Annotated in this window: 47 protein-coding genes and 2 pseudogenes (1 of these 49 only partly in view); 26 read left to right on the forward strand and 23 right to left on the reverse strand. The window is 68.5% G+C overall.

Translation table 11 applies throughout. The annotated features are described in order from the left end of the window. Positions 1-78 precede the first annotated feature (78 nt). From FG154_RS12250 to FG154_RS12275, 6 genes and pseudogenes are all read right to left on the reverse strand, one after another. Positions 79-957 (reverse strand): glycosyltransferase family 2 protein, encoded by an 879-nt coding sequence (locus tag FG154_RS12250; protein ID WP_145108166.1) that lies wholly within the window; start codon positions 955-957, stop codon positions 79-81. Further along, positions 954-2,096, reverse strand: coding sequence for a glycosyltransferase (locus tag FG154_RS12255; protein ID WP_145108169.1), 1,143 nt, complete (start codon positions 2,094-2,096; stop codon positions 954-956). Before FG154_RS12255 ends, FG154_RS12250 begins: the two co-directional genes overlap by 4 nt. 30 nt (positions 2,097-2,126) lie before the next feature. Next, positions 2,127-3,350 (reverse strand): glycosyltransferase family 4 protein, encoded by a 1,224-nt coding sequence (locus FG154_RS12260; protein WP_186312343.1) that lies wholly within the window; start codon positions 3,348-3,350, stop codon positions 2,127-2,129. Then, positions 3,350-4,117, reverse strand: coding sequence for a hypothetical protein (locus FG154_RS12265; RefSeq protein ID WP_145108174.1), 768 nt, complete (start codon positions 4,115-4,117; stop codon positions 3,350-3,352). The genes FG154_RS12260 and FG154_RS12265 overlap by 1 nt, the downstream gene beginning before the upstream one ends. Further along, a complete protein-coding gene (locus FG154_RS12270; RefSeq protein WP_186312344.1) occupies positions 4,114-5,046 on the reverse strand; it encodes a glycosyltransferase family 2 protein in 933 nt (310 codons plus the stop codon). The genes FG154_RS12265 and FG154_RS12270 overlap by 4 nt, the downstream gene beginning before the upstream one ends. A gap of 237 nt (positions 5,047-5,283) precedes the next feature. Continuing rightward, a pseudogene (locus FG154_RS12275) lies at positions 5,284-5,745 on the reverse strand (IS5 family transposase); the annotation flags it as partial. Here FG154_RS12275 and FG154_RS12280 point away from each other — a divergent pair. The 9 genes and pseudogenes from FG154_RS12280 to FG154_RS12320 form a co-directional block, all read left to right on the forward strand. Beyond that, positions 5,741-6,579, forward strand: a pseudogene (locus FG154_RS12280) (IS5 family transposase); the annotation flags it as partial. The pseudogenes FG154_RS12275 and FG154_RS12280 sit on opposite strands and share 5 nt — an antisense overlap. A gap of 230 nt (positions 6,580-6,809) precedes the next feature. Further along, complete coding sequence (locus FG154_RS12285) at positions 6,810-6,992, forward strand: hypothetical protein (protein ID WP_044249652.1); 183 nt, start codon at positions 6,810-6,812, stop codon at positions 6,990-6,992. 8 nt (positions 6,993-7,000) lie between these two features. Then, positions 7,001-7,183, forward strand: coding sequence for a periplasmic nitrate reductase, NapE protein (gene napE / locus FG154_RS12290; protein ID WP_011911099.1), 183 nt, complete (start codon positions 7,001-7,003; stop codon positions 7,181-7,183). Positions 7,184-7,190: 7 nt separating this feature from the next. Continuing rightward, the gene (gene napF, locus FG154_RS12295; RefSeq protein WP_145108178.1) at positions 7,191-7,673 is read left to right on the forward strand and encodes a ferredoxin-type protein NapF; all 483 of its coding nucleotides are present in this window, start codon (positions 7,191-7,193) and stop codon (positions 7,671-7,673) included. Next, positions 7,666-7,932 carry a chaperone NapD gene (locus FG154_RS12300; RefSeq protein WP_011911097.1) on the forward strand — a complete coding sequence of 89 codons (267 nt, stop codon included), beginning with the start codon at positions 7,666-7,668 and terminating at the stop codon, positions 7,930-7,932. The genes napF and FG154_RS12300 overlap by 8 nt, the downstream gene beginning before the upstream one ends. Continuing rightward, positions 7,929-10,424 (forward strand): periplasmic nitrate reductase subunit alpha, encoded by a 2,496-nt coding sequence (napA, locus tag FG154_RS12305; RefSeq protein WP_145108181.1) that lies wholly within the window; start codon positions 7,929-7,931, stop codon positions 10,422-10,424. The genes FG154_RS12300 and napA overlap by 4 nt, the downstream gene beginning before the upstream one ends. A 65-nt stretch (positions 10,425-10,489) precedes the next feature. After that, entirely contained in the window at positions 10,490-10,906 is a 417-nt protein-coding gene (locus tag FG154_RS12310) for a nitrate reductase cytochrome c-type subunit (protein ID WP_145108183.1), read from the forward strand. A 1-nt stretch (position 10,907) separates the two neighbouring features. Then, positions 10,908-11,576, forward strand: coding sequence for a cytochrome c3 family protein (locus tag FG154_RS12315; protein ID WP_101342110.1), 669 nt, complete (start codon positions 10,908-10,910; stop codon positions 11,574-11,576). A gap of 83 nt (positions 11,577-11,659) precedes the next feature. Then, positions 11,660-12,730: an FUSC family protein gene (locus tag FG154_RS12320; RefSeq protein WP_145108185.1), complete on the forward strand. Its 1,071-nt coding sequence runs from the start codon at positions 11,660-11,662 to the stop codon at positions 12,728-12,730. 15 nt (positions 12,731-12,745) lie between these two features. Here the strand turns inward: FG154_RS12320 and FG154_RS12325 are convergent, their stop codons facing one another. Further along, the gene (locus FG154_RS12325) at positions 12,746-15,124 is read right to left on the reverse strand and encodes a mechanosensitive ion channel domain-containing protein (RefSeq protein WP_145108187.1); all 2,379 of its coding nucleotides are present in this window, start codon (positions 15,122-15,124) and stop codon (positions 12,746-12,748) included. Positions 15,125-15,430: 306 nt separating this feature from the next. After that, positions 15,431-19,387 carry a VWA domain-containing protein gene (locus tag FG154_RS12330; protein WP_145108190.1) on the reverse strand — a complete coding sequence of 1,319 codons (3,957 nt, stop codon included), beginning with the start codon at positions 19,385-19,387 and terminating at the stop codon, positions 15,431-15,433. A gap of 448 nt (positions 19,388-19,835) precedes the next feature. Between FG154_RS12330 and FG154_RS12335 the strand changes: the two genes are divergently transcribed. The 10 genes from FG154_RS12335 (at position 19,836) to FG154_RS12380 (ending at position 30,464) form a co-directional block, all read left to right on the forward strand. After that, positions 19,836-20,696 (forward strand): DeoR/GlpR family DNA-binding transcription regulator, encoded by an 861-nt coding sequence (locus FG154_RS12335; protein ID WP_145108228.1) that lies wholly within the window; start codon positions 19,836-19,838, stop codon positions 20,694-20,696. 113 nt (positions 20,697-20,809) lie between these two features. Beyond that, positions 20,810-22,099 carry an ABC transporter substrate-binding protein gene (locus tag FG154_RS12340; protein WP_145108231.1) on the forward strand — a complete coding sequence of 430 codons (1,290 nt, stop codon included), beginning with the start codon at positions 20,810-20,812 and terminating at the stop codon, positions 22,097-22,099. Positions 22,100-22,245: 146 nt separating this feature from the next. Beyond that, on the forward strand, positions 22,246-23,115 hold the full coding sequence (locus FG154_RS12345) for a carbohydrate ABC transporter permease (protein WP_246100245.1): 870 nt from the start codon (positions 22,246-22,248) through the stop codon (positions 23,113-23,115). Continuing rightward, positions 23,115-23,927, forward strand: a complete 813-nt coding sequence (locus FG154_RS12350; protein ID WP_145108234.1) for a carbohydrate ABC transporter permease — start codon at positions 23,115-23,117, stop codon at positions 23,925-23,927. The genes FG154_RS12345 and FG154_RS12350 overlap by 1 nt, the downstream gene beginning before the upstream one ends. A gap of 31 nt (positions 23,928-23,958) precedes the next feature. After that, a complete protein-coding gene (locus tag FG154_RS12355) occupies positions 23,959-25,017 on the forward strand; it encodes an ABC transporter ATP-binding protein (RefSeq protein WP_145108237.1) in 1,059 nt (352 codons plus the stop codon). A gap of 27 nt (positions 25,018-25,044) precedes the next feature. Next, complete coding sequence (locus FG154_RS12360; RefSeq protein ID WP_145108240.1) at positions 25,045-26,058, forward strand: zinc-dependent alcohol dehydrogenase family protein; 1,014 nt, start codon at positions 25,045-25,047, stop codon at positions 26,056-26,058. 83 nt (positions 26,059-26,141) lie between these two features. Beyond that, entirely contained in the window at positions 26,142-27,587 is a 1,446-nt protein-coding gene (locus FG154_RS12365; RefSeq protein WP_145108243.1) for an NAD-dependent succinate-semialdehyde dehydrogenase, read from the forward strand. Next, entirely contained in the window at positions 27,584-28,639 is a 1,056-nt protein-coding gene (locus tag FG154_RS12370) for a tartrate dehydrogenase (protein ID WP_145108246.1), read from the forward strand. Before FG154_RS12365 ends, FG154_RS12370 begins: the two co-directional genes overlap by 4 nt. 29 nt (positions 28,640-28,668) lie before the next feature. After that, positions 28,669-29,538: an aldolase gene (locus FG154_RS12375; protein ID WP_145108249.1), complete on the forward strand. Its 870-nt coding sequence runs from the start codon at positions 28,669-28,671 to the stop codon at positions 29,536-29,538. A gap of 26 nt (positions 29,539-29,564) precedes the next feature. Continuing rightward, positions 29,565-30,464, forward strand: a complete 900-nt coding sequence (locus FG154_RS12380; RefSeq protein ID WP_145108252.1) for a sugar kinase — start codon at positions 29,565-29,567, stop codon at positions 30,462-30,464. 45 nt (positions 30,465-30,509) lie between these two features. Here the strand turns inward: FG154_RS12380 and FG154_RS12385 are convergent, their stop codons facing one another. The 4 genes from FG154_RS12385 to FG154_RS12400 form a co-directional block, all read right to left on the reverse strand. After that, complete coding sequence (locus tag FG154_RS12385; RefSeq protein ID WP_145108255.1) at positions 30,510-31,667, reverse strand: extracellular catalytic domain type 1 short-chain-length polyhydroxyalkanoate depolymerase; 1,158 nt, start codon at positions 31,665-31,667, stop codon at positions 30,510-30,512. Positions 31,668-31,696: 29 nt separating this feature from the next. Continuing rightward, complete coding sequence (locus tag FG154_RS12390; RefSeq protein ID WP_145108258.1) at positions 31,697-32,107, reverse strand: CopG family transcriptional regulator; 411 nt, start codon at positions 32,105-32,107, stop codon at positions 31,697-31,699. Between the two features lie 142 nt (positions 32,108-32,249). Further along, a complete protein-coding gene (locus FG154_RS12395; protein ID WP_145108260.1) occupies positions 32,250-32,657 on the reverse strand; it encodes a BLUF domain-containing protein in 408 nt (135 codons plus the stop codon). Between the two features lie 442 nt (positions 32,658-33,099). After that, a complete protein-coding gene (locus FG154_RS12400) occupies positions 33,100-33,294 on the reverse strand; it encodes a transposase (RefSeq protein WP_246100247.1) in 195 nt (64 codons plus the stop codon). A 238-nt stretch (positions 33,295-33,532) separates the two neighbouring features. On the opposite strand from FG154_RS12400, the gene FG154_RS12405 reads away from it, so the two are divergent. Next, positions 33,533-36,487, forward strand: coding sequence for a right-handed parallel beta-helix repeat-containing protein (locus FG154_RS12405; RefSeq protein ID WP_186312346.1), 2,955 nt, complete (start codon positions 33,533-33,535; stop codon positions 36,485-36,487). A gap of 31 nt (positions 36,488-36,518) precedes the next feature. On the opposite strand, the gene FG154_RS12410 is transcribed toward FG154_RS12405, so the two are convergent. Both FG154_RS12410 and FG154_RS12415 read right to left on the reverse strand, forming a co-directional pair. After that, positions 36,519-37,748 (reverse strand): acyltransferase family protein, encoded by a 1,230-nt coding sequence (locus FG154_RS12410; RefSeq protein ID WP_186312347.1) that lies wholly within the window; start codon positions 37,746-37,748, stop codon positions 36,519-36,521. Continuing rightward, entirely contained in the window at positions 37,738-38,661 is a 924-nt protein-coding gene (locus tag FG154_RS12415) for a glycosyltransferase family 2 protein (protein WP_145108269.1), read from the reverse strand. Before FG154_RS12415 ends, FG154_RS12410 begins: the two co-directional genes overlap by 11 nt. Positions 38,662-39,038: 377 nt before the next feature. On the opposite strand from FG154_RS12415, the gene FG154_RS12420 reads away from it, so the two are divergent. Beyond that, a complete protein-coding gene (locus FG154_RS12420) occupies positions 39,039-40,430 on the forward strand; it encodes an oligosaccharide flippase family protein (protein WP_145108272.1) in 1,392 nt (463 codons plus the stop codon). A gap of 6 nt (positions 40,431-40,436) precedes the next feature. On the opposite strand, the gene xrtD is transcribed toward FG154_RS12420, so the two are convergent. The 3 genes from xrtD to FG154_RS12435 form a co-directional block, all read right to left on the reverse strand. Next, complete coding sequence (gene xrtD, locus FG154_RS12425; protein WP_145108275.1) at positions 40,437-42,035, reverse strand: VPLPA-CTERM-specific exosortase XrtD; 1,599 nt, start codon at positions 42,033-42,035, stop codon at positions 40,437-40,439. Positions 42,036-42,231: 196 nt separating this feature from the next. Then, positions 42,232-44,658, reverse strand: coding sequence for a tetratricopeptide repeat protein (locus FG154_RS21720; protein WP_145108278.1), 2,427 nt, complete (start codon positions 44,656-44,658; stop codon positions 42,232-42,234). A 34-nt stretch (positions 44,659-44,692) separates the two neighbouring features. After that, complete coding sequence (locus FG154_RS12435) at positions 44,693-45,271, reverse strand: sugar transferase (protein ID WP_342779067.1); 579 nt, start codon at positions 45,269-45,271, stop codon at positions 44,693-44,695. Between the two features lie 734 nt (positions 45,272-46,005). On the opposite strand from FG154_RS12435, the gene FG154_RS12440 reads away from it, so the two are divergent. From FG154_RS12440 to FG154_RS12450, 3 genes are read left to right on the forward strand one after another with little or no spacing between them, the layout of a single operon-like run. Continuing rightward, positions 46,006-46,893, forward strand: a complete 888-nt coding sequence (locus FG154_RS12440; protein ID WP_145108281.1) for an ExeA family protein — start codon at positions 46,006-46,008, stop codon at positions 46,891-46,893. A 2-nt stretch (positions 46,894-46,895) separates the two neighbouring features. Beyond that, the gene (locus tag FG154_RS12445; RefSeq protein ID WP_246100249.1) at positions 46,896-48,347 is read left to right on the forward strand and encodes a GumC family protein; all 1,452 of its coding nucleotides are present in this window, start codon (positions 46,896-46,898) and stop codon (positions 48,345-48,347) included. A 9-nt stretch (positions 48,348-48,356) separates the two neighbouring features. Beyond that, a complete protein-coding gene (locus FG154_RS12450) occupies positions 48,357-49,217 on the forward strand; it encodes a CpsD/CapB family tyrosine-protein kinase (protein WP_145108286.1) in 861 nt (286 codons plus the stop codon). Positions 49,218-49,271: 54 nt separating this feature from the next. On the opposite strand, the gene FG154_RS21430 is transcribed toward FG154_RS12450, so the two are convergent. After that, positions 49,272-49,880: a VPLPA-CTERM sorting domain-containing protein gene (locus FG154_RS21430; protein WP_246100251.1), complete on the reverse strand. Its 609-nt coding sequence runs from the start codon at positions 49,878-49,880 to the stop codon at positions 49,272-49,274. 436 nt (positions 49,881-50,316) lie between these two features. Here FG154_RS21430 and FG154_RS12460 point away from each other — a divergent pair, with 436 nt between their 5' ends. Further along, positions 50,317-51,126: a VPLPA-CTERM sorting domain-containing protein gene (locus FG154_RS12460; RefSeq protein ID WP_186312348.1), complete on the forward strand. Its 810-nt coding sequence runs from the start codon at positions 50,317-50,319 to the stop codon at positions 51,124-51,126. Positions 51,127-51,213: 87 nt separating this feature from the next. Here the strand turns inward: FG154_RS12460 and kdsA are convergent, their stop codons facing one another. Continuing rightward, on the reverse strand, positions 51,214-52,050 hold the full coding sequence (gene kdsA, locus FG154_RS12465; RefSeq protein WP_145108294.1) for a 3-deoxy-8-phosphooctulonate synthase: 837 nt from the start codon (positions 52,048-52,050) through the stop codon (positions 51,214-51,216). 78 nt (positions 52,051-52,128) lie between these two features. Then, entirely contained in the window at positions 52,129-53,556 is a 1,428-nt protein-coding gene (locus tag FG154_RS12470; protein ID WP_145108297.1) for a mannose-1-phosphate guanylyltransferase/mannose-6-phosphate isomerase, read from the reverse strand. 225 nt (positions 53,557-53,781) lie between these two features. On the opposite strand from FG154_RS12470, the gene FG154_RS12475 reads away from it, so the two are divergent. Continuing rightward, entirely contained in the window at positions 53,782-55,299 is a 1,518-nt protein-coding gene (locus FG154_RS12475) for a phosphomannomutase/phosphoglucomutase (RefSeq protein ID WP_246100253.1), read from the forward strand. A 44-nt stretch (positions 55,300-55,343) separates the two neighbouring features. On the opposite strand, the gene rfbA is transcribed toward FG154_RS12475, so the two are convergent. The 3 genes in view from rfbA to FG154_RS12490 are tightly spaced (each overlapping or abutting the next) and all read right to left on the reverse strand, a layout consistent with a single transcriptional unit that may run on beyond the window. Then, entirely contained in the window at positions 55,344-56,225 is an 882-nt protein-coding gene (rfbA, locus tag FG154_RS12480; protein ID WP_145108300.1) for a glucose-1-phosphate thymidylyltransferase RfbA, read from the reverse strand. Then, on the reverse strand, positions 56,222-57,076 hold the full coding sequence (rfbD, locus tag FG154_RS12485) for a dTDP-4-dehydrorhamnose reductase (RefSeq protein WP_145108303.1): 855 nt from the start codon (positions 57,074-57,076) through the stop codon (positions 56,222-56,224). Before rfbD ends, rfbA begins: the two co-directional genes overlap by 4 nt. Continuing rightward, positions 57,073-57,531 carry the 3' portion of a sulfotransferase family protein gene (locus FG154_RS12490; RefSeq protein WP_186312349.1) on the reverse strand. It continues 360 nt past the right edge of the window, so the window shows 459 of its 819 coding nt (coding positions 361-819); its start codon lies off the right edge, out of view; its stop codon occupies positions 57,073-57,075. Before FG154_RS12490 ends, rfbD begins: the two co-directional genes overlap by 4 nt.

Genomic DNA, 57,531 nt, shown 5'->3' on the forward strand with positions numbered 1-57,531 from the left:
CGTGGAGAACCACGAGATGAGCGAGCGGCGGGCGTGTGCCGTGATCGGCGCGGACGCGGGCCCGTCAGAATGCGCCGTCTATCGCCGCTCGGGTGGGCGGCGGGTCAGGAGCAGGCGGGTGATTTCGTGCAACTCAACCCCCCATAACAGGACGCGAATCCCGATTGCGATAAGCCGGTGGCGCAGTGCATGGTCGGAGCGCAGGTAATGCCCGGCTTCGCGCAGCGGCGGCACAAGGCTGCGCAGAGTCCAGAAGAACCGTCGCCGTAGCGGACCTGAGGCGACTTGCCCCCCCTTGATTCGTCGCGCCTTCAGGGCGAGGGCGGTGAAGTTGTCGCGGGCCAGATGATCGACGGTGGCGGCGGGCACAAGCGTCAGGGCGTGGCCTTGCCGTCCGGCCCGGCGGCAAAATTCGGCATCGCCGCCGGACAGACGACGGGCATCAAAGCCACCAAGTATCTCGAACAGGGTGCGGGACATTGCAAGATTGGCGGTCGCGGCATAGCCGCGGCTGACGAAGGCCGCCTGCGGAATCCCGCGCACGGCGTCAAAGATTTGCCAGACCGAAGCGCCTTTTGGCACTGGCATTGTCACTGGGCCGGCCAGAAGGCCTCCCGGATCCCTGTTTTCCGCCGCCGCATACAGCGCGCTTAGCCAGCCCGGATGCGGGCGGCAATCGGCATCGGTGAAGACCAGAAGGCGTCCCCTCGCCATGGCCGCACCCATATTGCGCGCGGCATAGGATCCGGGAGCCGGGCAGGGCAGCAACCGGATCCAGTCTGGCAGGGCAGGACGGGGGGTGGGGTCGGCCGGATCATTGTCGATCAACAGGACTTCGGCCCGGCTACGCAGGGGAAACTCCTGTGCGGCAAGGGTTGCGATCAGATCTGGCAGAAACTCCCATTGCCGGTAGATCGGAATGATCACGCTGATCTCGGGCACCGGAAGATCGGTCATCGGGCGAGCGCCAGATAGGCCGCGGCCGCGCGGGCCGGGGTAAAGCGGGCAAGGATCGCCTGTACCCTATCAGGCGCGGGGCGGGGGTACTGGAGGGCCTGCTCCATTGCCGCCGCCATCGCAGGGGCATCGCCAGGTGGCACCAGAAGGCCAAGCTTGTCTCCCAGAATGTCGGCGGGCCCCGTCGGGCAATCGGTCGAGACAACCGGACAGCCGCAGCCAAGCGCCTCGATCAGGGCGACGGGCTGCCCCTCCCAGCGAGAGGACAGGACGAACAGGTCCGCCCGTGACAGGCAGGAGAGCGGATTAGCGACATGTCCCGGCATGTCGATTGCCTGTTGCAGCCCCAGCCGGGCGATCTGGGCCTGCAGGGCTATGCGCTCCTGCCCCTCACCCAACAGGATCAGTCGAGCTCCAGACCGCCTCTGACGCAGCTGGGCGAAGGCGGCGATCAGGGTGGAAAAATCCTTCTGCGCGACCAGCCGCCCGACTCCCAAAATGACGGGCGCGGCAGGACCTCTGTCGCCTGGCGCACGTGCAGCGAGCCATGGATGGGGGCAAGGCTCGGCTGCGGCTTGCGCGCGCGCCGGGCTCCAGGCCGGATTGTCAATCACTTGAAAGGCTGCGCGCGGCAGGCCGCTAACCCGCGCCAGGTTATCGGCAATTCCCTCCGAGACACAGACCCGCACATCGGGAGCGCGCAGAAAGCGGCGCAGGATCTCGTAAAGACCCTGCTCGAGCATGCGCATCTCCGTCCGCTGCGAGGCGGGGTGGGTGTGAAAGCTCCAGATCAGACGGCATGCGGGACCGAGACGCGCCAGACGATGCGCCGCCAGCGCCAGAAGATTGATGTAGTCGCGCGCCGAGATCATCAGATCGGGCCGTTCCTTGCGCAGATAGCGCACGAGAGGCGGCAGCGCGCCGCGCGCCCGAGGCGACAGCATGACCAGCCGCGCCCCTTCCGGCAGGATCCGTCCAGCGCTCAGTTCAGGTGGCAGGGTACCCGTCAGAACCAGATCGACGGCAATACCCTGATCTCGGAACGCTTGAGCGAGAGCCAGCATCACCATTCCGATGCCTCCGCCGCCGATGGTGCCCGGCAGCAGGCAGACTTTTGCAGGCAGAGGAAGATCGGTCATGACATCCGTTCCGGAACAGACTGTTCGACCTCAGGGGCCAAACAGCATCTCCTCCCACATATCGATAACCTTGTCGGGCGCATAGGCCGCAACACTGCTTGGCCCGGCGGCCCCCAATGACAGGCGCAACTCGGCATCGGTCATCAGCTGACCAAGCGCCTTTGCGAAGTTCTCGGCCCTGTCGCCCTCGGCCGAGACGAGACGTCCGCTCACGCCATCCTGGACAAGACGGTTCAGCCCGCTGCAATCTTCGAAGCCGACAACTGGCAACCCTGAGGCGAGAGCCTCCGTGACGGCAAGCGGGAAGCCTTCGAACTCTGCCGGATGAGCCAGGATCGACGCGGTTAGATAGTACTGCGCGATATCAGAGCGGTGTCCCATCAGGATGACCTTACCCTCAAGCCCCCGGGCACGGATCTGAGCTTCAAGTTCGGCCTTGATCGGCCCTTCTCCGAAGATCTTCAATTTCCAGTCCGGAAATCTTTCGGCGAGTTGCGACCAGCTGTCGATCAGCATGCCATGACGCTTGACCGTGGCAAGGCGGCCGACGGAGATGATGGTGTGACCTCGACGGCTGGCAGCGAGCACCTCAGGCGCGATCGGGGTAACCGCGTTGGGCAGCACAAGGACACGGTCCTGCAGATTTGCCGGGTACCAATCGCGATATTCCGGCAGCAGCACGGCGATCTTGTCTATCTTCGACATCAGGGCAAGGCGGCGGCGGCGGTCAAGGCGGCTCGGATCCCATCGCGCGGGGTTATGGAAATCCTGCTCCGGTGCATTGTGCATGGACGCGACACGACGCATCGGGTGATCGGTCTTGGCAAGCGCAACAGCACTGATTGCGGGGGGCATGAAGCCGATTACCACATCGGGCCGGACTGCCCGCAGATGCAACTGTAATCTCCGCCAGAAGGCACCGTTGCGGCTGAGCCAGACGACCCGGTCGAAGACCGGCAGGTCAGGCAGACGATGCATCGCTTCGCGGAAGGGGTGCAGCAACTGTTTCCAGCGTGTTTGTTGCGGCATGCGCAGATTGGACAGGATTACTCCGGGGGCGGTCGCATAGAACGGCGGCACGCCACGGTATTCGTGCGAGATGATCTCGACATGATGGCCGCGCCGGCTCAGGGCATTGGCGGTCTCGATCAGGACACGTTCTGCACCGCCACTGCGTTGGGCAAGCTTCTCGATCACGAAGGCAATGCGTTTTGCCTTCGGATCGAGAACGGGCGAGGAAGGCGAGAGGCTCATCATTTCCTCTTCTGGCCTGCAGAGGCCGGAAGGACAGAGCCCATCGCCTGAGCAATCACGGCATCAACCAGCCGATCCAGAAGGACGTCATCAAGAGGCACACCTGGTCGCAATCCGGTTCTTGCCAATCGTTCGAGGCACTGCCCGGAAAATATTTTCAGCAGATCCATATCTGACACGGCAAGACCGCTATGCTCGCAGCGTTTTGCAACGGTTGCTGAAAGCTGCTCCGAGAGATAATTTCGCTCGAGCCTGGCAGAGTGTTGCATGCCAGAAGCCACTCTTACGATGGCATCTTCTGCGATCCGGGCGTTGAGCCCAAGACCTTCGAGCCAGTTCCGCAGACGCTCCAAGCGGGTCATGGTCTCGCTGGCGAACGGGATGGTCAGCAGATGTAGATAGAAGATGCAGTCCACTCCCAAGGCACGGATCGCATGCGCCAAAGCGACAAGAACTGTACCCCAGTCTTTGCGGTCTGTAAGTGCAACGGCCGAAGGCTCGTCAATCAACCCCGGGATAATCAGGAAGGGTCGAGGCCCCCTGACGTAATCCGTTACGAGGCTGCGCGCAAAAACCTCGATTCGATTGTCCTCCGTGTCATCGGCCAGAAAATTGTGACTGTACCGGCCACATTTCAATGACAGCCAATAGGCCGGGACGCAGCGGAGTTCTGTCTCGAACAGAGCGGCCAGATCCTGTCCATGGACAAGATCCGGCGTCAGAAGAGACGGATCCCCGACAAGAAGATGAACATCTAAAATGCTCAATGACCGGCTCCCTTCCGCTTGCCGCGCAGGACATTGTTGAGAACTCGGATCGAATGTCCGGGGCTGGTGACTACAGCCTGGCCGAGATAGCTCGCCGCGCGCAGATATTCGCCATTGGAGCGGGCAAAGCGCGCTGAGAGACGCTTGACCTTGTAGTCGAGTTCCGAGCGCACAGCCGCAGGATAGCGCAGGATCACCGGACGGTGCTTGCGCAGGATCAGATCGTAACAGGCATGGATCTCGCGCGCATTGCGACCGATGTCGGATTTGAAATAGCAGCACTGTGCCGACCGCGACGGCGGAACGTCGATCAGCCCGCCGGCGCGGACGAAATTCAGGAAGTAGTCCAGATCTTGCAGGCGCGGCAGATTCTCGTCGAACCGGCCGGCGATGCGAAAAGCCTCGGCCGTGCCCAAAAGCGTCCAGAGATAAGCTCGCAACTTGGCTCCGATAAGCAGGCTCTGGATCTGGTCTCCATCGGTCTTCTGCTGGATCATACGGGGTTTTGCCTGTCCTGCCTGATGCCAGTCGTAGGCACAGCTGACCCAGATGGCGTCAACATCCTTTCCGGCGAAGCGCAGCCGCAGAAGGTGCTCGAACTGGATCGCAAGCTTGTCCGGATACCAGATGTCACCGGCATCAAGCCAGGCGACATAGCGAGCGTCAGCATGCCTCAGCAGACGGTTGCGGGTCTTCGGGCGGCCGAGGTTCTGCGGGTTGCGGTCCAGCACCAACGCCGCGGCACCAAAATCCCGGAAATCCGAGCAGATTTTCTCGACTTGCGCATAATCTTCATCGGGCGATCCATCATCAATTACAACCACCCGCATCTCGCCTTGCCAATTCTGTTCGGCAATGGATTTAAGAGAAGCCGCAAGCCCCTCAGGATCGCGGTAATGGGGTATTAGAATATCAAGATTTTCCGGCAAGGAGATCCCTCGAGTTCGAGCCTAGGTCAGCGGTTCATCATCCGCCACCCGCGGCTCTTGATGTGTCGGAAACGGCGTAAACCGGATAAAAGCGAAAGTCTACCGCAAGCCTCCGGTCTGACCGCTATCCGGCCAGGGTCCTGGGCTCCAGCCCCATTGATTTCGGGCCGTTCGCGTGATTCGGCGTTGTTGCAGAGCGCCAGCTTGACGCATAGCGCCCCCTTTCCCCCCCTGACGTTATGCGACGCGGACGATCTCGGCGGTGCCGAGGGCGTTGAAGCGGTTGGTGAGAGCGACGCGGATATGGATTTCGGCGGTCTGGCGGTCGGGATCCCACGGCATGATGCGTCCGCCGAAGGCCTTGAGGCAGCGCGTCTTCGCCTCGATCCGGCTGCGGGCGTGGTAGCCAGTCCATCGCTTCCAGAATGCCCTGCCGTAGTGTCGGGTGGCGCGCCGGGTCTCGTTCTTGGCCCGGGCAGCGGGGCCGTCCTCCTTCCACGGCCAGCCGTTCTTGCGGATCGGTATAACGGCTGCGGCCCTGCGCTCGACGATGGCCGTGTGACAGCGGCGCGTGTCGTAGGCGCCGTCGCCGGTCACGATGCCGATTTCCTCGCCGTCGGGGATCTGGTCCAGCAACTCGGGCAGGACCGAGCTGTCGCCGTGGTGACTGGGGGTGAATTCGACGGCGCGTATCCGGCTGTATGAGCGGGCGCGGGGTCAGCTGGTGAGATCGAGTTGCGCCAGAGCTACGCGCGCCTCGCGCCGCGGCTGGCGGCGCAGGTCGGCCGCTACGCCCACGCGAAGCAGTTCCGGCGCATGCGCAAGGCGTTGAGAACGCTGAAAGGCTATACGGGCCGCGTGATGCGCGATCTGCGCCGGCAGCACGACGAGATCCCCGAGGGGCCGCTGCGCGAGCGGGTGCTCGACAAGCTCGTGCTGGTGTCCCGGCTGCTGCACCAGCGGCCGAAGGACCCGGGCAAGATCTATTCACTGCACGAGCCCGAGGTCGACTGCATCTCGAAAGGCAAGGCCCGCGTGCGCTACGCGTTCGGCACCAAGGTCAGCATCGCAACCACGCTGAAGGGCGGGTTCGTGGTGGGGACGCGCTCGCTGCCCGGGAACCCCTACGACGGCCACACCCTCGGCGAGGCGCTGGAGCAGGTTGCCATCCTCACCGGCCGCCCGCCCAAACGTGCCGTCGTCGATCGTGGCTACAAGGGCCACGGGGTCGAGCACAGCCAGGTCCTGATCAGCGGCACCCGCCGTGGCATGACGCCCTCGCTGGCGAAGGCGCTCCGACGGCGCAGCAGCATCGAGCCCGAGATCGGCCACATGAAGAGCGACGGAAGGCTGTCGCGCTGCTTCCTCAAAGGCGCCCTCGGCGACGCGCTCTTTGCGGTCCTCTGCGGCTGCGGGCACAGCATCCGCAAGATCCTCCCCCATCTGAGGGCGCTTCTTGCCGCCGTCATAACCATCGTCCTGGCGGTGCTCCGGCAGGCAGGGTTTCAGCGGCACAGCCTCGCGGCCGCCTGATCGCGTTGTTCAGGCCGGACTCGATATAGGCGTTCTGCTGTGGCTTGCCAGACCGGATGCAGGTCAGGACGATGCCCTGCTTCTCTGACGTATTCTGGGCGATACAGCCATTCAGGCGGGAAAAATCCGTTCACGCTCTGGTTGTTGCCAAAAGGGGAAATGGGCGGTAACCTTTTTCCATGAGGAACCCAGGATCATCCAAGGAACCCCATGGCCGCGCGCCGCTTGTCGTGAGCTTCCTGCTCGGCGCCCTGGTGGGGATCCCGATCGGCATGATCTGGAGCTGGCTGGATTACGGCAGCTTCGAGCTTGGCTACATGAGCAACCATGTCCTTGGCGCGGCCCTGATGGCGGGGCTGATCGCGCTTGGCATCACGCTCCTGCGGCGCTGGCTCCGGCGCAACCCGATGTGAGGCGAGAGATGGCCGAGGATCCCCCCCGCACCACCGAGATGACCCGCACCGGCAGGAGAGGCGAGCTGTTCGTCTTCTTCGTGCTGGCCGCGGTGATCTGGCCGTTCCTGTCCATCGCCTTCGTCGGCGGCTACGGCTTTCTGATCTGGATGTGGCAGATCGTCTTCGGCCCGCCCGGCCCCCCGGTCTGAGGCGGTCATGGCCCTCAACCGCCGCAGCTTCCTTTCCGTCGAACTGACGGAGCATCCGGCGCCGATCCGGCCGCCCTGGACGCGCGAGGCCGACATGGCGCGCTGCACCGGCTGCGCGGCCTGCGTCGAGGCCTGCCCCGAGGCGATCCTGCTGATGGAGCGGGGCCTGCCGCAGGTGGCGTTCGGCCGCGGCGAATGCAGCTTCTGCGGCGCCTGTGCCGAGGCCTGCCCCGAGCCGGTCTTCGACCTGACCCGCCCGGCCTTCGCGCAGGTTGCCGCCGTGGGGGCGGGCTGCCTCACCCTCGGCGGCGTGGCCTGCATGGCCTGCGCCGACATCTGCCCCGAGGCCGCGATCCGGCTCCGGCCGCGGATCGGCGGGCCGGCGGTGCCGGAACTGGCCGCCAGCCGCTGCACGGGCTGCGGGGCCTGCGTGGCGATCTGCCCGGCGGATGCGGTCGGGATGCAGGAAAGGGAGGCGGCCGATGCCTGAGGCTCAAGGGCACATCTCGAGCGCGATCCTGCGCGTGCGGCCGGGCGACGAGGCCCCTGTCGCCGCCCGCGTGGCGGGCGTTGCGGGCTGCGAGGTGGCCATCGCGCAGCAGGGCCGGCTCGTCGTGCTGATCGAGACCGCCAGCCGCGGCGCCACCGGGGCCGCGCTGACCGAACTGACGCTGCTCGACGGCGTCCATTCCGCCTGCATGGTCTACGAGCAGGTGGAGTCCCTCAACTCTCTGGGAGAGACGGCATGACCCTGACACGGCGCGATCTGATCAAGGCACAGGCGGCCGCCACGGCCGCGGCGGCCGCCGGCCTGCCCGTGGCGGCGCTGGCCCAGCCGGTCACCGGCGGCGCCGAGGCGCTGCGCATCCGCTGGTCGAAGGCGCCCTGCCGCTTCTGCGGCACCGGCTGCGGGGTCATGGTGGGCACCCGCGACGGGCAGGTGGTGGCCACCCACGGCGACACGCAGGCCGAGGTGAACCGCGGGCTGAACTGCGTGAAGGGCTATTTCCTGTCCAAGATCATGTATGGCGAGGACCGGCTGACCACGCCGCTCCTGCGGATGCGCGACGGCGTCTATCACAAGGACGGCGAGTTCACCCCCGTCAGCTGGGACGAGGCCTTCGACGTCATGGCCGCGCAGGCCAAGCGGGTGCTGAAGGAGAAGGGCCCGCGGGCGGTGGGCATGTTCGGCTCGGGCCAGTGGACGATCTGGGAGGGCTATGCAGCCTCGAAGCTGATGCGCGCGGGCTTCCGGTCGAACAACCTCGACCCCAATGCACGCCACTGCATGGCCTCGGCCGCGACCGCCTTCATGCGCACCTTCGGCATGGACGAGCCGATGGGCTGCTACGACGATTTCGAACATGCGGATGCCTTCGTGCTCTGGGGCTCGAACATGGCCGAGATGCATCCGATCCTCTGGACCCGGCTCAGCGACCGCAGGCTCAGCCACGAACATGTGCGCGTGGCGGTGCTTTCGACCTTCACCCATCGCAGCATGGATCTGGCCGACACGCCGATCGTCTTCCGCCCCGGCACCGATCTGGCGATCCTGAACTACATCGCGCATCACATCATCTCGACGGGCCGGGTGAACCGCGACTTCGTGGACCGGCACACGAATTTCGCGCTGGGGGCCACCGACATCGGCTACGGCCTGCGCCCCGAGCATCAGCTTCAGCTGGCGGCCAAGGGGGCGGCCGATGCGGGCGCCATGACGCCCGCCGACTTCGACGCCTTCGCGGCCTTCGTGTCCGAATATACGCTGGAAAGGGCCGCCGAGATTTCCGGGGTGGAGCCGGCGCTCCTTGAGGAACTGGCCGAGCTTTACGCCGATCCCGACCGCAAGGTCATGTCGCTCTGGACCATGGGCTTCAACCAGCATGTCCGCGGCGTCTGGGCCAACCACATGGTCTACAACCTGCATCTGCTGACCGGAAAGATCGCCGAGCCCGGCAACTCGCCCTTCTCGCTGACCGGCCAGCCCTCGGCTTGCGGCACCGCGCGCGAGGTGGGCACCTTCGCCCACCGCCTGCCCGCCGATACGGTGGTGACGAACCCCGAGCACCGCCATCACGCCGAAGAGATCTGGAAACTGCCCGAGGGGCTTCTGCCCGACTGGGTGGGCGCCCATGCCGTCGATCAGGACCGCAAGCTGAAGGACGGCGAGATCAACTTCTACTGGGTGCAGGTCAACAACAACATGCAGGCCGCGCCCAATGTCGATCAGGAGACTTGGCCCGGCTACCGCAACCCTCAGAACTTCATCGTCGTCTCGGACGCCTATCCCACGGTGACGGGGCGCGCGGCCGATCTGGTGCTGCCGGCGGCGATGTGGGTCGAGAAGGAGGGCGCCTACGGCAACGCCGAGCGGCGCACCCATTTCTGGCACCAGCTGGTCGAGGCGCCGGGCGAGGCGCGCTCGGATCTGTGGCAGCTGATGGAATTCTCGAAACGCTTCACCACCGACGAGGTCTGGCCCGAAGAGATCCTGACCGCCGCCCCCGACTACCGCGGCAAGACCCTCTTCGAGGTGCTCTTTGCCAATGGCACGGTGGACCGCTTCCCCGCCTCGGAGGTGGACCCGGACTATGCCAACCACGAGGCGGCGCTGTTCGGCTTCTATCCGCAGAAGGGCCTCTTCGAGGAATATGCCGAGTTCGGCCGCGGCCACGGCCACGATCTGGCGCCCTTCGACAGCTATCACGAGAACCGCGGCCTGCGCTGGCCGGTGGTGGACGGGCAGGAAACGCTCTGGCGCTACCGCGAGGGGCATGACCCTTACGTGAAACCCGGCGAGGGGGTCAGCTTCTACGGCAAGCCCGACGGGCGGGCGGTGATCCTGGCCGTTCCCTACGAGCCGCCGGCCGAAAGCCCGGACGAGGAGTTCGGCTTCTGGCTGGTGACGGGGCGGGTGCTGGAACATTGGCACTCGGGCTCGATGACGCTGCGGGTGCCGGAACTCTACAAGGCCTTTCCGGGCGCGCTCTGCTACATGCACCCCGAGGATGCGCGCGCGCGTGGCCTCAACCGCGGGTCCGAGGTGCGGGTGATCTCGCGCCGGGGCGAGATCCGCACCCGGCTCGAGACCCGCGGCCGCAACCGGATGCCGCGCGGCGTGGTCTTCGTGCCCTGGTTCGACGCCAGCCAGCTGATCAACAAGGTGACCCTCGACGCCAACGATCCCATCTCCAGACAGACGGATTTCAAGAAATGCGCCGTGAAGATCGAAGCCGTCTGACCGTCGGCGCCCTCATCGCCCTTGCGCTTTTCGTGCCCGCGGCATGGGCGCAGGAGGTCCAGCCCATGAGGGCCCCGCCGCCGCAGCTGCAGGATGCGCCGCGCCTGACCGGCGCCGAGCGGCCGATGGCCGAGGTGGCGGCCCCGCCCCTGCCCGAGACCATCATCGACGACCGCCGCGTGGGGCGGAACTACCCCGAGCAGCCGCCGGTGATCCCGCATTCGATCGAGGGCTACCAGCTCTCGGTCAATGCCAACCGCTGCCTCGAATGCCACCGGCGGCAGTATTCCGGCCTTGTCGCCGCGCCGATGATCTCGATCACCCATTTCCAGGACCGCGAGGGCCAGATGCTGGCCGATGTCTCGCCGCGCCGCTACTTCTGCACCGCCTGCCATGTGCCGCAGACCAACGCCCAGCCGCTGGTGACGAACCGGTTCCGCGACATGCTGACGATGATGCCGGCCAGCGGCGGGGCCCGGTGACATGCGCCTTCCGGGATTTCTCCGCCGCTTCTGGGCGATCGCCACCTCCCCCTCGAGCTTTCTCAGCGTGGGGTTCTTGACGCTGGGCGGCTTTGTCGGCGGCGTGCTGTTCTGGGGCGGGTTCAACACCGCGCTCGAGGCCACCAACACCGAGGCCTTCTGCACCTCGTGCCACGAGATGCAGGCCAATGTCTTCGAGGAGCTGACGCAGACCGTCCATTACACCAACCGCTCGGGCGTGCGCGCGGGCTGCCCGGACTGCCACGTTCCGCACGAATGGACCGACAAGATCGCGCGCAAGATGCAGGCCTCGAAGGAGGTCTGGGGCCATCTCTTCGGCACGATCGACACCCGGCGCAAGTTCCTCGACCAGCGGCTCCGGCTGGCCGAGCACGAATGGGCGCGGCTGAAGGCCAATGACTCGCTCGAATGCCGCAACTGCCATTCCGAGGTGGCGATGGATTTCGCCCGCCAGACCGACCGGGCTGGGATGATCCACACGCAATATCTGATCCAGACCGAGGGCTACACCTGCATCGACTGCCACAAGGGCATCGCGCATGAATTGCCCGACATGCGCGGCATCGATCCGGGCTGGCTGCCGCCGGCCGAGCTGCGCGCGGCCCTGGCGCCCGACCTCGAGGGCCTGCGGCAGCATCTGGCGGAGTAGCGCCCCCCGCGGATTTCGGGCGCGGCGCGGGATCACGCGCCCGCCGGGGACGTTTCCCTCGGATCCAGCAGCCGGATCCGCCCATGCGACCCTTCTCCCTTCCCCTGCTTCGCGGCAATGGCCGCCAGGTCCTGCGCGTGTCGCTCCAGACCGTGGGGGCGGTCGCGGCGACCTGGGCCGCCCTGTCCTTCGGCCAGTCGCCGCACCTGTCCTGGGCGATGATCGCCGCGCTCCTGACCATCGACACCAGCGCCGACGCCTCGCTGCGCAACGCGCTCGGCCGGGTGGTGGGGGTGGGGATCGGCACCGCCGTGGGCTTTGCCGCCGCCGGCCTTCCGGGCCAGAGCGTGCTGCTTCCCCTGCTGGTGGCGGCGGTGGTGACCAATGCCATCGTCGCGCTGAGGCCGCAGCTCAGCTACGCCGCGATCCTGGCAGCGGTCGTGGCGGCCGACCCCCATCCCGAGGCGATCGACATGCTGGAGCAGGCCGCCGCGATCCTCGTGGGCACCCTGATGGGGGCCGCGGCGAGCTTTCTGGTCTGGCCCGTGTTCGGCCGCCAGCGCGCCCGCGCGGCGCTGCGCAATGCGGTGGACGACTGCGCCCGGCTCTTCGAGCTGATCGAGCGCGGCGTCACCGAGCCCGGCACGGACGAGCGTCAGGCGCTGCATGCGCGCTTCCTGAGCGATTTGGAGACGGTGCATTCCCGCATCGCCGAAACCCGCTTTGCCCCGCGCCTGCCGGGCGGATCGGGGCTGCACGAGGTCGCCTCGGCGGTCGAGAGCCTGTGGCACGCGCTGGTGATCCTCGACCGGGTGGTCCGGCGCGAGGTGAGCGACCCCGGCCGGGAGCGCCTCGGGCGGCTGCGCCCCGCGCTCGAGCGGATGCGCGCCGAGGTCGGCCCCTACCTTCAGGGCGTGCGCGAGGCGATGGATGTGGGCCGGCCGCAGCCCACCGACGACCGGGCCCTGATCCGGCGGATCGAGGAGGCGCGGCGCGAGACGGATGCGCTGCTCGACGAGGCCCAGGGGCCGGAGGGCCGGTGGCTCCATGCGCTCGGCTTTGCGCTGGACGAGATCGGCCGGTCGCTGCTGCAGCTGGGCGGCACCGTGGGCCCCCGGGTGGGCCGCGACGGGGCGGGCCGCGAGGGGGCCTGAGGCGCCGCGGCCCGCCTATCCCTCGGTCCGGGCCACGCGCAGCGACTGGGTCCGGCCGTCCTTGGCCTCGCCGAAATAGATCGTCTGGTGCGGGAAGGGGATCTCGATGTTCCGCTCGTCGAAGACGCGCTTGAGGATCTCGTTGTAGGCGCGGCCCACGCCCCATTGCTTGCCCGGCAGGGTCTTGATGCGGGCGCGCAGCACGATGGCGCTGTCGCCGAAGGAATCGAGCCCCAGCCATTCGAGGTCGGCCAGGATGACGGCCGCATGTTCGGGGCGCCGGCGCAGCTCCTTGAAGGCGTCGAACATCGCCGCCCGGACCTCGTCCACATTCTCGCGGTAGGCCACGCCCATGTCGCAGACGAAGAACGAGAAATCGCGCATGAAGTTCGACACCATGTCCACCGACGAGAAGGGGATGATGTGGAAGACCCCGTTCAGGTCGCGCAGGCTGACCGAGCGCACCGTCAGCCGCTCGACCACGCCCGAGATGCCCGCGACCGAGACCACGTCGCCCACGTTGATGGCGTTCTCGAACTGGATGAAGATGCCGGTGATGATGTCCTGCACCAGCCTCTGCGCGCCAAAGCCGATCGCAAGGCCCAGCACCCCGGCCGACGCCAGCAGCGGGCCGATGTTCAGCCCGATCTCGGACAGGCAGAACATCAGCGTCACCACGATCAGCGCGATCGTGACCGCATTGCGCAGCAGCGACAGCAGCGTCTGCTCGCGCGAGGTCGCGACATGGCCGAAGGCGGGGTTCAGCCGGTAGTCGATCCAGGAGGTGAGCGCGATCCAGATCGCGAACGAGGCCGTGAGGATGGCCGAGACCGCCACGACGGTGGCAAACAGGCTGCGGCCGAAGGGGCTCTGCAGCCAGAGGCGCACATCGATGAGCCCGGTCGTGTGGAGCGTGAACAGCAGCACCCCCGCCAGGATGAGCAGGCGCAGCACCAGCAGCACCTGCGGCACGAACCGGTTCAGCCGCCCCTCGAGCAGCGGCAGCCTCTCGCGCGTCGGGCCGGGCAGCCGCACCCCCCGGGCGATGGCCCGCGCCAGCGCGCCCGACAGCATGAAACCGATGATCAGCACGCCCGCGATGCGCAGCGAGGCGAAGATCGGCCCCATCGCATCGGTCCCCGAACTGACCAGCGACAGCAAGAGCAGCACCGCCAGATAGGCCAGCGCGAACCAGTGCCAGGACTGGGCCAGCGCCACCAGCGCGGGCGAGCGGCGCGTCACATGGGCCGTCTCCTCCCAGAGGGGCGGCGGCTCGGGGGCGACAGGTTCCGCTGCGGGCGGCGGCGGCGGCTCGGCGCTGCCCGTGGCGATGTCGGCGGCAAGGTCGGGGTCGATCTCCTGCACGGCCGGGGCCGCCGGCACCGCCGGCTCGGGCTCCAGGCGGCTCGGCGCCACCGGCTGCGTCTCGTGCAGCAGCCAGTCGGCGACGGGCCTGCGGTGGCGCACCGCGAGGAAGGCCAGGAACAGCACCCCCAGGATCGAGATCAGCGCCGAGACCCCGCGCCCGGCCCCGACCGAGGCGCTGTCATCGACGATGGGCACGATCAGCAGCTGGCCATAGCCCAGAAGCGCGATGCTGAAGCTCATCGCCGCCGAGAGCGTGCGCGCGGCCCGGTCGCCGAGGGCCACGATCCGCAGGTCGCGCGTCGCGGGCGACAGCACGAAGCGCATCGCCGTGCGCGCCAGTTCCACCACCAGGAAGGCGTTCAGATAGAGCGTCTGGCGCAGGCCGATCTGGCCCGCGCTGCCCAGCACCGCGATGGCCACCACATAGCCGATGGCCCAGGCGCCGATCACGATCAGGATGTCGATGGCCAGCGCGCCCAGATAGAGCAGCACGCGCCCCGTGACGCTCGCCCCCCGGGCCCGCCCGCCCATCCGCCGGTAGGTGGGAATGGCCAGCCGGCGCAGGATCAGGAAGATGGTGGCCGTGGACAGGATCAGCAGCATAAGCTCGGTGACCGCCCCTCCGAGCAGGCCGAGATCGAGGCCCGCCAGATCGTCGAACAGTTCCGGCGCGGCCCTCAGGGCGGTCCAGAAGTCCTGCACGCTCCGGGCGGCGGCCTCGGCGATGCCCTGGGTGAAGAGCGCGGCCGACCGCCCCAGCGACAGGATCTCGGCCGAGGGCGGGGCGACGGGGTCCGCCGCCGCCGCGGTGGCCGCGGCGCGCTCGAGTTCCCCGATCAGCGCGGCCCGGGCGGCATCGTCGCGCAGCAGCTCGAGCAGGGCGGCCGCGGGCGCGGATGGCTCGGCCTCGGAGGCCGCCGGACCGTTCAGCCCCGGGATCTGGGCCAGGGCGGGCGCGAGGCCGGCCAGCAGGAGTGTCAGGGCAAGAAGCAGCGGGGCGGCGAGACAGGTCGATCTTCTGGACATGGCTCTTTCAAAGAGTGCGCCGCGCGTCGCTGCCAACCCCCCGGGGGCAGAAAGATGCGGATGTCCGGGCGGAACGTGCAGGAACCGTCCCCTTGTCCGATGCAGCGGGGGCCGGGACGCCCCCGATCGGGCCGCTTGATCGGGCCTCGCCCCCATGAACCGGCGGGGCAGGGCCGGGCTGGGCAGTTGCGCCCGCCGCCTGCAGGCAGCCCCGCCGCAAGGCGGGCCGCAGGGCCCGGTCCTTCGAACCGGACGGGGCCGGACAGGACCGGGCGACCCGCCTGGGCCGCCCGGTCCGCTTCGCTCTCAGAGGCCGAAAATGTCGCTCGCCACCAGGGTCGCGCTGCCCGACAGGGTGAAGAGCGCGATCTCGCCATAGGTCGAGCCCGCACCGTCCTGATCGAAATAGAGCGTCCGGGTGTCGGCGCGGAAGATGAAGGTCTCGTTGTAGGGCTTGGAATAGCCCGCCGATGCGCTGGCCACGGTGATGAAGCTCGCGGGGTTCAGCTGGTCGGTGCTGTAGTTGAAATTGTCCGACAGATAGCCGCCGAAGCTCGATTTGACGATGCCGATCCTGTCCACGCCGGACACGAAGTCGGTGATCGTGTCGCCGCCCTCGCTCGACAGGGCAAAGACGAAGGTGTCGCTGCCGCTGCCGCCGGCCAGCGTATCCGCCCCCGCGCCACCCTGCAGCTCGTCATCGCCGGCCCCGCCCTGCAGGCGGTTCGCCCCGGCATTGCCGACCAGCCGGTTGGCCGCATCATTGCCGGTTCCCGAGAGCCCGGCGGTGCCGGTCAGCACCAGGTTCTCGACATGGCTGCCGAGCGTGTAGGAGATCGAGGAGACCACCGTGTCGTTGCCGCCCGCGCCATATTCGACCACCTTGTCCCCGGTGCTCTCGACCACATAGGTGTCGTCGCCGCGGCCGCCGATCATGCGGTCGGCCCCGGCCTTGCCGTCGAGCCGGTTGTTGCCGGCATTGCCGACCAGCTGGTTGGCCAGGGCGTTGCCGGTCGCATCGATGTCCTCGCTGCCCGACAGGGTGAGATGCTCCACATGCGCTCCCAGCACGAAGGATCCGGTGCTCACCACGAGGTCGGTTCCGCCGCCCGCGGCCTCGACAACCCGGTCCTCGACGCCCTGCACATGGTAGGTGTCGTTGCCCCGCCCGCCGGTCAGCACGTTTCTCAGCGCATTGCCGATGAGCGTGTCGTTGTAGGCTGAGCCGATCGCATTCTCGATCCGCGCCTCGGCGATCTCGGTGATGCCGCTGCTGAGCGCCGCCACCAGGTTCGAGCTGTCGCTGGCCAGGGTCACCACCGTGCCGACCCCGAGCTGGCGCACGAGATCCTGGTAATGGCTTTCGTTGCCCGAGGTCACGGCGAAGACCGGAATGATGCCCGAGGCGAGCAGCTTCGACTTCACCATCGCGATCGTCGGATAATCCTCGAGCTCCAGGACCGTGTCGCCGTTGTTGGGCACGTAGGAGGTGTCGCCGGCCTCGTGATAGCGCGCGTCGGTCAGCACCACCGCCACGCGCAGCGACTCGGACCGGAAGCCGATCTCGGAGCTGCGCAGGGCCGCCTGCATCAGCGCCTCGAGCTGGGATTCGGGCGCGTCGCCGCCGCTGCCGATCGACAGGGCGTTGAGGGCGGCGCTCAGCGCCGCGGGGCTCGAACTCATCCGCAGGTCGGTGCGATAGACATATTCGCCCTTGTCGATGAACGAGGCCAGCCCGAAGCGGTTGTCGGCCTGGATCGCGTTGAGCGACGAGATGACGCTCGGCACCAGCGTCCGCACCGTGGTCACGTCATCGCTGAACGAGCCCGAGCAGTCCTGCATGAACAGCACATCCAGCGGAACATCGACCGTGCCGCCGGCGGCCAGGGTCACGATGCGCCCGTTGATGTTGCTGCTGCCGCCGGGGGTCAGGTCGATCGAGACGGCGCCGGTGGCCCGCGAGGCGTCGATCGTGTCGGTGCCCGAGCCATCCTCGATCCGGACCGAACCGCTGGTGCCGGACACGACATAGATGTCGTTGCCCGCCCCGCCGTTCATCTCGTCCTCGCCCGAGGTGTCCACCAGCGTGTCGTTGCCGGCCCCCCCTTCCAGCGTGTCGTCGCCGCCGCCGCCGGTCAGCCGGTCGTTGCCCGCCCCGCCCACCAGCCGGTTGGCGCCGGACGTGCCGGTCAGCACGTCGTCATGCCGCGAACCCTCCAGGTTCTCGATGTTGACCAGCGTGTCGGTCCCGCTGCCGCCCGTCGCCTGGGCCCCCGTGACGGCCAGCGAGACCGTCACGCCGGAGGTGGCCCCCGCATAGCTGGCCGTGTCCGAGCCCGCCCCGCCGTCGAGCCGGTTGTTGCCGGCATTCGCCACGATCACGTTGTCGAGCGCATTGCCGGTGGCATTGATGTGCCCGGTGCCGGACAGGGTCAGGTTCTCGATCCCGCTCCGGCCCGCCAGCGAGTACGAGACCGAGCTGATCACCGTATCGATGCCGGAGCTGTCGAGGATCGTGTCGGTGGCGGTATCGACGATGTAGGTGTCGTTGCCGGCGCCGCCGTCCAGCGTGTCCCGGCCAGCGCCGCCGTCCAGCGTGTCGTTGCCGGCAAGACCGGCCAGCCGGTTGTTGCCGGCATTGCCTGTCAGCAGGTTGCCCAGGCCGTTGCCGGTGCCGTTCAGCCCCGCGCTGCCCCGGAGCACGAGGTTCTCGACATTGGCCCCCAGCGTCACCGAGACATGGGCCTCGATCCGGTCGGTTCCGCCCGAGGCGGCCTCGACCACCACATCGCCGGCATCGCGGACGATATAGACGTCGTTCCCGGCGCCGCCGATCATCGTGTCGTTGCCGAGGCCGCCGTCGATCACGTTGTTTCCGGCGGTGCCGGTGATCCGGTTGGCCAGGGCGTTGCCGGTGCCGGTCAGATGACCCCGGCCGGTCAGGATCAGGTTCTCGATCGCCCCGAGCGCCGCGAGCGAGAAGCTCACCGAGGACTGGACCGTATCGACCCCGCCCGTGTCCACGATCGTGTCGGTGGTGGTATCGACGATGTAGGTGTCGTTGCCCGCACCCCCTTCCAGCCGGTCGGTGCCGCCGCCGCCATCCAGCGTGTCGTCGCCCTCGCCGCCCCGCAGGATGTTCGCCGCCCCGTTGCCGATGAGCAGGTTGTTGGTCGCGTTGCCGATCGCGTTGATCGCCGCCGAGCCGGTCAGCGTGATGTTCTCGATGTAGGGCGAGGCGGCGATGCTGTAGCTGATGCTGCTGCGGACCGTGTCGATGCCCTGGTTCGCGATCTCGACCACGACGTCGCCGGCATTGTCCACGATGTAGGTGTCGTTGCCCCGGCCGCCCACGAGCCGGTCGGCCCCGCCCCGGCCGTCGAGCGTGTCGTTGCCGTCGAGGCCGGTGAGCACGTTGGCCGCGTCGTTGCCGGTCAGCAGGTTGTTCCTGTCGTTCCCGGTCCCGTTGATCGCGGCCGTGCCGGTGAGGGTGAGATTGACCTGATAGGGCTGGAGCCCCGCGACCGTGGTGCTGCTGGTGACATCCACCGCATAGTTGACGATCGAGGCGAGCTGGGCGGGCGTGAGCCCGGTGAGCGCGTGGGGCGGCAGCGTGGCCAGCGAGTTGGCCAGAGCCGTCGCCGCGGCCTCGGTTGGCTCGACCAGGACGAAATGGACGACGCTCGCCGACGCGCCCGCTGCGAGCGACAGGTTGTAGGAGGTCGAGAAATCGTCGGAGTCGAGGCGGCTGGCCAGCGCGGGATCGGCCTCGCGGCCCCCGGCCACCACATGGCCGAACTTCGGATAGGAGGCCCCGTAGTAGCTGTGGTCGGTCAGATACCAGTCGTCGGACGTGGCATAGGTCGTGTCGCCGCTCGAGGTGCGCACCAGCTGGGTGGAACTGTCGGCGTACATGTTGTCCGCGACCGTGAGCCGGAGGGCGGCCGGGGCGGTTCCGGTGTTGGTCACCGTTTCGACCATCCGCATGTAATAGCGCCCGGCCCCGTCGCTCAGGACATCGGCCTGACGCACCACGGTGACGCTCGTGCCGCCGGATGAGGCGGTGGCGGTGACGGAGTGGCCCGTGGCGGTCGCGGTGGCGGCTCCGTAGGACAGCCAGAGGCTGCCCGATCCACCGGCAAGCGCCAGCGACAGGCTCGAGCCGCTGTCATACCCCTGGTAGCCCAGCCGCGACACGGAGGGCTGTCCGTAGCTCGAGACCGTCCAGGTCGTGGAATTGGGATCGACATAGGAAAGCGTCATGAAACCTCCGAAAGAAATTCCTTTCCCCGAAATCGGAAGCGATTCGGGGGCGTGGTGTTAAAGTCCTTAATTAACGGGTGCTTGTATCAGAATTCCCGAGAGCCCACAAAGAAAACTCCGGGCCCGCGGCGGGCTGGTTCCGCTTTGTCATCTCCTCGTGACCGGGTCGGCACGCGGCGGTTGCAATGCCGCAGGAATCCGGCCCGTCCGGAGGCGCAGACCGGCCGCATCGGTCCCGGTCGGGAACCATATGCTCCCTGCGGCCCGGCTGCAGGCCACGGTTCCCGGCTGGCAGCCCCGGCGCCGGCGGGTGCCTGCAGGGCCCCCGTCCCGGCGGGCAGGGCATGCGGCGGGGGGCTGCCAGGGCGCCTGTCGTGATCCTTGCAAGATGGGCCCGGATCGAGGATAGTTCTTCCAGAAACGAAAGAAAATGATCGGATCTCCTTCCATGATGCGGAGTCTTGAGCGGCACGCCGTTATCCTCGGGCTCCTGCGCCAACAGGAGCATGTCACCATCGAGGCCATGGCTGCGGCCTGCGACGCCTCGCTCCAGACGATCCGGCGCGATCTGAACCAGCTCAGCGAGGACGGGCGCGTCGTGCGCTATCATGGCGGGGCGCGGCTGGCCGACCTGGCCCGCACCGCCACCTACGAGGTGCGCAGCGCAAGCCATGTGCGCGAGAAGGTTGCGGCCGGCCAGCTTCTGGCCCGCCTCATCCCGGACGGGGCCTCGCTCTTCCTCGCGGGCGGCTCGACGCTCGCCCTCGCCGCGCAGGAGTTGCGCGCCTGCGAGCGGCTGACGGTCGTGACGAACAACCTCCATGCAGCTGTAACTCTTTACGATAAAACGGGATTCGATGTCTGCGTGCTCGGCGGCACCATGCGGCCCGCCAGCGGGTCGATGATCGGCGAGGATGCCGTGCGCATGATCGAACGCTATTCGCTCGATTACGCCGTGATCGGCACCTGCGGGATCTCGGCCGACGGGGCGCTGCTGGAATATGACCAGGGCCTCGTGCCGCCGATCCTCGCCATGATCGCCAACGCGCGCCAGACGGTGCTGGTGGCGGACGGCTCGAAGTTCGGGACCAAGGGGATCGTGCGGGCGGCGAATCTCGAGGCGGTCGATCATTTCGTCACCGACCGCGCACCGGAAGGCGCGGCGGCAGAGCTGCTCGCCCGGCATGGGGTGGCGGTCCATCACGCCAGCCTCCCGTGCGCCGAGAGGGCGCTTGACGGACAAGAACGACCACAAGATTACAAAAGCGAAGAAAACATCCGCCCTCATATTGACAAAAATTTCCAATAACGATCATATCCCCACATCCGGTCCCAGAAGCGCGAGGAGGCGCGACCGGTCCAGCGGCCCGTGGAGCGGGTCGGCCAACGGCCCGGTCGCAAGCGGGCCTTCAGGGAGGGAACATGAGACAGTTCATCATCGGCGCGGCCGTGGCGCTCGCTGCCGTGCCGGCCGCAGCCCAGGAGTTCGACTGGCGCAAGCACGAGGGCGAGACGATCAACCTCATGCTGAACAACCTCGCCTGGACGCAGCAGATGCGCGACCGGCTCGAGGAGTTCACCGAAGCCACCGGCATCCGGGTGCGCGCCGAGACCTTCAGCGAGGAACAGTACCGCACACGCCTGACCACGCTTCTCCAGGGCGGATCGAGCGAGCTTGACGTCTTCATGACCCTGCCCTCGCGCGAGGCGCCGCTGTTTCAGGCCAACGGCTGGTATGCCGATCTCACGCCGCTCCTGAAGGGCGAGGCGACCGATCCGGCCTTTGATTACGACGATTTCAGCGCGGCGCTGCGCCAGAGCGGCGTGGTGGGCGAGGCCATCACCAGCGTGCCGATCAACGTCGAGGGCCCGCTCTTCTACTGGCGCCGCGACATCTTCGAGACATGCAACGTCGAAAAGCCGGAATATCTCGAGGACCTGCCCGCCGCGGCCGAGAAGATCCGCGCCTGCGACAGCTCGATCACGCCCTGGGCCGCCCGCGGCCTGCGCGGCACCGTGGGCTATCCGCTCGGCGCCTTCGTCTACAACATGGGCGGCGACTTCATGGATGAGGACGGCAAGGCCTCGCTCTGCCTGCCGGGCACAATCAAGGGCCTCGACCTCTATGGCTCGATGCTGCGCGACTACGGCCCGCCGGGCGCGACCAACCACACCTTCACCCAGGTGATGGACCTGCTGGGCCAGGGCCGCGTGGCCATGACCAATGAATCCTCGAACGAATTCTCGACGCTGATGAAGCATCAGGGAAGGGTCGAGGACATCGGCGTGGACGTGCTGCCCGGCGGGCGCGAGTCCGGCATCTCGAAACCCGTCGTCATCAACTGGAGCCTCGCCGTCTCGGGCCTGTCCGAGAAGAAGGAGGCCGCCTGGTACTTCGTCCAGTGGGCGACCGGCGCCGAGAACCAGGAAGAGCTTGCCACCCGCGGCATCGCCCCCTCGCGCGTGTCGGTCTTCAACGGCGAGGGCTTCCGCGCCTGGGCCAGCGAGAGCCGCCCGCGCGGCGAATGGCTCGAGGCGCTGCTCGAGATCTCGCAGACCGGCTCCTCGCTCTACCAGACGCCCTCGCTGACCCGGACGCCCGAGGCGCGCGAGATCCTGTCGAACGTGGTGCAGCAGATCGTGCTGGGCCAGGCCGACGCCGAGACCGCCGCCTGCGCCGTGACCGAGCAGGTCCAGGCCCTGCAGGACTGATGCGCTGGCCACCGCGGGCCTTCGGGTCCGCGGCTTGCCCCGGGCCGTCAGGTCCGGCACAGTTTCCCCGCCACGGGCCTTCGGGGCCCGCGGCGCCTCCCGCACCGGCCGCCGCCGTCCCCTCCCGTTTCAGCCAGGAGAGCCCCATGCCCCCCCGGTCCCCCGGTCAATCGGCCATGTCGGCCCGCTGGATGATCCTGCCCGCCGTCGTCATGACGCTGGCCATGGTCATCTTCCCCTTGGGCTTTGCCATCTATCTGAGCCTCGGCGGCAACGGCACGCTGCCCGCGGGCCTGGGCTTCGGCCACTACAGCCGCCTCGTGGCCGACCCCGCCTTCTGGAGCGCGCTGCGCGTGACGCTCGTGCTCTTCGTGGTGGCGCTCGTGCTGCAGCTGGTGCTGGGCACCGCGCTCGCGCTGGCGCTCAACCGCTACAATGTGGTGCGCGGGCTGGTGCGGACGGCGATCCTGTCGCCCTTCATGCTGCCGCCCGTCGTCGTGGGCATGATCGCCATCGTCGTGCTCGATCCGGGCCTCGGCGCGGCCAACTGGATCCTCGAGAGCCTGGGCCTGCCGCATTTCCTCTGGCTCGCCTCGCCGCGCTGGTCGCTTCTGGTCGTGGCGCTGATCGACACCTGGCAATGGACGCCCTTCGTGGCGCTGATCGTGCTGGGGGGCCTGCAGGCCCTGCCCGCCCGGGTCTACGAGGCGGCCGAGATCGACGGGGCCAAGGGCTGGAGCCTCTTCTGGCACGTCACCCTGCCGCTTCTCGGCCCGACGCTCCTGACCGCCGCCGTGCTGCGTTCGGTCGATCTGCTGCGCTTCTTCGACATCATCTACATCACCACGCAAGGGGGGCCCGGCAACGCGACCACGACCCTCAACATCCAGGCCTACAAGCTGGGCTTCGACTTCATGGATGTGGGCTATGCCTCGTCGGTGATGATCGTGCTCGCCCTCATCGTCCTCGGCTCGGTGCTCTTCTTCGCCAGCCTGCGCAAGAAGGTGTCCTGGTAATGTCCGACACGCCCCGTTCCCGCTGGTCCACCCCCGTCTTCACCATCGGCGCGCTGCTCTTCATGTCGCCGATCCTCTGGATGGCGCTCTCGAGCCTGAAGAGCCCGATGGAGGTGACGGCCTATCCGCCGAAGCTCCTCTTCACCCCCACGGCCGGCAACTATGCCGAGCTGTTCGGGCGGACGGACTTCCTGCACAACACCTTCAACTCCTTCGTGGTGGCCGGCGCCTCGACGCTCCTCGGGCTGGTGATCGCGATCCCGGCGGCCTTCGCGATCTCCTGGCACCGGATGGTCTGGCCGGCGACGGTCAGCCTCTTTGCCCGGATGGCGCCCGGCACGCTGTTCCTTCTGCCCTGGTTCATCATGTTCTCGAAGCTCGGCATGGCGGGCGGCTACACCGCGCTCATCCTCGCCCATGCGGTCATCACCATGCCGCTCGCGCTCTGGATCCTGCTGCCCTATCTCGACGCCACCCCGCGCGAGATCGTCGAAAGCGGCCAGATCGACGGCTGCCGCAGCGGCACGATCCTCGTCCGCCTCGTGCTGCCGATGATCTATCCCGGCATCGTGGTGGCGACGATCATGAGCTTCGTCTTCTCCTGGAACTACTTCCTCTTCGCCCTCGCGCTCTCGGGTTTCGACACCAAGACCGCGATCGTCGCCTCCTTCAACTTCATCGGCGAGGGCACGACCAACTGGGGCGCGCTCATGGCCGCCGCCACCGTCATCGCGCTCCCGCCGCTGGTCCTGACCTTCACCGTGCAGCGCTGGCTCGTCTCGGGCCTCTCCTTCGGCGCCGTCAAGGGCTGACCGGCCCGCCCCCCACGCAAGGTTTCCTGACATGAGCACCGTCCACGTCCGCAACGTGAAAAAGAGCTACTCCGACCTGACCGTGATCGAGGATCTGTCCTTCGACATCCGCGACGGCGAGTTCATGGTCTTTGTCGGCCCCTCGGGCTGCGGCAAGTCCACCCTCCTGCGCATGATCGCCGGGCTTGAATCCTTCCAGGGCGGCGAGGTGGCCATCGGCGAGCGCGTCGTGAACGGCGTGCCCGCGCGCGACCGCAACATCGCCATGGTCTTTCAGGATTACGCGCTCTATCCGCACATGACGATCCGGGACAACATGTCCTTCGGCCTCAAGATGCGGAAGACGCCGAAGGCGGAAATCGAGCGGCGGGTGGCGGCCGCGGCCGAGATCCTGCAGATCGGCCACCTGCTCGAGCGCAAGCCCCGCGCCCTCTCGGGCGGGCAGCGCCAGCGCGTGGCCATGGGGCGCGCCATCGTGCGCGAGCCGGACGTGTTCCTCTTCGACGAGCCGCTCTCGAACCTCGATGCCAAGCTCCGGGTCGAGGTCCGCACCGAGATCAAGCGGCTCCATGCCCGCCTCGGCGCCACGATGATCTATGTGACCCACGACCAGGTCGAGGCCATGACCATGGCCGACCGGATCGTGGTGCTGAAGGGGGGCGCCGTCGAGCAGATCGGCACGCCGCAGGAGCTGTACCGCGAGCCGCGCACCCGGTTCGTCGCGGGCTTCATCGGCTCGCCGGGGATGAACTTCGCCCCCGCCCGGATCGAGGGCGACGTGGCCACGCTCGTGACCGGCGACCGGGTGGCCGTGCGCCGCGTCACCCCCGGCACGGGCGCGGTCCAGGGCGAGATCGGCATCCGCCCCGAGCATGTGCAGCTGGCCGACCCGCACGGCCCGGGCGTCGAGACGCTCGTCGATGTGGTCGAGCCCTTGGGCGCCGACACCCTGGTGGCGGTGCGGCTCGGCGAGGCGCAGCTCATGGTGCGCCTGCCCGGCGAGATCATCCCCGCCGAGGGCGACCGCCTGCGGCTTTCCTTCACCCCCGGCGCGACGATGGCCTTCGACGCGCAGGGACTGCGGATCTGATCCGCGCCGGACGACAGAGGTAGACCCATGAAGGCAGCGATTTTCGACGGCGGCCCGACGCTCCGGCTGACCGACCTTCCGATCCAGGAGCCCGGCCCCGACGAGGTGCTGATCCGCATCGACTCCGCCACGATCTGCGGCACCGACCAGCATATCCTCGAGGGCAAGTTCTGGGCGAAGCCCCCGGTGGTGCTGGGCCATGAATTCGCAGGCTACGTCGAGCGCGTGGGCGAGCGGGTGCGGAACTGCAGGCCGGGCGATCTCGTCTCGGTCGAGCCGCATGTCTATTGCGGCTGCTGCAAGCCCTGCCGGCTCGGCAAGCCGCATCTCTGCCTCGACCGGCTGGCCTGGGGGATCAATCTCAACGGCGGGTTCGAGCAATATGCCACCGTGCGGATGGACACGGTCTATCAGGTCCCCGAAGGGATCGGCCCCGAGGAGGCGGCGCTCGGCGAGATCACCGGCTGCTGCATGCACGGGATCGACCGCGTGGGCGTGGAGCTTGGCGATCTCGTCGTGATCCTCGGCGGCGGTGCGGCGGGGCTGATCCTTGCCCGGCTGGCCGAACTGCGCGGGGCCGCGCGCATCGTGATCTCCGAGCCGAACGCCGCCCGGCGCGAGCAGATCCGCGCCTTCGGCTACCCGGACGTGATCGACCCGCTGAACGAGGATCTGGCCGCCCGCATCAACGGCCTGACCGACGGGCTCGGCGCCGACGTGGTGATCGAGGCCGCGGGCCGGGCCGAGACGGCCGCGCAGGCGGTGGAACTCGTCTGCCACGGCGGGCGCGTCCTCTTCTTCGGCGTGGCCGCCCCGGGCACCATGGCCGCGATCGAGCCGAACCGGATCTTCGCGCGCGAGATCACGGTCGTGGGCTCGATCCGCAATCCCTACACCCACCACCGCGTGATGGAGATCCTGCCCCGGCTCCGGCTGAAGGACATCGTGACCCACCGCTTCCCGCTGGAGAACATCGCCGAGGCCTTCGACGCCGCCCACCGCGGCGAGGGCCTCAAGATCTGCATCAAGCCGAACGGCTGACCCACCCTACCCCGGCCCTGCGCCTGCGCCCCCGCGGAAGCCCCTTCCGCGGCCGGCGGAGCCATGCCCCTGAAGGAAAGACCATGACCGATTTCAGACGCGAGAAGATCCTCGTCGGCGGCGAGTGGATCCAGGCCGACGCGGGCGGCCGGATCGAGGTGACGAACCCGGCCACCGGCGCCGTCATCGGCACCGTCCCCGATGCGGGCGCGGCCGAGACGGCGCGCGCGGTGGCCGCCGCGGAAGCCGCCTTCGGCCCCTGGCGCGCCCTCACCGCGGCCGAGCGCGCGAGCCATCTGCGAAGGCTCGCCCAGGCGATTCTCGATCACCGCGAGGCGCTGGCCGAGCTTCTGACCGAGGAGCAGGGCAAGCCCCTGGCCGAGGCCTGCGGCGAGGTCGGCATGAGCGCCGCCTACATCCAGTGGTTCGCCGAGGAGGCCCGCCGCGTCTATGGCGAGGTGATCCCCTCGCCCTGGCCCGACCGGCGGCTTCTCGTCACCCGCCAGCCGGTGGGTGTGGTGGCGGCGATCACGCCCTGGAACTTCCCCTCCTCGATGCTCGCCCGCAAGATCGGCCCCGCGCTCGCCGCAGGCTGCACCGTCGTGGCCAAGCCCGCGAGCCAGACGCCCTTCTCGGGCCTCGCCTGGGGGGTGCTGGGCGAGATGGCGGGCCTGCCCGCGGGTGTGCTGAACATCGTCACGGGCTCGGCCCGCGCCATCGGGGGCGAGCTCACCGCCAACCCCACGGTGCGCAAGATCACCTTCACCGGCTCCACCCCGGTGGGCAAGGTGCTGCTCGCGCAGGCCGCGGGCACGGTGAAGAAGATGTCGATGGAGCTCGGCGGCAACGCGCCCTTCCTCGTCTTCGACGATGCCGATCTCGACCGCGCCGTCGAGGGCGCCATCGCCGCCAAGTTCCGCAACGCGGGCCAGACCTGCGTCTGCACCAACCGCTTCTATGCGCAGGCGGGCATCCACGACGCCTTCGTCGAGCGGCTGGCCGCAGCCACCGCCGCGCTGAAGGTGGGCCCGGGTGCGCGCGAAGGCTCCGAGATCGGGCCGCTGATCGACGCGGCCGCGGTGGCCAGGACCGAGGAGATGGTGGCCGACGCCACCGCCCGCGGCGGGCGCATCGTCACCGGCGGGCGGCGCCACGCGGCCGGCGCGGGCTTCTACGAGCCCACGGTGATCGCCGATGCGACCGACGCCATGACCTTCGCCCGCGAGGAGATCTTCGGCCCCGTGGCCCCGGTCTTCCGCTTCGAGACCGAGGACGAGGCGATCCGGCGCGCCAATGCCACCGACTACGGCCTCGCCTGCTACTTCTACACCCGCGATCTCGGCCGCGCCTTCCGCGTCTCCGAGGCGCTCGATTACGGCATCGTCGGCGTGAACGAGGGGCTGGTCACGACCGAGGTCGCCCCCTTCGGCGGGATGAAGGAGTCGGGCTTCGGCTCGGAAGGCTCGCACCACGGGATGCAGGATTACCTGACGCTGAAATACACCGCGATGGGAGGGCTCGGCCGATGACCCGCCGCCACGCCATTGCCCTCATCCCCGGCGACGGGATCGGCCCCGAGGTGATCGACGCGAGCCTCGAGGTGCTGGAGAAGGCCGCGAGCCTCCATGGCTTCGCGCTCGACATGACGCGCTTCGACTGGTCCTGCGACCGCCACCTCGCCACCGGCCGCATGATGCCCGAGGACGGGATCGACCAGCTCCGCCCCCATGCGGCGATCCTTCTGGGCGCCGTGGGCTGGCCCGCCCGCGTGCCCGATGCGGTCTCGCTCCACGGGCTTCTGCTGCCGATCCGCAAGTCCTTCGACCAGTTCGCCAACATGCGCCCCCACCGGCTTCTGCCCGGCGCCACCGGGCCGCTCAAGTCCGAGGCCTTCGACATCCTCTGCATCCGCGAGAACACCGAGGGCGAATATTCCGGCGCGGGCGGGCGGATCCATGTCGGCACCCCGGCCGAGGTGGCGGTCGAGACCTCGATCTTCACCCGCCGCGGCGTCGAGCGCATCCTGCGCTTCGGCTTCGAGCAGGCGCGGCGGCGCTCGGGGCGGCTCGCCTCGGTCACCAAGTCGAACGCGCAGAAATATTCCATGGTCTTCTGGGACGAGGTGACCGAGGAGGTGGCCGTCGATTATCCCGACGTGACCGTCTCGCGCTACCACATCGACGCCATCGCGGCGCGGATGGTGATGGCGCCCGAGACGCTCGACGTGGTGGTGGCCTCGAACCTCTTCGGCGACATCCTGACCGACCTCGGCGCGGCCATTCAGGGCGGCCTCGGCTTCGCGCCCTCGGCCAACATCAACCCCGACCGCAGCCAGCCCTCGATGTTCGAGCCGGTCCACGGCTCGGCCCCCGACATCGCGGGCCAGGGCATTGCGAACCCGGTGGCCACGCTCTGGTCCGCGGCCCTCATGCTCGACCATCTGGGCGAGGAGGCGGCCTCCCGGGCGCTTCTCGCCGCGCTCTCGGCCGTCACCGCAGAGGGCCGCCTCCGCACGCCCGACCAGGGCGGCCAGGCCCGCACGACCGAGGTCGCGCGCGCCGTGGCCGACCGACTGTCCTGACCCCCCTTCCCCTCGAAAGGATCTCTCCCATGGCCTCCACCCCGGATCTCTCGGCCCTCCAGCGTCCCTCGGGCGCCTTCGCCATGCTCGCCATCGACCAGCGCGAGTCGATGCGCGCCATGTTCGCCGACACCCAGTCCGAGCCGGTCAGCGACCGCCAGCTCGTGGATTTCAAGCTCGAGGCGCTGCGCCATCTGACGCCCCACGCCTCGGCCGTGCTGATCGACCGGCCCTTCGGCTGGCAGCCCGCGCTCGAGGCGGGCGCGGTGGCGCCGGGCTGCGGCCTGATCGCCGCCGCCGACGAGTTCCACGCCAGCGCCGACGAGATCGTGGCCGATGCGGGTCTCGACGATCTGGTGGTGCCCGAGGCGGTGAAGGCGCAGGGCGCGCAGGCGCTGAAGCTGCTCGTGGTCTGGCGCCCCGACGGCAACCCCGAGAAACGGATCGCGCTGGTGGATGAATTCGTCGCCCGCTGCCGCCGCGCCGGGCTCATCTCGCTGATCGAGCCCGTCTCGCGCAAGCCGCTCGACGGTCGGCCGCACGATCTGCACGACGGCATCCTCGCCGCCGCCCGCGAACTCGGCAACCGGGGCCAGGACATCTACAAGGCCGAGGTGCCGCTCCATGCCGCGGGCGAGGAGGCCGAGGTGCGCCGCCGCTGCGCGGAACTGACCGAGGCCATCGCCTCGCCCTGGGTGGTGCTCTCGTCGGGCGTGGCGCCGGACCGCTTTCCCACGGCCGTCGAATGGGCCTGCCGCGAGGGCGCGCAGGGCTTCCTCGCCGGACGCGCGGTCTGGAAGGAGACGATCGGCGCCCCCGACATGTCCGAGGCGCTGCGCACCACCGCGGTGGACCGGCTGAAGCGGCTGTGCGAGACGGTGGACCGGGCGGTCGGCTGACGGCCCTGCCGCGGAAGGAGAGCGCGATGAACGTTCGGGTGGCCTGCGTCGGCGGGGCGGTGCTGGATCGGGTCTATGGGGTCGAGGTTCTGCCCGGCACCGACGGCAAGACCCGCGCTTCCTCCTACCGCGAGTTCGGCGGCGGGATGGCGGGCAATGCCGCGGTGGCGATCGCGCGGCTGGGGGGCGAGGCCCGCTGGTGGGGCCGCGTGGGCGACGATGCCATCGGCGCGGGCGTGCTGGCGGGGCTGGCGGCCGAAGGCGTCGCCACGTCCGAGGCGCGCGTGGTGGAGGGGGCGGTGTCCTCGCATTCGCTCGTCCTTTCGGATGCGGGAGGAAGGCGGGCCATCGTGCTCTACCGCTCGGACGGGCTCGACCCGGACGCCTCCTGGCTGCCGCTGGCGGCGGTGGGCGGGCTCGATGCGGTGCTGGCCGACAACCGCTGGATCGACGGGGCGGTGGCGGCGCTCTCGGCCGCGCGGGCGGCGGGCCTTCCGGCGGTGCTCGATGCCGATGCGGGCGCCGATCCCCGCAGCCGCGAGGCGGTGCGCGCCGCCTCGCATGCGATCTTCTCCGAGCCGGGGCTGGCCGAGATCTACGGCACCACGGACCCCGACGAGGGGCTCCGCCGTGCCGCGGCCGATGCGCCCTTCGTGGCGGTGACGCTGGGGGACGCGGGCCTGCGCTGGCTCGAGGCCGGAGGGGGCGTGGCGGCGCTGCCCGCCTTTCCCGTCACGGCGGTCGAGACGGTGGGGGCGGGGGACGTGTTCCACGGCGCCTTTGCCTTGGCCCTGGCCGAAGGGCAGCCGCCGCGCGAGGCGCTCCGCTTCGCCGCCGCCACGGCCGCGCTCAAGTGCCAGGGCTCCGGCGGGCGGGCAAGCTATCCCGACCGCGCCGCCGTCGAGGCGCTTCTCGCCCGGGGCTGAGGCGCGCCCTGCCACGGGGGCGCCGGATCCGGCGCCCCCGGCCGGTCAGCTCCCTTCCAGGAAGAAGCGCACCATCTCGGCCGAGGCATCGGGCCCGGCCGGGTCGGTGTAGCTTCCCGAGGCGCAGCCCCCGGCCCAGGCATGGCCGGCGCCCTCGATGCGCCACAGTTCGGCGAGGCTGCGGCCATCCTCGCCCGTCACCGTCTCGCGCCTCCAGCTCCGCCCGGCCGGGGTGCTGCCCCGCTCCTGCCGGCGCGCGCCGCGGGCCGTGGCGCCGGTGGCCGCAAGCAGGGCCTCGGCGTTCGAGGGATGCACGGTCGTGTCCGCCAGACCGTGAAAGATGATCGTGCGCACCGGCTGGCGCGCCGCGACCGTCGCCCGCGCCCGCTCGCCCCGCATGGCGGCGAAGGCCGAGATCACGTCATGCGCCGCCCCGTGCGGCAGGCCGGAATGGATGCCCGCCGCCGCAAAGAGCTGCGGATGGGTGGCGGCGAGGGTGGCCGCCATCGCGCCCCCGGCCGAGAGGCCGGCGACGAAGATCCGCCCCTCGCTGACCGCGAAATCGCGCGCCACCTCCTGCGCGAGGGCGGCCAGCAGGGCGGCCTCTCCGCTGTCCCCGCGCTGGTCGCCGGGGCGGAACCAGTTCCAGCAGCCCTGCGCATTGTGCTGGCGCGTCTGGTGCGGGTAGGCCACGACCAGCCCGTGCCGCTCGGCCTCGGTGTTCATCCGGGAGCCCGCGGCGAAGTCATCGGGATCCTGGGTGCAGCCATGCAGCATCAGCACCAGCCCGCGCGCGCCCTGCTGCGCCGAGGCTGGAACATAGAGCAGATAGTCGCGCGCGCCGTGGCGGCTGGCGAAGCTGCGGGTCTCGAGCCGCGCGCCCTCGGGGATCGGCGGCCGCGGCCGCGGGCCGCGCGCCGGCTGCGGCGCGCCCGGCCGGATCCGCGCCAGCGCATCGACCACCTCGCGCAGCCCGCGGCGCGCGGGTTGCCCGGCCGGGGCGGAGCGCGGAGCCCTCTCGGCGATCACCTCGGCCTCCTCGACCGGGGGCCGGGCGAGCGGAGGTCGGTTCGCGGGGGGCTCCGGCCGCGGCTCCGCGCGGGCCGAAAGCGCCGCCTGGATGGTGCGCGTCGCATCCCCCGGATGGCCGGCGCGGATCTGTTCGAGCGCGCGGCTCATGGTGGTCGCGAAGTCGATCTTCATGATGTCGTCCTTTCCGGGGCTGGCTGGCCCTAGCGAATGCGGTCCTTCAGGGCCGCCTTGACCTCGGCGGGCGCCTGCAGCGCGCCGAGGATGGTGAGCGAGCCGATCACGGCCGCGGCGAGGTCGGCCGGAACGTCCGGCGCGATGCGGGCCAGGCCGAGGACGCGGATGTGCAGCATCTCGCCCGCGGCCCTTGCGGCCTCGAGATCCGCGCGGGTGATGTCGCGCAGCCCCAGCTCCAGCGTGTGGCGCGCGATCGAGCGCGACAGGACCTCGCCCTCGGTGGCCAGCTGGCTGCGGATCGCGGTGCGGATGAAGTCGCTGCGGTTGGAATAGAATCCTTCCTGCACCAGCAGGTCGATCCGGCCGAGATCGACCGGCCCGAGGTTGATCGTGATCTTCTCGCTTTCTGGAACCCTCTGGGTCGGCGCGTTCGACATGGTCTTCTCCATCCACATGGATGGTATATGGATGCCATAAGCCATCCTTTAAGAGGGTGGGCGCCAGCAACAGGCGGCCAGGCATCTGGTGGCTACGGGCAGCCTGCCCCTGCGCGACGGCGGCGCCCGGTGCTGCAACCTGTCAGATGGCCGACATCCGGGCCACGATCTGGTCGTGAACCCGCTCCATGTCCTCGGCATCCTTTACATCGAGCAGCTTCAGCTCCGGCATGAGGGCGCGCAGTTCCTCGCGCGACAGCAGGCGCATGGACCAGTCCGGGAACCGGCGCTGTTCGATCCTGCCCAGGCCGAAGGCGGAGATCTCCGAGTGCCGCGGGTCCTGCGAAATCCGCAGGAACAGATCCCGGCACGCATCCTGCGGACCTTCGAGGGTCTGGACGAAGTGAAGGCCGTTGTAGAGCAGGATGCCGGTGATCCCGAGCCGGGGATTCCTCATGCGGCTCGATTGCATGATGCGGACCATGTCGCCCACCGGATCGGAGAGGCAGACACGGCTTCTGTAGCTCAGGGACACCAGCTCACTGCACATGCGGTCACAGTCCGCGAATGTCGATGGTTCGACAAGCCCGTTTTCCGCAGCATCCCCGACACGTTCGTGGCCCCTTGGATCGAACGGACAGGCGGACCCCATCCCGAGGCTCGCCGCACCCCGCCCGCATGCGGGCAAGGGCGTCGAAATCGTCCGCAGCAGCGAGGACGGGTACCGACCCAGCGGAATCTGCACAGGTTAAGCCGCTAATGCGAATGGGCCGGGGCACGGTTTCTTGAGACATCGCCGAGCGCTATTTTCCCAAGGAACGGGGGTAGAGCATGGACGACACGAACGAGCAGAAACCTGGTGCAGCAGAGGCCTCGGCCCCGGCGACGCGCGCCCTACACGCCTCGCCATAGGCTTGCTGGAGCTCCTTCAGCTGCTTCTCGTATTGCTCGCGGATGTCGAGCGGGTTGGCGCGGAGCGCCATCTTCGGGGCTTACGCGGCCGCACCGCGGCCACGGTCCCCTTCGATATCCATCCCCCGCTTGGCATCCTCGACCCAGCCCTCGATCTCGGAAGGCGAGAGATCATAGGACCGGCTGGCCTCGGCCACCGTCGTCTTCCCCTGGATGATCTCCACCACGAGCGCCGTCTTGCGCTTCGCCGTCCACCGCTTGATCGGGTCGTCCATCGTCAAACTCATCGCTACCTTACTCGTAGCATGAGCAGATTTTCAGTGGGTCGGTACAGCTTGGACCTCAGACCCGGATCGTTTTATCCTTCACCCGATCCACCGGATGCCGGGACTGAACAGCTCGGAGCATATCGCCGTTTAGCGGATCAACCGCTTTCAGACACAATCCCGTCACGAGGGTGAACTGGTCAGCGATCAATCGCTTGAGGCGAGTTCTTCGCTGGGAGAGATGCGAATGTTTGATCCGGCTACCGTTATCCTTGTGACAACTCAAGCCGAACTGGACGCAGCCTACAACGCCCTCGTGTCGGGCAAGGGCGGCACGATCCTGTTGGCCGAGGGCGGCAGCTTCTCCTTCGGGGCCAAGGCTTCCGACTGGGCCAACACCCGCACCGATGCGGCTGTCACCATCCGCTCCGCCAACCCGGACAATCCCGCGGTCATCGAGCGCCTCGCCCTCACCAATGCGGAGAACCTGACCATCGAGAATGTCCATTTCCACATGGACGGCGACGACACGACCCACAGCGACGTGATCGTGCAACTGAACAACTGCCGGAATGTCACGATCCGCAACTGCACCATGACATCGGACGCCGACGGGCCACCGGGTACCGACGCGGGCCATACCGAGGCCGCGCAGGGCGTGATCATCCGCTCGAGCGCGGGGATCGTCCTCGAGGGCAACACCCTTGGCAAGCTGTCGCACGGGGTGACCATCAAGGACAGTCACGACGTGCAGATCGTGGGCAACGACATCAGTGCGCTGCAGTGCGACGGCATCCGCGTCGCCGGCGTCGATGGCCTGCTCATCGCGGGCAACCACCTGCACGACATGATCGGCTCCACCCACGAGTACAATCATGATGACATGATCCAGATCTGGGGCACGGGGATCAAGGTCAACAACCAGAACATCACCATCCGCGAGAACATCCTCGATTGCGGAAACGGCGCCCGGTACCAGATGATCTTCGGACATAACGAGGTGTTCGAAACGAACGGCCTGACCTTCAGCAACATCCTGGTCGAGGGCAACGTGATCTTCGGCGCCTCGGCGCACGCCATCTCGCTGGACGACACGGACGGCACGATCGTGCGCAACAACACGATCATCCACAACGCCGATGCCCATGTCATCCTGGCCGATGGATCGCGGGTCGGGACGAACCAGGTCAACACGATACGGATCGGCGGCACCAACGCCGTGATCGAGAACAACATCACCCAGAGCGTGAGCGGCGGGACGGACAACGTCATCCTGACCACCCAGTCCCCCTGGCATGCGGATGACTACCGTTCGCATTTCGTGAACATCGAAGCCGGCGGCAGCGGCGATCTGCGTGATCTCATGCTGCGCCCGGACAGCCCGCTGAACGGTGTGGCCGGAAGCTGGCTGACCTGGTCAACCGATACCGCCAGCACCCTGACCGCCGTGGCCGATGTCACGATCTCCCGCAGCAACCATTCCCTCGTCCTGCTGGATGCCGACCTTTCCCGTGGGCCGAACGGCTATGTCGCTGACAGGGGCGCGACCTTCACCTGGCTTTTCGACGATGGCACCACGGCCACCGGAACAACGGTCCAGCACGACTTCCTGACCGCGGGAAGGCACGGCTACCAGTTGACCGTGACGATGCCGGACGGTTCGAGCGACACCATTGCCCGGACCATCGACATCGCCAACGAGAGGGCCTTCAACCTCATCGTGCGCGGCGACATCGTGATCGATGACAGCGGCAGCAACACCAGCTTCACGCTGCATGACGGCGCCGGGATCGTCGATGGCTGGGTCGAGATCGGAGGGCGCGACCGCGTCGAGGTCAGCCGCTACACCGAATCCCTGTTCAACCTGAACGGCTTCAAGCTGGGAATTACCGTCGATGCCGAGACGGGGGCGGCCGGAACGCTGCTGCATCTGCCGCAGACCTTCAAGGCCGTTGTGGCCACGGACGGTTTCCTGGAGGTCACGCTGACAACCATCGAAGGCGTCTTCACCCTGCGCAGCAGCCGGCCCCCCTTTGCCGATGGGGCGGAACACCAGATCACCGTCCTCTATGATGGCGCCGCCAACCGGCTGTCGCTCGTCCTGGACGGCAGGATCGACAGCGAAACGGCCGCGCACGGGATCACCCCGCCAAAGGCCTACTGGGGCCTGACCATCGGCGACGCCTGGGGCTCCGGCCTCGAGGCGCGGGTGAAGGATGTCTTCCTTGTCACCGAAGCGGATGGCGCAGCGACCGGCATTTCCCGTGTCGAGCAGCTCCATGCCGATGGCCGCCTCGTCGTCACGAGCTACGAGAACGGCCTGCGCACCGGCCTGGAGCAGCTCGATGCGGCGGATGCCTTTGACTGGCGGTGGCAGTCCTTCAGCTATGATGCCGCCGGCCGGGTGACCCGTTCGGAGAGCATCGACGATGCCGGTGTGAAGGTGGTCCGCACCTTCGCGGAAGGGGTGGAGACCAGCACCGTCAGGACCGATGTGGAAGACAGCGAGAGCTGGGCCTCCCGCACCATCCTCTACGATGCGGCGGGCAAGGTGCGCAGCGACACCACGGTGCAGGATGACGGGCGGGTATCCGAGACCCGCTTCGTCGATGGCCTGCGGGTGCAGGTCCATGAGATCGACCCGAACGGCACCGCCTCCTGGACGGAAAGGACCACCGGCTACGATGCGTCCGGCCGGATCAACGGTACGGAGATTGCCTATGCCGATGGCCGCCTCGTCGTCTCGGGCTACGAGAACGGCCTGCGGTCGCAGGTGTTCGTGACCGATCCGGGCGACCGTTTCGACTGGACGTCGCAGACCACCGATCACGACAGTTCGGGCCGGCGGGTCCGCACCGAGATCGTTCAGGATGACGGCCGCCACATCGTGACGGAGTTCGTCGGCAACACCCGCTCCCACGCCATCGAGACCGACGGGGCCGACCGTTTCGCCTGGGCTGTGAAGACCTACAGTTTCGACGACGGGGGCGCGATCGCCGCCCTGGTCACGATCATGGACAACGGCAACAGGCAGGAGATGCGCTACGACCATGGCGTGCTGCAGCTCCGCGTGGATACCGATGTCGCGGACGCCTACGACTGGAGTCGGAAGGTGATCGACTATGCGAACGGCACCCCGGCGAGCCTGACCACGCATTACGACAACGGCACCGTCGGTGTCGTCGTCTATGACTTCGTCTGAGGGCGGTCATGCCGGCCCCTCCCGGCCGTGATCAGCCTTGCCATCGCCTCGACAGGTAGCCCCGCACGGAGGCCGCAAGGCGGCGGCCGCCGCCGATCCGCAGCCCCTTGAAGCGTCGGCCAGCCTGGATCCCCGGCCGCTCGAGAAGGAGGAAGACGAGGCTTGCTGCGACGATGACCAGCAGGCTGACCGGGATCAGCAGCGCCGTGAACAGCGCGCCATCGGGCCGCCCCTGCAGCGGCAGGCTCATCAGCCACAGGAACACCCCGTGGAAGAGATAGATGGAGTAGGTGATCTCCCCAAGCCAGAGCAGGGAGGGCCGCGCCAGAAGCCCGAACAGGGTGTTCCCGGCGGCCAGGATGACGAAGAAGATGCCCAGACCCAGGGTCGGCAACAGCCCGAAGCCGCTGTCCGAGAGGGTGACGACACAGAGCAGCGCCGTCACGCCGCAAAGCGCCCCCGGAGCACTCCTTGCGAAGCGGCCGAGGATCGGGACCCGCACCAGATGGACCGCGGCCATCCCCCCGAGAAAGGACAGCGCGATCCCCGGATCGATCACGCCCGGAACCGCCAGGAACAGGACCGCCAGCAGCAGCGCCGATGCGCCGGCGGCGGCAAGGGCGCGGCCTCCCGCCAGCAGCGCCAGCACCGGCAGGGCCATGCAGAACATCCATTCATAGCGCAGCGTCCAGGTGACACCGGCAACCACCCTCGCGCTCTCGACCCCGAGCAGGTCCGGGCTGCCCAGCATCGCCAGCCACTTGAGAAGGGGTCGTGCGACCGGACCATGGCGCCCTTCGATGGCGGCCCAGGCCAGCGAGGCCAGGAGGACCACCGCCAGCGCCAGCAGATAGACCGGATAGAGCCGGAAGACCCGCGCGGCATAGAACCGGCCCCAGTCCATGCCTCCCCCGCGGTCGATCACGCGCCCCCAGAAGAGGAAGGCGGTGATCATGAAGAACAGCGCCACGCTGCTTTGCCCGGTGTGAACCATGAAACGCGAGGTCGGCAGGGCCCATTCCCCGGTCTGCAGGTCGTTCCATGTTGCCACCGCGTGATGGGCCAGGACCGAGACCCCGAGGAACCCACGCAGCCCGTCCAGCGGGACGATGCGATGGCCGTCGACGTCGCCCAGGGTGCGCCGGATCGCGGGCACCCACGACACCAGCACCCCTGACATCAGGGTGCTCAGGCCGACAAGAAGGATCCAGGTCAGCGGGCTGTCGATCAGCCTGTCCCAAGAGATGTGGTCATCGGTCATGTCCTCGGGGCCGGTGGCCCCACTTGTTCTCATCCTGTGCGCCGGATCGGCGGTCACCGCCCGCGAAGACCTGCCCCAGCATCCAGACCATGCGCTGCAGGCGCAACCGCGCCAGCGTCGCCAGTGCGGCGCGACGCTCGCGGGACGAAGCGAGCCCGGGATGGCGCAGCACGGCCGGAGCATGGACCAGGATGCTGACCGGCATCTGCAGCGCACGCAGCCCCCAGCGGAGCCGGGCGGCCGGGCTGGCGCCGTTCACGCCGAGGCCCTCCTGCGTCGTGCGCAGCCATTTCCTTCGCAACTGCGCCCAGTCGGACCGCGAAGGATGCGAGACCCGCAGCCGGTCCGAATACACCAGCCGGAACCCGTGCGCGACGGCGCGGCGGCACCAGTCCACATCCTCGGACACCCCCGTTCGGAACGGCCCCGTGGCCTCGAACACGGCGCGCGTCGTCACCAGGTTTGCCGTGACGGAAAAGCCCTTCTCCTCGATGTAGCGACGGTTCTGGAAGGCGAAGACCGTCTCGAAGGCCTGCGCCCCGTTGCGCGGCGGAGGGGTCTCGTCAAAGAGGCTGACCGCCCCGCCGACGATGCTCCCCTCGGCCCCGACGGCAAGCGCCGAGGCCACCCAGTCCGCGGCCGGGACGCAATCGGCATCGAGGAAGAACAGCCGCGGCGCCGTGGTTCCGGCCACGCCGGCATTGCGGGCCGCGGCCGCGCCCTTGCGCGGCTCGGTCAGCCAACGGACCTGCGGATGGCGCGCCTGCAGCACAGACAGATCCTCGGTCGAGCCGTTGTCGACGACCACCGCCTCGGCGCGGCCGTCCGACAATTGCGGGGCCAGCGCGTCCAGACACCGCTGCAGCCGCGTGCCGTCGTTAAAATGCGGGATGACAATTACAGCGTCCGGCATGCGGATAATCTTGTTGAACGTTGGTTGCCTTCGGGATGCCGCAGGATCCGGCACATGTCACGCGCTCTCTCGCGCGGTGCGGCAAAAACCCGGCCAATCCCCGAGATCCCTTGCATCCGGGGCATTTGTGCCCGAAGACACCGGCGGATTTCGCGCTGCAGGGCCGGGATTTTTCGCGGGCCTTTCCCGGGATGGATGGATGCCGGTTCATTGCGCTGAGGACGGAGTCTGCACGGCACAGGCCACGGCGCTGGCCGGCGCGGGGTGGCCTTTGCAGCCCGACCGGCGGCCGGAACGACCGGCCCTGAGGGTCTTTCGGCCCGTTTCGCGGCCATCCCGGCCGGACTCCTGCAGAATCCGCACGGAAGAGACCTGAGATGTTGCGTCACGCCATTCTCATCCTGACGGGAAACAGCTTTGCCTCCCTGCTGCTGTTTGCGCGCAACATCGTGGTGGCGCGGCTCATCCCGGTCGAGGATTATGGCATTGCCGCCACCTTCGCGATCGCCATGGCGGTGGTGGAAATGGCCTCGCAACTGGGTCTGCATCAGTTGATCGTTCAGGCCCGCAATGGCGAGGATCCGCGTTTCCAGGCCGCCCTGCAGGGGTTTCAGCTCCTGCGTGGCCTCCTCTCGGGCCTTCTGCTTGCGGTCCTTGCCGGTGTCCTCGCCGATTTCATGAATATCCCCGAGGTGGCCTGGGCCTATCAGGTGCTGGCGCTGGTTCCGGTGCTGAACGCGCTCCAGCATTTCGACATCCATCGCATGAACCGCTCCATGCGCTTCATGCCGATGATCCTGACCGGCGCCGTGCCGGCCGTCCTTTCGTTGCTGGCGATCTGGCCGCTGGCCGCCTGGCTGGGAGATTACCGGGTCATGCTGGGGGCCCTTCTGCTTCAGGCGGCCAGCGCCACCATCACCTCGCATCTGGTCGCCGAGCAGCCGTACCGGCTCGTCCTGGACCGGGCGATCACACGGCACGCCCTGTCCTTCGGCTGGCCGCTGCTGGTCAATGGCGCGCTGCTCTTTGCGGTCTACCAGGGGGACCGGGTGATCGTCGGGCGGGAACTGGGCATGCTGGAGCTTGCCCTCTTTTCCATGGGCGTCACCGTCACGCTGACCCCGACGCTGATCATGGCCAAGTCGCTGCAGAACCTCTTCCTGCCGCAGCTGAGCCAGGAGACGGATCCCCGGTCGGCCAGCCATGCCGCCCTGTGCCAGGCGGTGGTGCAGGCCACCCTGCTGAGCGGCGCGGTCCTGGTGCCGGTGGTGCAGATCTTCGGCCCCTGGGTGATCACGGCAGCCCTCGGAGACCGTTACACGGCCCTGCTTCCCCTGCTGGGGCTCTTTGCCGTGCAGCAGGGCATCCGGCTGCTCAAGAACGGGCCGAACCTGATCTCGCTGGCGCTTGGCCATTCGATCGATGCCATGCTGGCCAACGGGGTGCGCGTGCTCTTCCTGCCGCTGGCCTGGGTCCTGGTGGTGCAGGGATACGGTGTCGTCAGCCTGCTGCTGATGGGCATCGTGGCCGAGCTTCTGGGCCTTGCGCTGTCGATCGTGCTGGTGCTGCGGCGCCTTGAGCTGTCCTTGCGGCCAAGCCGGCTGCCGATCGCGCTGACCCTGGCGATGATGGCTGCGGCAACCCTGTCCGCGGTGGCCCCGCAGGCGGCGCTGTCGCGCGCCGCCGACGGGGCGGTCCTGCTGCTGTTCGCCGCGCTCTCGATCAGTTCGGGGCTGCTCTATCGCCATTTCCGTACCTCGCGCGGCTGAACGGCGTCACTCGGGAACATGGCGCGGCAGGACCGCGAGCGCCTGGCGCATCACGTCCTGCAACCGCGCCTCGGCGCGGGCCTCGCTTTCGGAACCCACGATCGGCGTGACGAACCGCACCAGCGCCCCGTCCGTGCGCCCCTTCAGCAGGCTGTCGCGGAGCACCGACATCTTGGCCAGCACGTCGTTCGTCATGCGCGCGCCGCGCTGCTCGAACCAGTAATAGACCAGCTGCCGGTCAAGGCCCTTCTCGATCACGGCGCGGTTCACGGTGAAGGTGCCGTAGACCGTGCCCGGCATCGAGACCTCGTGCGGGCCCAGGGAAAAGATCTCCCAGCCGCCGTTGGGCAGGCAGACCTCGGGCGAGTGGATTCCCTGGCCTTCCGTCTGCCGGGCATACCAGGCCGAGAACATCCACACCGGCGCGGCCTGGCCGGGCGAGATGTAGGACATCGTGACGTAATCCGATGCCGCAAGAACCTTCTCGATGTCCGGCTCCATCGGGATGCGCACGCCCGACCACTCGCCCAGCCGCGCGGGAAAGAGCGCAAAGCTGTCCCGCGGCGGGTGGGCGATCTCCCGGTGGGGCACCAGAAGGAAGGCGGCCGTCACCGAGACCGACAGCACCACCGCCCCGACAAGCCCGCGCGAGGGCCGCAGCGCCAGGAGGCGCGCGGCCTGCTTCCCGAGGTCGCGGAAGTCGATGTCGATGGTCTCGGAAAGCGACTTCGGCGCGCGGGTCGTGCGTTGCAGCACCAGGGCGGTGGCCAGCAGGATCGCCACGCAGGCCCCGAAGATCACCCAGCCCTCGAAGAAATGCAGGAAGCCTTTGGCCTGGCCGATGCCATGGCTGTTCACCAGCACGCCGATCATTCCGATGCGCACGGCGTTCATGAACACGGTCAGCGGTGCCGCCATGAGGAACAGCAGGACCTTGTGCCAGCGGGGACCGCGATAGAGGATGGCGGTCAGATAGCTGAAGGACAGAATGGGAAACAGGTAGCGCAGGCCCGAGCAGGCTTCGGCCACCTGCAGCTTGAACGGGCCGAGATCGATGATGTTGCCGTCAAGATAGACCGGGATGTCCATCATCCTGATGAACCAGACCCCGAGGACCGAAGAGACGGCCTGCAGGAAGATCGTCAGCTTCCAGTAGAGGATCTGCGGCAGCGGCAGCATGAAGACCAGGTGCAGGACCGGCAACTGGTGGCGTCGGCCCTCGGCCCAGCCGAAGCACAGCAGCACGACCCCGCTGACCCAGATGATGAAGGCATAGGTCACCAGGTCCGGGATCGCCGTCACGTTGCCGAGGATGCCGAGCAGGAGCCCGAGGCCGATCACCAAGAGGCCGGGACGGCGATCCATCATCCGAGGTTCGGGCAGCGGGGCCTTGTCGCGCAGTTCCCGCAGGAAAAGATAGAGCGAGATCAGCGGGATCAGCGGGCCGTGGCTGTATTCCGGCGTGAGCCAGGCCCGCGCCAGCGACTCGTATCCCGGCACGAAGAGCGGGATCGAGGCCGCGGCCAGGATGCAGAGCAGCAGCACCCCCGAACGGTTCGCACGGCGGGTTCCGGTCGGACGGAATGGGGACGCACCGAATGTCATGGGAAACCCGTTCGTGGAAAGGGACCGATCCCGACCCGCGCCGGCACCGGGACGGAGCGGCGCACAGGATCCGCCTCAGGGCCGCAATGCGCCGGCTGTCGTCGCGCGCCGCGCGCGCGATTTCGGCGGGTGGCCACCCGCTCCCGCCGGTCGTCCGCCCGCAGGCCTCCCGCCAGACATGCGCAGGCGAGCGCCTTCATCCCTCCAGCCCGGCCAGAACCCGCCGCGCCTCCTGCATCTGCGGCAGATCCCGGCCCTCCGACAGCTCCAGCGCGCGGCGGAGCTGGCGGCGGGCCTCTTCGGGGCGGTTCAGGCCTGCGTAGGTCATGCCGAGGTGGAACTGGACCAGCGGATCGTCCGGAAGGCCGGCGGCGGCGGGCTCGAGGTTGGAGAGGGCCTCGAGCAGGTTGCCCCGCCGGTATTCGATCCAGCCATGGGTGTCCTGGAAGGCGGGATTGCCCGACCCCTTGAGGCGCCGCGAGATCGCATGGGCGCGCTCGAGGCTTTCGGGGTCGTCGCGATGGGCCGTGATCAGGCTTGCAAGGTTGTTGGCCACCACGACGTTGAAACTGTCCTCGGCATAGAGCGTCTCGTAGATCGCGATCGCCCCGTCGATGTCGCCGGCCTGCTCGCGGTGACCGGCGAGGATCCAGCGCAGGAGCGCGGATGTCGGCGCGGCCTGCAGGCCGGCCTCGACCACCGCCACGGCCTCGGGGGTCCGGTCGCCGGCCATCAGCAGCTGGTAGAGCAGCCGGACCGGGGTGTCGTCGCCCGGAGTGCGGGCGATCAGGTCGCGGAAGATCGCCTCGGCCGGGGCGAATTCGCCCGCGATCACATGGAGGTTGCCGCTGAGGAGGAGCAGCGCCGGCTCATCGGGGTTTCCCGACAGCATCCCGTCGAGATAGGTGCGTGCCTCGGCGATCCGGCCGCTGCGCACCTGGGCCTGCACGATCAGGCCCGCGGCGCGCAGATCCTCGGAGGTCTGGCCCGCCTGCGCCTGCAGCAGGCCGAGCCCCTCCTCGACGCGGTCCTGGCCCAGGAGCAGCGCCGCCTGCACCTCCTGCGCGGCGCGCTGCGCCTCGGGGCGCTCGATCGTGCGCAGGATGCGGGCCACCTCCTGCGCGCCGACCCAGTTGCGGTTCTTCAGCCGCAGGTCGGCCAGCTGCAGCAGCAGCTCCAGATCGGCGGGATGGGCGCGGCGGGCGTCGATCAGGAGCGCCTCGGCGGCGGCCTCCCGCCCCTGCCCCATGAGGAAGCGCGCATGGCGCAGCGACTCGGCCGGCGCCCGGCCCGAGATCTCGACGGCAAGGGCCAGCTGCTCGCCCGCCAGATCGGGGTTGCCGTCCCGCTCATGCGCGAGCGCGGTGAGCGTCGGGATCTCGGCATCGCGCGGCGCCTGGTCGAAGGCGGTGCGCAGGTCGAGGATCGCATCCGCCGGCCGGTCCTCGTCGATCCGCATCCGGGCCCGCAGCTTCAGCGCCTCGACCTGGCGGGCGTCCTCGGCCAGGATCTTGCCCACCAGCGCGCGCGCGCCCTCGCGGTCGCCCGAGGCCAGCCGCATCCGCGCCAGCATGGCCTCGATCCGCCGGGTCTGGTCGGACGGCCCGGCCGTCCCGAGGATCGCCTGCATCGCGGCCAGCGCCTCCGGCCGCTCGCCCGCGTCGAACCGGATCGAGGCCCGGAGCGCGCCATAGAGATCGGCGGCCGGCGTGCCCTCGTTGGCCGCGACCAGCCGGTCGAGTTCGGCCAGCGCGGCGTCGGCGCCCTTCGTGGTCTGCAGGAACTGCACCACCGCGAGATGGCCGGGGGACCCGGCCCGGGGCTCGCCCGCGATCCGGCGCAGCAGATCCTCGGCCGCGTCCAGGTCCTTGCGGCTCATGTACCAGCCGAACAGGCCCTTCTGCACATCCTCTTCCGCGGGAAAGAGCTCGAACATCCGGCGCAGCTGCGCGCCCGCCGCCTCCAGGTCGCCGGTCCGGGTCAGCAGGTCGTGCTTCAGCCCCTGCAGCCGGTAATCCTCCGGTTCGGCGGCCAGGATGAGGTCGATCTCGGCCAGCGCCTCGGCCGGACGGTTCTCGGCCACCCGCCGATCGACCAGCAGGCGCCGGGCCAGGATGTTGTCCGGGGCCTCGACCAGGAGGGCGCGCGTCTCCTCGCCCAGGCGGGCCAGGGCCTCCTCGTCGCGGGGCTGGAGCGCGGCCCGGTAGTCGAGCGCGATCCGTATCATGCGCAGCTGCGCCGACGGCGGCTCGGGCGCCAGCTCGAGCGCGGCCCGCCCGTGGCGCCCGGCCTCGTCCCAGTCCCCGGCACCGAGGGCAAGCTCGGCCAGGAGGATGCGGACGGGCAGGCTGTCCGGGTCCTGCTCGATCAGCTTCAGATACTGGGCATAGGCGTCGCCCGTATGGCCCTGCTTCAGCAGCAGGTCGGCAAAGACCCGCCGCGCGTCGCGGTGGGCGGGATCGTAGCGGAAGACGTTGCGGAACTCGACGATGGCGCGCGCCTCGTCGCCGGCCTCGAGCCGTTCGAGCCCGGACCGATAGTGGCGCTCGGCCTTTTCCTCCGAACTTTCGCAGGCCGAGAGGGACAGGGCCGCGGCAAGGATGAGGGGCAGAAAGGGTCGCATGATCACGTTCGTCGGGCGGCGCCGACGCTCTCCATCAATGGCCGGTGGCCTGCAGCACGACCCGCACGGTCGAGAGCAGGTACCTCAGGTCCTTCCCGAACGACAGGTCGCGATGATAGCGGGTGTCGTACCAGGCCCGGTCGGCGAAGGACGACCGGTTGCGGCATGTGACCTGCCAGAAGCCGGTGATGCCCGGACGGAGCGTGTAATAGGCCGCGCCGGGATAGAGGACGCGCTGGCAGGGCATCATCGGGCGCGGCCCCACCAGGCTCATCTCGCCCTTCAGCACGTTCCAGAGCTGGGGAAGCTCGTCCAGCGAATAGCAGCGCAGGAAGCGCCCGATGCGGGTCACGCGCGGATCGCGCCGGAGCTTCTGCGTCCGGTTCCATTCGGCCCGCGCGGACGGCCTCAGCGCCAGGTGGCGCTCGAGCGCGGCCTCGGCATCCGTCACCATCGTGCGCAGCTTCCAGATCCGGTAGATCCGGCCGTGCCGGCCGACGCGCTCCTGCCGGTAGAAGGGCGAACCCCCGTCCCGGGCCACGAGGAGGGCGAGGAGCAGAATGAGCGGAAGCACCACGGGAAGCATGACAAGGACCAGCAGGACGTCCAGCACGCGTTTCAGCCCGTTGCGGTAAATTCCCCTCCTGGACCGGCCTTCCATGCCGAACAGGGGCCGCGGTCTTTCGCAGCTTTCCGGCGGCTCCAGGAGGTCGGGATATCGGGCTGTCATATCAAGTTTCTCGAACGCATAAAAACAACCTCCCGACAGCGTGCGCGGAGCGGAGGCGCATCCCGATCGGCCGGGTAAAGCCGCCTGTCACAGGCCCTTTCCGAGCGTCATCGAATCGCTCCTTCCGAATAGGATGCTTAAACTTTTTTTCGTATTCCTGCAAATCCGAATCCCTGCGGGCGGGCAATGCCTAAAAGAACAACCACTTGATCGTAATGGGAAAATATGATCCGAACACCCCAACGACACAGTATTGACACCTGTCGGGCATTTTCAGGGCGCGGGTGTGCCCTTTTCAGCCTCGGAACGTGTTTGATCAACCCTGGATTGCCTTTGAATGGCAACGAAAATTCAAGCGGGACATGCAATATCATTATGATAATAAGCGGGCCGTATTTCCCCGTGGCGACGCGCCTCCGCTCGTGATTCCGGCCTTGTCCGGGCCGCTCTTGTGAAAAGAAATGTTCCGGTCTATTCCTGTCGCCGGTCGATCAGGCCGGGATCTGGGCTTTTATCTGGCCGAACCGGGCGGAAATGGTGCAACTGCCATCAAAAGCCCCACAATGGCCCGATTCCAGAGCCAGTGAGAGCGGAATGGGTTCGTCGGACAGCAGGTGATGAGCAGCGCACTCGACATCTACACCGGGTTCTTCGGGCTCCGCGAACGGCCCTTCTCGCTCGTGCCGGACCCCGACTTCCTGTTCTGGTCCGCGGCGCACCGTGCGGCGCTCACGACGCTGGACTATGGCATCCTCACCCGCGCGCCCATCACGCTGATCACCGGCGAGGTGGGATCGGGCAAGACCACGCTGCTGCACCATCTGCTGCGGACGCTGGACAGGGATGTGCGGGTGGGGCTGGTCTCCAACGTGCAGGGCGACCGCGGCGACCTCCTGCGCTGGGTGCTGATGGCGCTCGGCCAGGGCGCCGCGCCCGAGGCGGGCTATGTCGATCTCTTCGCCCATTTCCAGACCTGCCTGATCACCGAATATTCCGCCGGCCGCCGGGTGATCCTGATCTTCGACGAGGCGCAGAACCTCGGCCGCGAGGCGCTCGAGGAGCTGCGGATGTTCACCAACATCAACTCGGGCAAGGACGAGCTGCTGCAGATCATCCTCATCGGCCAGCCCGAACTGCGCGAGACGATCAGCCGCCCCGATCTCGCGCAGTTCGCGCAGCGGGTGGCGGCCAACTTCCACCTGCCGGCGATGGATGTGCAGACCCTGCACGACTATGTGGCCCACCGAATGACGGTGGCCGGCGCCACGCACGAGATCTTCCGTCCCGCGGCGCTCGACGCCATCCACGGCGCCACCGGCGGCGTGCCGCGCCTCGTGAACCAGATCTGCGACCTGTCGCTGGTCTATGCCTATGCGCGCGACGAGGCCGAGGTGCGGCGCGAGATCGTCCAGCAGGTCCTCGAGGACGGCGTCTTCTTCGGAGGGGGCCGAAGCGCCGCCCCCGTCCTCGTTCTCCGGCAAGGGCAGCGCAAGTCCCTGGATTGATCATGGATCTCAGATTTCATCTCGCCCTTTTCCGCCGCCGGTTTCCCCTCTTCCTGATCCTGCTCCTGTCCGGCACGGCCGCCGGGGTGACGCTGGCGCTGGTCCTGCCGCCCCGCTACGTGGCCGAGGCCCGGCTGATCGTCGAATCCGAGCAGATCCCGGACGAGCTGGCCGCCTCGACGGTGCGCACCGCCGCGACCGAACAGCTCCAGATCATCCAGCAGCGCATCCTGACGCGCGACAAGCTCATCGAGATGGCGAACCGGCTGAAGATCTATGCGCCGGGCCCGGGCCAGCCGCCGGTGACGCTGACGGCCGACGAGATGGTTGAAGACCTGCGCGACCGGATCGAGATCGTCATGACCGGCGGCCAGATGCGCTACAACCAGCCCGCCGATGCCACGATCGTCACGGTCGGGTTCAGCGCGCCCACCGCGGCCCTCTCGGCCCTCGTGACCAACGAGGTGGTCACGATGATCCTCGACGAGAACGTCAGGATGCGCACGAGCGTCTCGGGCCAGACGCTCGACTTCTTCACCCGCGAGGTCGAGCGGCTCGACCAGGAACTGGCCCGGCGCGGGGCCGAGATCCTCGCCTTCCGCCAGGAGCACAACGAGGCCCTGCCCGACAGCCTCGAGTTCCGGCGCGAGCAGCAGGTCGCGCTGCAGGAGCGGCTGCGCCTGCTGGCCAGCGACGAGGCCGCCGTCAGGGATCTGCGCGCGCGCTTCCTCGCCCGACATGACAGTTCGGCCCGCGAGCGGCGGGCCGGCGGACAGGCCGCGGCCACCGAGGTCGGCGCCCGGGACGGGACGGGCACCAGCACGGCCTTCGATCTCGAGCTGGCCAAGTACGACGGCCAGCTCGCCGATCTGGCCGCCCGCAAGGCCGAGGTCACCGCCGCGATGGAGGAGCTGCGCCAGTCGATCGAGGCCACGCCCGGCAATGCGGTGCAGCTCGACACGCTCGAGCGCGACTACGAGAACCTCCGGGCGCAATATGACCGTGCGGTCGCCAACCGCGCCCGGGCCGAGATCGGCGACACGATCGAGGCCCTGTCCAAGGGCCAGCGGATCACCGTGGTCGAACAGGCCATCGCCCCGTCCGAGCCGAACAGCCCGAACCGCAAGAAGATCGCGGCGGCCGGCGTCGCCGTGGGGATTGCGGCCGGGGGCGGGCTGCTGATCCTGCTCGAGATGCTGAACAGCGCGCTGCGGCGGCCGGCGGACCTGACCGCGGCCCTCGGCATCACCCCCTTCGCGACGCTGCCCTACATGCGCAGCCCGGGCGAGATCCTGCGGCGGCGGATGCTGATCGGGCTTGCCCTGGGGCTCGTGCTGGTGGCCGTGCCGGCCGGTCTCTGGGCGATCGATACCTACCACACGCCCCTCGACCTGCTTCTGAACCAGATCCTGCGGAGGATCGGCCTCGCCACCTTCCGCATCGCCGCCGCATAGGAGGGGAAGATGGAACGCATCCAGGCCGCCATCGCCAAGGCCCGCGCCGCCCGTGGCGGCAGGGATGCCTGCGGAGGCACCGCAGCCGGCTCCGACGGGGCCACGCCGCCCGCCTTCTTCGCCCGGACCGTCGCGCCCTCAGCCGAGGCGGCCGGCATCGCCGAGGCCTGGGAGGCGCTGCCCGAGGCCGCCCCCGCGTCCCGCCATCTCGCCCGCCATCATGTCGTGGCGCATCGGGGCGGGCGCGACTCCGCCCCCTTCGACGTGATGCGCACCAAGCTGCTGCACCACATGCGCGCCAAGGGCTGGCGCCGCCTTGCCATCACCTCGCCCGGGGCCGGCTGCGGCAAGAGCACGATCGCCCTGAACCTTGCCTTCAGCCTCGCCCGCCAGCCCGAGCTGCGCATCCTGCTGGTCGAGCTGGACCTGCGCCGCCCCGCCCTGGCGCGGATGCTGGGCCTGACCGGGCGCCACAGCGTGGCCGACGTGCTCGCGGGGGCGGCCACCTTCGAGGATCATGCGGTGCGGATCGGCGGGAATCTGGCGGTCGCCACCAGCCGTCAGCCTTTCCGCACCCCGTCCGAACTGCTGCAGGGCGCCTCGGTGCCGGGCGTCCTCGCCGCGATCGAGACCCGCTACGCGCCGGACATGGTGATCTTCGACATGCCGCCGCTTCTGGTCAGCGACGAGACCCTGGCCGTCGCGGGCCTCGTGGATTGCGCCCTGCTGGTCGCGGCGGCCGAGAGCACCTCGGCGCGCGAGGTGGACATCTGCGAGCGGGAGCTGGCGGAGCGGACGAACGTGCTGGGCATCGCCCTGAACAAGTGCCGCTACTTGGAGCCGGGCTATGGCTACGGCGACTACGGCTGAGCCATGGGAAAGGGGGCCGGGCCCGGCCCCCGTCAGGACATCCGTGCGGTCGCTTCAGGCCGCGAGCGACGGGCGACGGCGCAGCAGCGCCAGCGCCCCGAGCCCGCCGATCAGCAGCAGCCCGCCGGCCGGCAGCGGCACCACGTTCACGCCTTCGATCGAAGCCGTGATCGTCTTTTCCGAACCACAGAGGATGCACACGCCGTCCTCGAAGTCGAACCTGAAGGTGGAGCCCCCGATGGTCAGTTCTTGCGGCATGTCGGTCCATTTGAGGAAGCCGCCCGTGATCGTTCCGACGAAGGTCAACGCCGTCCCGAATCCGTTACCCACCACCTGAAGCTCGGGCGAGGCAAAGGCCAGAACGGCCGTGATGTCGTAGGTGGCCTTGCCCGTGCCGCGGTTGTCGAACCTGAGGAAGTCGAAGCTCACCCTGTCGCCGGTGCCGATCTCATGGGTGGCGCCCTGGACCAGCCCGCTGGCCAGCGAGGCGGTGACGCCACAATTGGAGATAATGCAGAGCGATCCTTTCTTCTCGAGAGTCACCGAAGAGGCGCTTCGGTCGATGACGAACGGCACCGTCGCGGCCTCGGCCTGCGGAGCGGCCGCCGAAAGTCCGGCAGCGACGAGGGCCGCTGCGACGGTCTTGTGCAACAAGTCGAACATTGAAACCTCCATTACGGCTTCCGCAGCGGTCGCCCAAATCAAATGAGTCACGATCAAGGTATCGTCTTTTTGTTGCCTTTAAATCAACAAAAATAAACCTGCGGCCATTTGATGGCTTGCGAGTTGCAACCTTAGGTTGATAAATCCCGTTCCTTGCGGACTTCGGGGGCGCAGATCCTCCTCGCCGGCTGGAATGGATGACCCCCTGCACAAGGAGGCGTCGGCCGGAAATCCAGCGATTCTGCAGTGATGGCACGCCCCTGGACAAGCGGGCGGGATGCGGAAAGCGGACAACGGGCCTGCCGTTGCGGCCGAAGGCGGTCCGGTCCACGGGTTCCGGGAAAAGCCTCGCTGTCTTGCGGAAGGCCGAGACGGGTTTCTTCCCCCGAGCGGACCGGGCGGGCCCGCAACCTGCCCGGATATTATCGGTTGCCTGATGGCCCCATCGAACCGGGCAAGGATATTCCGCCCATTCATTATCATCCTGGTAAAACAGGCCGCAGACTTGCGGCATTTCACGGCACGCTCAATTTCGCCTAAATTTGGACTCAAATACCGCCGATCCTCCGCTTCAGATGCCGCGCCCCGGCGGGCCGATTCCGGCCTGCCCCTCGGGCGCCTCATTCCGCGGGAGATCGATTTGATCGGAAAATTGTTCAAGACGGCGGCCGTCTGCCTCGCCCTGGCGGCAGGAACGGCGCCAGGGGCGGAGGCCGCCACCCTCTCCTTTGTGGTCGACCGGGGGCAGTCCTCTGTGGAACTCGTCGAGACCGGGCGCGGCTGCCTGGGGAACTGCAGCGTCTCCGCCTCGCTGGCCGGAAGCCTGACCACGGGCAGCACCTACGAGATCGGCACCGGCGACACGGCAACCTTCGACTTCCTGGCCTTCTCCGGCCGGGGCCAGGGCCTCGGTCTGGAGAACTACATGGTGAAGGCCGTTCTTGCCTTCTCCTCGCCTGTCCTGTCCGTGGCGAACACGGGCCACTTCACGGCGGCGGCCGTTGGCACCGTCCGGAACGGCGAGCTGATCTGGGACAGCATCGCACCGATCATCGTCGGAGGGTCGGAGTTCCGCATCTCGTTCGGCACCGGCAGCAGCCTGTTCACCAAGGGCCAATACAGCATGACCACGACCGCCACCCTCACCGGCGTCAACGTCGTGCCGCTGCCGGCCACGGGTCTTCTGCTCGTCGCGGCCGTGGGCGGGTTCGCCCTGCTGCGGCGCAGGCCGCAGGCGGCGGCCTGACCTGAACCGGCGGCCGGCCGCCGCAGCGGCCCGGCCGTCAGGCCATCGCATTGGCCCGGCCGTCAGGCCAGCGACTTGGCCCGGCCGTCAGGCCAGCGACTTGGCCAGCGCGTCGAAGGCCCGGAGGTCGGCGATGAGCCGGCCCATCCGATCCACCGGGATCATGTTCGGCCCGTCGGACGGCGCCCGGTCCGGGTCCTCGTGTGTCTCGATGAAGAGCGCCGAGACCCCCACCGCGCAGGCCGCCCGCGCCAGCACCGGGGCGAATTCGCGCTGCCCGCCCGAAGAGCCGCCAAGCCCCCCCGGCTGCTGCACCGAATGGGTCGCGTCGAACACCACCGGCCAGCCGGTCGCGGCCATGGTCGGCAGGCCACGGAAATCGGTCACCAGCGTGTTGTAGCCGAACGAGGTTCCCCGCTCGCAGAGCAGGATCTTCCGGTTGCCGGTCGAGGCGACCTTCGCGGCCACGTTGCCCATGTCCCACGGCGCAAGGAACTGGCCCTTCTTGATGTTCACGGCCTTGCCCGTCTCGCCGGCCGCCAGCAGTAGGTCGGTCTGGCGGCACAGGAACGCCGGGATCTGCAGCACGTCGCAGACCTCGGCGGCCTTCGCGCAGTGCCAGGGCTCGTGCACGTCGGTCAGGACCGGCACGCCGAACTCGTCGCGGATGGCCCCGAGGATCTCGAGGCCCTTCTCCATGCCGAGCCCGCGCGCCGTGCCCAGCGACGAGCGGTTGGCCTTGTCGTAGCTGGCCTTGAAGATGAACTTCGTCCCGGTCGGCGCGCAGGCCTCGCTGATGCGGCCCGCCATCATGCGGGCATGCTCGAGGCTTTCCAGCTGGCAGGGCCCGGTGATGAGCGCGATCGGATGGGCGCCGCCGATGGCGATCCCGCCGATGGTCACGATGGTGGGCGTCTCTGTCATGGCCGTCTCCCGTGCTGCTGACCCAGCCTTATGCCAAGCGCGCGCGGGGTTCAAACCTCGCGCGGGGGGCCCTGGGTCTCAGCCGCGGGCGTAGGCGTCCTCGTAGCGCTGGATGTCGTCCTCGCCGAGATAGGCGCCGGTCTGGACCTCGATCAGCACCATCGGCACCTTGCCCGGATTTTCCATCCGGTGGACCGCGCCGAGCGGCACATAGATCGACTGGTTCTCGCTCACCAGCCGCACCTCGCCGTCCACCGTCACGCGGGCGGTGCCCGCCACCACGATCCAGTGCTCGGCCCGGTGGTGGTGGCTCTGCAGCGAGAGCACGCCCCCCGGCTTGACCAGGATCCGCTTGACCCGGAAACGGTCGCCGAGAACCAGCGTCTCGAACCAGCCCCAGGGCCGGTGGTCGAGCGGGAAACATTCCGCCTGCGCCGCCCCCTTGCCCTTCATCGCCGCCACCGCCTCCTTCACCTCCTGCGCGCAGTCGCGGTGCGCGACCAGCACCGCATCCGGCATCGCCACGGCCACGATGTCCCTGAGCCCGATCCCCACCACCTCGAGCCCCGGCGCCTCCGAGCGCAGCAGGCTGCCCTCGCAGCGGATTGCGGTGGCGGCCCCCGCAAGCGCGTTGCCCGCCCCGTCGGGGCCCAGTTCACGCCGCACCGCCTCCCAGTCGCCCAGGTCCGACCAGTGGCCCGCGAAGGGCACGACGGCGCGGTTGGCGGCCCGCTCCATCACCGCATAGTCGATCGATATCTCCTCGGCCTCGCTCCAGGGGGCGGGGGCAAGGCGCAGGAAGCCCAGGTCGGGCGCGGCCCCCTCGACCGCGCGGCGCACCGGATCGACGAGGCCCGGCGCATGGGTCTCGAAGGCCTCGAGCATGCTGCGGACGCGGAAGAGGAAGATCCCCGCATTCCAGAAATAGCGGCCCTCCTCGAACATGCGCGTGGCGGTGGCGAGGTCGGGCTTCTCGACGAAGCGGGTCAGCGGCAGCGGCGCGAGGCAGCCCTCGGGCGGCAGGGCGGCCAGTTCGAGCCAGCCGTAGCCGGTCTCGGGCCGGGTGGGCCGGATGCCGAAGGTCACGAGCGCGCCCGCCTCGGCCGCCGCCGTCCCCGCCTCGACCGCGGCGCGGAAGGCCGCCGTATCGGGCACCACATGGTCCGAGGGGCAGACGAGCATCAGCGCCTCGGGATCGCGCGCCGCCGCATGGAGGGCGGCCGCGAGGATCGCGGGCGCGGTGTTGCGGCCGGCGGGCTCGATCAGCACGGCGCCGGGCTCGATCCCCGCCTCATGGAGCTGTTCGGTCACGATGAAGCGGAAATCGGAATTGGTGACCACCACCGGCCGGGCGAAGCCCGCCCCCGAGACCCGCTCGGCCGCGGCCTGGAACAGGGTGCGGTTCCCGGTCAGGGCGGCGAACTGCTTGGGATAGCTCTTGCGCGACAGCGGCCACAGCCGGGTGCCGGATCCTCCGCAGAGCAGGACGGGAACGATGGACGTCATGAAATGCACCCCGAACACATGATCCGCCTCAGCTTAGGCCGAGCCGCGGCCATCGGAAACGGCTTCTGTCGCCGCGGGAAACGGGGTGGGGTCATTTTTTCCGGCCGATCGGGCGACTGCGGGAAGGGGCGGAGGTGTCTCCGCCGAGGGGGTGTCACGCCGGGGGGACTCGCCCGGGTGCGGAGGCTCGATTAGAAGGGAGTCATTGAGCCCCGGAGATTTCCCATGCCCGAACCGGTTTCCCCCGCGAGCGCCGCGCCACTTGCCACCGTCACGCCGAACAGCTGGTCCTTCCTGCGCGACCCGATGATCGCCCCCACCGGCTTTCGCGAATATGACGCGCGCTGGCGCTATCCGCAGGAGATCAACCTGCCGGGCATGAGCGCGCTGGGGCTGGGGCTCGGCACCCAGATGCGGGCGCGCGGTCTGGCCGACATCGTGGTGGCCAACGACTACCGGGACTATTCGCTGGCGATCAAGCAGGCGCTGGTGCTGGGCCTGATGCGGGCGGGGGTGAGGGTGCATGACATCGGCCCCGCGCTCTCGCCCATGGCCTATTTCGCGCAGTTCCATCTGGATGTGCCGGCGGTGGCGATGGTGACGGCCAGCCACAATCCGAACGGCTGGACCGGGGTGAAGATGGGCTTCCAGCGCCCGATGACCCATGGCCCCGACGAGATGGCCGAGCTGCGCGACATCGTGCTGCAGGGCCGCGGCGAACCCGCCCCGGGGGGAAGCTACGTCTTCGCCGATGGCGTGCGCGAGGCCTATCTCGACGACCTCGCCGGCGATGTCCGCCTGTCGCGCCCGCTCAAGGTGGTCTGCGCCACCGGCAACGGCACGGCGGGCGCCTTCGCGCCCGAGCTGCTCGCGCGGATCGGGGCCGAGGTCGTGCCGCTCCATTGCGGGCTCGACTACACCTTCCCCAACTACAACCCCAACCCCGAGGCGCTCGAGATGCTGCATGACATGGCCGCGGCGGTGCGGGCCTCGGGCGCGGATCTGGCGCTCGGATTCGACGGCGACGGCGACCGCTGCGGCCTCGTGGACGACGAGGGAGAGGAGATCTTCGCCGACAAGGTGGGGGTGATCCTCGCCCGCGACTATGCCCGCCTCCATCCCGGCGCGCGCTTCGTGGTGGATGTGAAATCGACCGGCCTCTTCGCTTCGGACCCGGTGCTGAAGGATCTCGGCACCACCACCGAATACTGGAAGACCGGACACAGCCACATGAAGCGCCGGGTGTTCGAGACCGGCGCCCTCGCCGGCTTCGAGAAATCGGGCCACTATTTCCTCGCCCCCCCGGTGGGGCGCGGCTACGACTGCGGGATGCGCGTCGCGGTCGAGATCTGCCGGCTGCTCGACCGCCATCCCGGCGCCTCGATGTCCGACCTGCGGCGCGCCCTGCCCCGGACCTTCACCTCGCCCACCATGTCGCCCTTCTGCCCCGACACCGAGAAATATGCGGTGCTGGCGCGCCTCGTCGCGCGGCTCGAGGCGCTGGCCGCGACGGGCGGGGCCTTGGGCGGGCGGAAGATCACCGGGATCGTGACGGTGAACGGCGCGCGGGTGATGCTGGAGAACGGCGGCTGGGGCCTTGTGCGGGCCTCGTCGAACACGCCGAACCTGGTGGTGGTCTGCGAGAGCCCCGAAAGCGAAGCCGAACTCCGCGCCATCTTCACCGATCTCGACGCGGTGATCCGCACCGAGCCCGTGGTCGGCGCATACGACCAGCGGATCTGAACGAAGCTGGACAGGCCGTGAGAATGTCGGTCGCCGGTCAGACCCTAGAACTGATCCACAAGAAGCGACGCCAGATACTGGCCATAGTCGCTCTTGCTGAGCCCATCCGCGAGACTGCGCAGCGCATGGGCGTCGATCCAGCCATTCGCGTAGGCGATCTCTTCGGGGCAGCCGGTCTGCATTCCCTGCCGCTTCTGCAGTGTGCGCACGAAGTTGCCCGCATCGAGCAGGCTGCCATGCGTGCCGGTGTCGAGCCAGGCAAAGCCGCGGCCCATGCGCTGGACGTTGAGCGTGCCCTCGCGCAGGTAGATCTCGAGAAGCGAGGTGATCTCGATCTCGCCCCGCGCCGAGGGCGTGAGGGCGCGCGCCAGTTCGGGCGCACGGGCATCGAGGAAATAGAGCCCGGTCACGGCATAGTTCGAGGGCGGAACCTCCGGCTTCTCGATGATCTGGGTGACGCGACCGGCCTCGTCCATCGCCACTACGCCATAGCGCTCGGGGTCGGCGACGTGATAGCCGAAGACCGTGCCGCCGTCCGCCTTCGCATCCGCCCTTGCCAGCAGTTCCGGCAGACCGTGGCCGAAGAAGATGTTGTCGCCCAGCACCATGCAGGAGGGGGCGCCGGCGAGGAACTCCTCGGTCAGCGTGTAGGCCTGGGCGAGACCGCCCGGTTCGGGCTGCACCACATAGCTGAGGGCGATCCCCCACTGGCTGCCGTCCCCCAGCACGCGGCGGAACTGGTCCTGGTCCTGCGGCGTGGTGATGATCGCGATCTCGCGGATGCCGGCCAGCATCAGCACCGAGAGCGGATAATAGATCATCGGCTTGTCATAGACCGGCATCAGCTGCTTGGAGACGCCAATGGTGACCGGATAGAGCCGCGTGCCCGAGCCTCCGGCCAGGATGATGCCTTTACGAGTGGTCATTCGGAAATCTCCTGAAGATCGGCCAGAACGCGGGCGAGGCCCTGCCGCCAGTCGGGGCGGTCAAGGCCGAAGCGCGACAGGGCGGAATTGTCCATGCGGGAATTGGCCGGGCGGTGGGCCCTGGTCGGATAGTCCGAGGAGGGGATGTCCTGCACCCGGCAGGGAAGATCCGCCTGGCGGAAGATCTCGCGGGCGAAGTCGGCCCAGCTCACGTCCGGGCCGCCCGAGAGATGACAGGTGCCCGACAGATCCGGCCGCGCCGGAAGGCTGCGTGCGATGGCAAGGCAGGCGCTGGCGATGTCGGCCGCGGGCGTGGGGCCGCCCACCTGGTCCATGACCACGCTCACCGTCTCGCGCGCGGCACCGAGGCGCAGCATGGTCTTCACGAAATTCGCGCCATGGGCCGAGAACACCCAGGAGGTGCGCAGGATCGCGTGGGTGCCGCCCGCCGCCCGCACGGCCTCTTCGCCGGCAAGCTTCGAGCGGCCGTAGGCGCCGAGCGGCCCCACCGGATCCTCGGGCTGCCAGGGACGGGTGCCCTCGCCGCTGAAGACGTAGTCGGTCGAGATATGGACGAAGGGGATGCCCAGTTCCGCGCAGGCCCGCGCCATGGCGCCCGGCGCCTCACCGTTCACCACCGTCGCCTGGGCCTCCTCGTCCTCGGCGCGATCGACGGCCGTCCAGGCGGCGGCGTTGATGACCGCCTGCGGCCGGGCGTCAAGGATGGCCCGGGCGCAGGCGTCCGGATCGGCAAGGTCGGCCTCGTGGCGGCCGAGGAAGCGGGCCTCCGGGGCCTGCCGCGCCAGTTCCGTGGCGACCTGTCCGGTGCGGCCGAAGATGAGTAGGGTCATGCGGAAAACACCCTCTTCCGGGCCATGGGCAAGTCCTGCGTCAGATAGGTTTCATCATAGGTTCCGTCTGTCCAGGCGCCGAGGTCCAGGCCGGTCAGGCGGGCCGTTTCGCGGATGTCGTCATGGAATAGCGAGGACAACCAGGACAGTTCGGCCGTGGCATCGACGGCAAGGCCGGAGGTTTCGACCGGCACCACGCGTTTCGGGCCCAGGTCGTCCGGGAAGGCGCCATCCGCGTCCAGAAAGCCGGACAGGGCCTGCAGGACGGCGGCTTCGTCCTGATACAGGTCTTCCATCCGGCAAAAGAAGATGTTCTGCCGCGGGAAATGGGCCAGCAGCCGGGCAATCTGGGGCGCATAGAAGCCCCGCTCGACATAGGAGAACACCCGGAGGGCCGAATGGGCGCCCGCGCGCACCCGCGCACGCCCGCGCTCGGAGGTGGCCTCCGCGAAGGA

This window comes from Cereibacter sediminicola, from assembly GCF_007668225.1.
GTDB classification, from domain to species: Bacteria; Pseudomonadota; Alphaproteobacteria; order Rhodobacterales; family Rhodobacteraceae; genus Cereibacter_A; species Cereibacter_A azotoformans.

Bases quoted from the DNA above. Each gene is read 5' to 3' on its own strand.
- FG154_RS12420 (WP_145108272.1), top strand. From the start codon at position 39,039: ATGTTGCGTCACGCCATTCTCATCCTGACGGGAAACAGCTTTGCCTCC.
- FG154_RS12310 (WP_145108183.1), top strand. From the start codon at position 10,490: ATGAGGGCCCCGCCGCCGCAGCTGCAGGATGCGCCGCGCCTGACCGGC.
- FG154_RS12450 (WP_145108286.1), top strand. From the start codon at position 48,357: ATGGAACGCATCCAGGCCGCCATCGCCAAGGCCCGCGCCGCCCGTGGC.
- FG154_RS12340 (WP_145108231.1), top strand. From the start codon at position 20,810: ATGAGACAGTTCATCATCGGCGCGGCCGTGGCGCTCGCTGCCGTGCCG.
- rfbA (WP_145108300.1), bottom strand. From the start codon at position 56,225: ATGACCACTCGTAAAGGCATCATCCTGGCCGGAGGCTCGGGCACGCGG.
- FG154_RS12325 (WP_145108187.1), bottom strand. From the start codon at position 15,124: ATGTCCAGAAGATCGACCTGTCTCGCCGCCCCGCTGCTTCTTGCCCTG.
- kdsA (WP_145108294.1), bottom strand. From the start codon at position 52,050: ATGACAGAGACGCCCACCATCGTGACCATCGGCGGGATCGCCATCGGC.
- FG154_RS12395 (WP_145108260.1), bottom strand. From the start codon at position 32,657: ATGTGCAGTGAGCTGGTGTCCCTGAGCTACAGAAGCCGTGTCTGCCTC.
- FG154_RS12320 (WP_145108185.1), top strand. From the start codon at position 11,660: ATGCGACCCTTCTCCCTTCCCCTGCTTCGCGGCAATGGCCGCCAGGTC.
- FG154_RS12385 (WP_145108255.1), bottom strand. From the start codon at position 31,667: ATGAAGATCGACTTCGCGACCACCATGAGCCGCGCGCTCGAACAGATC.
- FG154_RS12360 (WP_145108240.1), top strand. From the start codon at position 25,045: ATGAAGGCAGCGATTTTCGACGGCGGCCCGACGCTCCGGCTGACCGAC.
- rfbD (WP_145108303.1), bottom strand. From the start codon at position 57,076: ATGACCCTACTCATCTTCGGCCGCACCGGACAGGTCGCCACGGAACTG.
- FG154_RS12250 (WP_145108166.1), bottom strand. From the start codon at position 957: ATGACCGATCTTCCGGTGCCCGAGATCAGCGTGATCATTCCGATCTAC.
- FG154_RS12315 (WP_101342110.1), top strand. From the start codon at position 10,908: ATGCGCCTTCCGGGATTTCTCCGCCGCTTCTGGGCGATCGCCACCTCC.
- FG154_RS12475 (WP_246100253.1), top strand. From the start codon at position 53,782: ATGCCCGAACCGGTTTCCCCCGCGAGCGCCGCGCCACTTGCCACCGTC.
- FG154_RS21430 (WP_246100251.1), bottom strand. From the start codon at position 49,880: ATGTTCGACTTGTTGCACAAGACCGTCGCAGCGGCCCTCGTCGCTGCC.
- FG154_RS12445 (WP_246100249.1), top strand. From the start codon at position 46,896: ATGGATCTCAGATTTCATCTCGCCCTTTTCCGCCGCCGGTTTCCCCTC.
- FG154_RS12345 (WP_246100245.1), top strand. From the start codon at position 22,246: ATGCCCCCCCGGTCCCCCGGTCAATCGGCCATGTCGGCCCGCTGGATG.
- napA (WP_145108181.1), top strand. From the start codon at position 7,929: ATGACCCTGACACGGCGCGATCTGATCAAGGCACAGGCGGCCGCCACG.
- FG154_RS12255 (WP_145108169.1), bottom strand. From the start codon at position 2,096: ATGACCGATCTTCCTCTGCCTGCAAAAGTCTGCCTGCTGCCGGGCACC.
- napF (WP_145108178.1), top strand. From the start codon at position 7,191: ATGGCCCTCAACCGCCGCAGCTTCCTTTCCGTCGAACTGACGGAGCAT.
- FG154_RS12380 (WP_145108252.1), top strand. From the start codon at position 29,565: ATGAACGTTCGGGTGGCCTGCGTCGGCGGGGCGGTGCTGGATCGGGTC.
- FG154_RS12440 (WP_145108281.1), top strand. From the start codon at position 46,006: ATGAGCAGCGCACTCGACATCTACACCGGGTTCTTCGGGCTCCGCGAA.
- FG154_RS12405 (WP_186312346.1), top strand. From the start codon at position 33,533: ATGTTTGATCCGGCTACCGTTATCCTTGTGACAACTCAAGCCGAACTG.
- napE (WP_011911099.1), top strand. From the start codon at position 7,001: ATGGCCGAGGATCCCCCCCGCACCACCGAGATGACCCGCACCGGCAGG.
- FG154_RS12400 (WP_246100247.1), bottom strand. From the start codon at position 33,294: ATGGACGACCCGATCAAGCGGTGGACGGCGAAGCGCAAGACGGCGCTC.
- FG154_RS12350 (WP_145108234.1), top strand. From the start codon at position 23,115: ATGTCCGACACGCCCCGTTCCCGCTGGTCCACCCCCGTCTTCACCATC.
- FG154_RS12410 (WP_186312347.1), bottom strand. From the start codon at position 37,748: ATGACCGATGACCACATCTCTTGGGACAGGCTGATCGACAGCCCGCTG.
- FG154_RS12415 (WP_145108269.1), bottom strand. From the start codon at position 38,661: ATGCCGGACGCTGTAATTGTCATCCCGCATTTTAACGACGGCACGCGG.
- xrtD (WP_145108275.1), bottom strand. From the start codon at position 42,035: ATGACATTCGGTGCGTCCCCATTCCGTCCGACCGGAACCCGCCGTGCG.
- FG154_RS12390 (WP_145108258.1), bottom strand. From the start codon at position 32,107: ATGTCGAACGCGCCGACCCAGAGGGTTCCAGAAAGCGAGAAGATCACG.
- FG154_RS12365 (WP_145108243.1), top strand. From the start codon at position 26,142: ATGACCGATTTCAGACGCGAGAAGATCCTCGTCGGCGGCGAGTGGATC.
- FG154_RS12460 (WP_186312348.1), top strand. From the start codon at position 50,317: ATGGCCCCATCGAACCGGGCAAGGATATTCCGCCCATTCATTATCATC.
- FG154_RS12470 (WP_145108297.1), bottom strand. From the start codon at position 53,556: ATGACGTCCATCGTTCCCGTCCTGCTCTGCGGAGGATCCGGCACCCGG.
- FG154_RS12330 (WP_145108190.1), bottom strand. From the start codon at position 19,387: ATGACGCTTTCCTATGTCGATCCCAATTCCACGACCTGGACGGTCTCG.
- FG154_RS12335 (WP_145108228.1), top strand. From the start codon at position 19,836: ATGATGCGGAGTCTTGAGCGGCACGCCGTTATCCTCGGGCTCCTGCGC.
- FG154_RS12375 (WP_145108249.1), top strand. From the start codon at position 28,669: ATGGCCTCCACCCCGGATCTCTCGGCCCTCCAGCGTCCCTCGGGCGCC.
- FG154_RS12355 (WP_145108237.1), top strand. From the start codon at position 23,959: ATGAGCACCGTCCACGTCCGCAACGTGAAAAAGAGCTACTCCGACCTG.
- FG154_RS12370 (WP_145108246.1), top strand. From the start codon at position 27,584: ATGACCCGCCGCCACGCCATTGCCCTCATCCCCGGCGACGGGATCGGC.
- FG154_RS12260 (WP_186312343.1), bottom strand. From the start codon at position 3,350: ATGAGCCTCTCGCCTTCCTCGCCCGTTCTCGATCCGAAGGCAAAACGC.
- FG154_RS12300 (WP_011911097.1), top strand. From the start codon at position 7,666: ATGCCTGAGGCTCAAGGGCACATCTCGAGCGCGATCCTGCGCGTGCGG.
- FG154_RS21720 (WP_145108278.1), bottom strand. From the start codon at position 44,658: ATGCGACCCTTTCTGCCCCTCATCCTTGCCGCGGCCCTGTCCCTCTCG.